Raw genomic sequence first — 55687 nt, forward strand, 5'->3', positions numbered from 1 at the left:
CGACTGAGCCGACCACGACTGAGCCGACCACGACGACTGAGCCGACCACGACGACTGAGCCGACCACGACGACTGAGCCGACCACGACGACTGAGCCGACCACGACGACTGAGCCCACGACGACTGAGCCCACGACCACGACTGAGCCCACGACCACGACTGAGCCCACGACCAACCCTTCGGCGTCGCAACGTCCGAGCAGCAGCGCTTCCCCCGCGACCAACGCAACTTCTGCGACCAACGCAACTTCGCAGACCGAGAGTCCTTCGAGCCAAGCACCCTCCGAGACACAGTCTCCTTCCGAATCGCAGCCGAGTTCCGAGCAGTCGTCCGCGGTAGCGGCTCCGCCGGCTGGACCGTCTGATCCGCAGGGACCGTCAGCGGGCGGCGGAGCGCCTGCACCCTCTGCCGGTGGACCGGCAAACGCTGCGCCGGGCGCAGTCGCAGCCCCTTCCGCACCCGAGGTTCTGGCCGCACCCGCACCCGTAGCTCCGCAGGTACCGTCGAACGTTCCGAACGTCGCGGCTCCGACTGACAACCCGCAGGCATTTCCGACGGCGTTCACTCAAGGGCTTCCGCCGATTCTCAACGCCGCCGCCGTCGCCGGCGGTGTAGGCGGAATGGCAGTGGTAGCGGCCGGTGCGGGAGCACTGACTTTCCGCGGAGCATCGCTGCAGAAGGCACGATTGGCTGCCGCGCGTGCCGAATTCCTGGCACCCGGATCACAGGGAGGTGCGTGAGTCGTGCCGGACAGACGTTCACATCGCCGCGTTCTGGCCGCGGTGGATGCCGTATGCGACGCAGCAGCGTCGTCGGAGGCAGTGTCACTGCTGACGGTGGTGCAGACAGTCGCCCGCGAGCGTGGGCGCCCGATCGAGATCGATCTGGAAACCCCTCTCGCCACCGGAGTGTGCGGTCAGCGCCGGGCCTACGACGACCACGACGTCATCGTTTTGGCTCCCGGACTACCCAATGTCGAGCGGACTCTGGCACATGAGTTGGGGCACATAGTGTTTCGCCACGAGGGTGCCGAGATCGCCGAGGCGACGCTCGAGGTCAGTGACGATTTGATCGCCTACATGTTGAGTCAACGTTCTCTGCGGCGCAACGAACCCGTGCCGATGGACGACATCGCGGAGTGGGAAGCCGAGACGTTTGCGTCGATGTTGATCATGCGTCTGCGAACGATGAGTGGCCGTGGGACACCGCTGTCGGTGTTGCGGTACGACGAGGCGATCGGATGATCTTTTGGGCTGTGGCCCTTCTCGTCTGGGTTGCAGCCGGCGCGAGACTGGGTCGAGTTGTCGCGCGCACCGCGACGCCGTTGCGAATGTCGATGGTCTTCGCCGGCTTCTCGGTCGCATTGTCGTCGACGGTCATGGTGCCTGCGGTATGGGACATCGTCGATCGCATTGCGCCGGAGCAGCATGCCGCCGCGATGATCGTCATCGTCTTGTGGACAGCGTTGTCTGCGGCCAGTGCAGTCGGCGCCGTGTCTGCGTGGCCGGTGATGTCACGTCCGGCTATGCGCGGCCTCGCCACCGTGCTGTACTCGGTGGGGCTCCTGGTGGCGATCGCGGTTCTCTTCGGCTACCCGGCGCCGGCTCTGATCTTTATCATCGTCGCTCTGTCCCTTGTCATTTCGACGGGGCTACGGCACGTTGCGTGGGCGCCGTTGGGGCGCGGAATCGCGTTGATCGTGACCGGTTCGTCGATCCTGCTCGTCGTGGTCGTCGTGATGCTTGTCGAATCGATCGGTGGCACCGGCGCACTCGAATCGGATATCTGGACGGGCGCAGGGGTGTGGTTCATCGCTGCCTCGAGTGTTCTGATTGCGCTGGGCATCACGTGGGTGCTTCTCGAGACCTGGTTACGTGCGCGACGAGATCTGTACCGGCTGCGGCGGATGCACGCGCTTCTCGTCAAGCGATTCCCCGAGGTAGTCGACGCGGACAGCGCCGGGAGTACGTCTGTGCTGCGGGCATCGGACATGATCGCGCAGATCATGGATGCGATGTACATCCAGTCCGGCGCCGGGATGTTCGACGTCGGTGGTCAGGAACCGCCGCGGGCCGTCACTGCACACGCGGGGATTTTGGCGGGGTGGATCGCCGATCCCTTGGCCTCGGATGTGTTGGACACCAGGTGGATTGCGCCTCCTGAGAAGATGTCGGCGCGCCGCTGGGTGTTGTTGTTGGCGAAAGAACTCGATGAAACGACAAAAGTAGGTCGACGTTCGTAGTCGACCTACTCCATGTCATTGCAGTGCTCGAGATCGAGTCAGTGCTTCAGCACGGTCACATCAGCGTGACGCGTCAGGCGGAACCTCTGGCAAACCTTCACTCGCGCGGAGCTTTTCAGCCATCGTGGTGAGTAGATTCTGCGATTCTTCCGAGAGGTCGAATGCACGGCTCGAGAGGCGGCGAAGCCCGTAGCCTTGGAGCTGTGAGAGCAGTTCGAGATCGTGATCGATCTTGGCTGCGTAGATGTCGTTGAAGAAGTAGTCGGGCTTCACCTTGAAGAACCGGGCGAAGGCTGCGACTGTCTCGTCTGAGGGGTTGGTGCGCTGTCCCGAGCGGAGCTGCGAGATGTACGGCTTGGAGATCTGATGGCCGTCTTCGATGAGCGCTGCCGCAACCTCGGCGTTGGTATGGGGTTTGCGCCCCGGAGGATGAACACTGTCGAACAGTTTGTTCAATCGTTCTGCAAAGTCAGCCATTGTGAACCGCCCCGTAATCCTCTCTAGCTAGCAATTGTCCGTTCAGTGAATCCTACGGTATCACGCGGATAACCGATCGGTAGCTCACCGTAGTCTGTTTAGTGGACTAGTTGTCAAATGTGTCCGTGATTCGATTCGTCCGCCCAATGAGTGCTCAGCTATGTCTCAGCGCACATTGAGTTTCCGCCACACGGAAATGTGCAGCTACGACTGCGCTATTCGAACCTTCCAGTACTTGGCCAATCTGCCCAATATCAAACCTTTTACCCGTTTTGGCGATATTAGCTATGCGTTAGCCTGGTTTTTCACAACTATTTCGATTGAAAAACTGCAGTTCAAGCGATGTTTGAAGGTTTGGGGTCGCGATCAGGGTGGCTGGTTGCGATGTCATGCGGATCACCTCCGGGTTGAACCTTGAACGGTTTGCCGGATTGCGATCTGTGCTAGCTAAACCCTCCGAGTGGGTGCAGAATTGTGACATGAAACACACGATGAGCGATGATGAATTGCGCCGCGCAATCCGTGAAATTCAGGATCGAGCCCACGACGCACGCAAGCGTGGGGACGATGTAGCGGCGGAAGAACTCGACCGTACGGTCAAGGGCTATCAAGAGCAGATGATGCAGCGTCTCTAGTGCTCGCTGCGGTCGTCTCTGTGCGGTGTTTGCGCGGAGTGCGGCCGTGCCCCCAGGTCGTCTTGCGTGTTTCAGGGCGGCCGCATCGTGCGTGCGTAGACTTTCCCGCATGTCCACAGTACGAGTGCGGGGGAGTGTTCATCCATGTCTGTAAGGTCGCTCGACGGCAAGAAATGCCTGATCACCGGCGCCGGTAGTGGAATTGGACGTGCAACTGCGCTGCGTGCATCAGAGGTCGGCGCCGAATTGTTTCTCACCGATATCAACAGCGTCGGATTGGAAGAGACGGTCGCGATGGTCGGCGCCGGCGGCGGCACGGTCAGCATGGCGAAGGCACTCGATATCTCGGACTACGACGAGGTCGTGAAATTCGGTACCGAGATTCACGCTCAATTTTCTTCGATGGATGTCGTCATGAATATCGCCGGCATTTCGGCGTGGGGAACTATCGAGAACCTCGAACATCGGCATTGGAAGTCCATGGTGGACGTCAACCTGATGGGGCCGATCCATGTCATGGAGACGTTTGTTCCACCCATGATTCGTGCCGGCAAGGGTGGACACCTGGTCAACGTGTCTTCGGCTGCCGGACTTTTGGCCCTGCCGTGGCACGCCGCCTACAGTGCGAGCAAGTTCGGCCTTCGCGGGGTGTCCGAGGTGCTGCGATTCGATCTGAAGCGGCACGGAATCGGGGTCAGTCTGGTTGTGCCGGGTGGGGTGAAGACGCCATTGGTGGGAACCGTGGAAATAGCGGGTATCGACAGGAACGACCCGCGGGTCGAAAAACTCACGCACCGGTTCGAGGCGCGTGCTGTCTCCCCGGAGAAGGTGGCGTCGTGCATTCTGCGGGGAATCGAGAAGAATACGTACCTCGTATATACGTCCAATGACATCCGATTCGGGTACTGGTGGGCGCGCAAATTCGCCCTGCCTTACGAGTTCGTGATGCAAAAAGCGAACGACCAGTTCAGTAAATTGCTCAAGCGATGAGCGTTAACTCCGCCGGGACTTTTATCTAGTCGAATAGGGACCAAAGTCATGCCGAAGAGTTTTCACTTCGATATCGAATTCAAATATCCGATCGACGACGTGCATCGAACTTTGACCGACCCGAATTATTGGAAAGGCAGACTCGGAGACCTTTATGCCACCTCGGACATCGAAGTTCGAGACGGATCGATCGAAGTATCCGTGTCCGAGGAAATCGACTCCGCCTCCCTCCCGAGCCTGGTCGCCAAGGTTGCGCCGAGTCGGCTCGGTCTGAAACGGGTCGATCGGTGGGGACCGCTGTCGGACGGGCGTGCAGCAGGGTCGGTCACCGGAATCGCGCGGGGACTGCCGATCCGAATCGAGACGACGCTCGATCTCACCGCCGCCGAGTCCTGCACGCGGTTGGTCGTCGACGGAACGGCTGAGGTGAAGATGCCGATCATCGGCGGCCAGATCGAGAAGTTGCTGAAGAAGACCGTCGAGGACTTGCTGGGGCGCGATCGGGACGCCGTCGAGTCATTTCTCGCCTGAGCCTGCACCGAAATCTACTTCCAGAACGCGCGCACCCGGGCCGGCGGATGCGAGTTGATCGTGCGGGTTGGCGAGGGCGCACCCCTCCAACGAGAGGCACCCGCAACCGATGCAACCGGTGAGGTTGTCCCGTAGACGTTCCAGTTGCTCGATGCGTAGATCGAGGTGGCGCCGCCACCCGGTCGACAATCTTTCCCAATCTGCGCGGTTCGGGGTACGGCCTTCAGGAAGTGTGCCGAGAGCCTCTCTGATTTCCGACAGCGGAATGCCGACGCGTTGCGAGATTCTGATGAAGGCGACGCGTCGAAGCGTGTCTCGTTGGTATCGGCGCTGGTTTCCGCTGGTCCGGCGACTGACGATGAGGCCTTCTCGTTCGTAGAAATGCAGGGCCGAGACGGCGACACCGCTGCGCTCGGAGAGCTGGCCGGGCGTGAGTTCCTTTGCCTTCCACGACGGCATCTCCATGGCGACTACCGGTCCGTCGCGCGGTGGAGGGTGGCGTGGAGATGATGCGTCAGCGGGGTGTCGCCGTGCGCCATCCACAGGTCGTATGTCAGCGTGTCGCCCTGAACGCGCATGACTCGCCGAACGTCGTGAACCGGTTTTGCGTCGGGTGATGCTGCGAGCGTGAGACGGGTCAAGGCGAGAGTGCCTTCGGAGTCGAGGGTGCCGCGATGGATCTCGACGAATCCGGTGGGCTGGCTGACCAGCAATTCGAGCTCACCACCCGGTGTTGGGCGCAGGTATCCCGATTCCATGTGAAGCGGTCGTCCGTCGGGGAGCCCACGAGTGCGCGACGAGTAGGTGAGAAACGGTTTCGGGGTGGACGCGAACTCGATCTCCTCGGAGTACTCGAAGTCGTCGATGGTGGGGAAATGTCCGGCTCCGGCGCCGACCCAGCGCCCGGTGAACCTCTCGATTCCGGCGCCGTTCAGCGCCGCCTGATCCGTACTACTCATTGCCTGGTCCTCTCGCCTGCGTCGGATCAGACGTTACGCGGGCCGGTACGACAGCTGCTTGTCCCTGCTGGGTGGGGCCTACGGGATTAGTGTTCACTCATGAACGCTTCTGGCTCCGTCCCCCTCGGTGTCGATTCCGAGGTGGGCCGATTGCGATCGGTCATTCTTCATCGTCCTGGCGACGAGTTGAAACGATTGACTCCGCGCAACAACGACGAGCTGCTGTTCGACGCGTTGCCGTGGGTGGACCGCGCGCAGGAAGAACACGATCAGTTTGCGACCGTCCTTCGTGAGCGCGGCGTCGAGGTACTGCTTTTGTCCGATCTCCTCACCGAGGCGCTCGAGGTCAGTGGCGCAGCGAGGATCCAGGGAATCGCGGCCGCCGTCGACGCACGCAAGATCGGCCACGCGCTCGGGCAACACCTGGCCGCCTACCTGCGAAAGGTGGAGCCGAAGGAGCTTTCGTCGATCCTTACTGCAGGAATGACGTTCGACGAATTGCCGATCGATGCCGACTCGACCTCGTTGGTGCGCAGGATGCATCACGGCGGTGACTTCGTGATCGACCCGTTGCCCAACTTGCTCTTCACCCGTGATTCGTCGTTCTGGGTCGGGCCACGGGTCATCATCACGTCCTTGGCGTTGTCAGCGCGAGCTCGCGAATCCTCGATAACGGATCTCGTCTACGCGCATCACCCTCGATTCAAAGGCGTGCGCCGCGCGTACGAGTCGCACACGGCTCCTGTCGAGGGAGGTGACGTGCTGCTTCTCGCGCCGGGGGTGATCGCAATCGGTGTCGGTGAACGTACGTCACCCGCCGGAGCAGAAGCATTGGCGCGTAGCGTGTTCGACGACGGCCTCGCCCACACGGTGTTGGTTGTTCCGATCGAGCAACGCCGAGCGTCGATGCATCTCGACACGGTCTGCACCATGGTCGAGGCCGACGCGGTCGTCATGTATCCGGCCATTCAGGACACCCTGGCGGCGTTCACTCTGCGCAAGGAAGACGACGGGGTGAGTATTCGCGGTGCGACGCCGTTCCTCGAAGCGGCGGCCGACGCCATGGGAATCGGAAAACTGCGTGTGATCGACACCGGACTCGACACGGTGACTGCCGAGCGTGAGCAGTGGGACGACGGAAACAACACCCTCGCCGTCGAGCCTGGCGTCGTCGTCGCTTACGAGCGCAACGTCGAAACGAACGCCAGGCTGGAGGCCTCGGGTATCGAGGTTTTGCGAATCGCGGGTTCGGAACTGGGGTCCGGCCGAGGTGGTCCTCGGTGCATGTCCTGCCCGATCGCCCGCGATCCGCTGTAAGCAGTCGACGCTGTCAGAGAATTTCTTCCACCTTGGCTGCAGGCCGCGCGAGGACGGTGCCTTTGTCGGTGACCACGAACGGGCGTTCGATCAGAATTGGGTGCTCGATCATCGCGTCGAGGATCTCGGATTCGGATGCATCGGCGAGCCCGAGTTCCTTGAACTGCGTTTCGCGCTTGCGAACGGCTTGGCTGGGCTCGAGGCCGGCGTCGGCGAGGAGTTTTTCCAGCTCGGATCGGGTAGGCGGAGTATCGAGGTACTTCACAATGGTCGGTTCGATGCCGGCGTCGCGGATAAGTCCGAGAACAGTCCGCGACGTGTTGCACCGTTGATTGTGGAAGATGGTTGCAGATGCCATGTCCGTCATTCTGCCTCTGTGTCCGAACTCGTGGGACAAACAGGGGAACAACGGACACCTCCGGCGCGCTGCACTTGAAGTACCGACTTGTGAGGAGAAAACGATGACGGAACATCGAAGTGTGGACGAACGGCGCGTGGTCATTGCCGGTGGGCACGGCAAGATCGCGCAGCACCTGACATACCTGCTGGCAGGACATGGTGATCGGCCGGTAGCGCTGATCCGCAACTCCGCGCACGAGGGTGCGGTCCGCACACTCGGCGCGTTCCCCGTGGTGATCGATCTGGAATCCTCCACGGTCGAGGAAGTTGCGAAGGTACTCGACGGTGCCGACGTCGCGGTCTTCGCCGCGGGCGCCGGACCTGGTAGCTCGATCGAGCGGAAGGACTCCGTAGACCGAGCTGCGGCGGTGCTGTTGGCCGATGCCGCCGAGAAAGCGGGAGTGCGTCGGTTCATACAGATCAGCGCCATGGGTGCTGGTGACGAAATACCGGAGAACACCGACGAGGTTTTTGCCGCCTACCTGCGGGCGAAGACTGCAGCAGAGGAAGACCTGAAGACAAGGACTTCGCTGGATTGGACGATTCTTCGGCCAGGCCTTCTGACAGACGACGACCCCACCGGTGAAGTCCTTCTTGCAGAGCCGCCCGTCGATCGAGGCTCTGTGCCTCGTGCAGATGTCGCCGCAGTGATCGAAGCGCTCATCGACGCGCCGTCCAGTGTCGGCAAGATATTGGTTCTGACCTCCGGCCCGCATACGATCCGCGAAGCGATCGAGGGTTTGTGAGAGAGAAGATGCTGTGACCGAGAAGATACGACGAGGGTGACGATGAAGATCGCGATCGAACACGATTCCTCCACAGCTCCGTACGACCAACTGCGGCAACAGATTATCGAGCAGGTTCACGGCGGCGGATTGATTGCGGGAACCAAGATCCCGACGGTGCGTGCATTGGCTTCGGAGCTGGGATTGGCGGCCAACACCGTCGCGAAGGCTTATCGCGCGCTCAGCGATCAGGGCGTGATCGAGACGAGGGGAAAGCAAGGGACGTTCATCGCTTCGGGGACCGATCCGGTGCAGGCGCAGGCGGAGCAGGCGGCGACCGCGTTTGCGCATAAGGTCCGCTCGCTCGGGTACTCCGACACTGAGATCGTCGCCATGGTGGAGTCGGCATTGAGAGGTGCGTGACACATTGATTAAGTTGACGCTTCAACTTAAAGCTGTCAGTCTTGGCTCATGAATTCGTCGATTGCTCGTGACCTCGGACTCCTCATCGCCCGTGTCGGCCTCGGGATCATCTTCATCGCCCACGGTTGGCAGAAGTTCTTCACCTACAAGATCGCCGGAACGCAGGCCGCATTCGAAGGGATGGGCGCCCCGCTCCCCAAGATTTCTGCAGTTCTGGCAGCATCCATCGAACTCGGTGGCGGCATCCTGCTCATCGCGGGTCTGCTGACCCCGCTCGTCGGCGCACTGCTGTTCCTCGACATGGTCGGCGCGTTCTTCATCGTGCACGCCGACAAGGGCGTCTTCATAGACAACGGCGGCTATGAACTCGTCGTCGCACTCGGTGTCGGTTCGCTCTTGATCGCTGTTATCGGCGCAGGACGCATCAGCATCGACGGATTGATCGGCAAGGGCAACGGTTGGGTTAAAACCCCAGCTTGATCGGGGTGAGAAGGCGGGTTCAACGGCTGTTGAGCCCGCCTTCCAGCTTGCTTTTGGCCCACAAAGTGACGAACGTAGTCATCTATGGTGACGAAATCTGATCGATCCGAACAAGATTCCGGGGCCAACGAAGAGCGCCCGGAGACGGGCTTTACTCGGGTAGGCGTTCGGACCGACTACGTGGTGTTTTCCGTGGCGGCCGCAGCGGTGCTGGCTATTGTCGTGTGGGGTCTCGTAGCTCCCGACAACCTGAACTCGGTAACCGGAAGTGTTCTCGGCTGGTTGGTGACGAACATCGGCTGGCTCTTCGTACTCGCAGCTTCGGCTTTCGTGCTGTTTTCCATCTACCTCGCTGTCAGTCGATTCGGCGACATTCCGCTGGGCAAAGACGGTGAGAAGCCCGAGTTCCGAACCGTCAGCTGGATCGCCATGATGTTCAGCGCCGGCATGGGCATCGGCCTGATGTTCTTCGGTGTCGCGGAACCGCTTGCGCACTACGTGACTCCGCCTCCCGGTACCGACGGTGGCGTCGGAACTGCCATGGCTACCACCATGTTTCACTGGGGTCTTCATCCTTGGGCGATGTATGCCGTTGTGGGCCTTGCCATTGCGTACGGGTCGTATCGCCGAGGACGCAAGCAACTGTTCAGTTCGGCCTTCATCCCGTTGCTCGGTCGCAAAGCCGAAGGGCCGATCGGCAAGGTCATCGACATCCTGGCAATCTTTGCGACACTTTTCGGCACCGCAGCATCTTTGGGGCTCGGCGCACTTCAGATCGGCTCCGGTTTCGAGGTAGTCGGCTGGATGGAAGAAGCCGGCGTATTCCTGCTCGTGGCCATCGTTGCGGTGCTGACCCTGGCGTTCGTCGCTTCGGCAGTTTCCGGTGTGGCCAAGGGAATTCAGTGGCTCTCCAACATCAACATGGTGCTAGCGCTGATCTTGGCCCTGTTCGTGTTCGTTCTCGGGCCGACCGTGCTGATTCTCAATCTGCTCCCGACGACCATTGGTGCATACGTTTCCGACCTCGCCCAGATGTCGGCCCGCACGGGTGCATCGTCGAATCCTGAAACCGGCGCGTGGCTTTCGTCGTGGACGATCTTCTACTGGGCATGGTGGGTGTCCTGGACGCCGTTCGTCGGCATGTTCCTGGCCCGCATCAGCCGCGGCCGCACGATCCGCCAGTTCATCGTCGGCGTCATCGCCGTTCCCACGACTGTCAGCTTGCTCTGGTTCGCGATCTTCGGCGGCGCAGGCATCGGTGAGGAACGCGACGGAATCGGCTTGTCCGGCCGAGGCTCGGAAGAGGCTCAACTGTTCGGCATGCTCGACAATCTGCCGTTGGCCGGAGTGACGACTGTCCTGGTCATGCTGCTCGTCGCAGTGTTCTTCGTCTCCGGCGCCGACGCTGCGTCGATGGTGATGGGGACGCTCTCGCAGCGCGGAACGCTCGAACCGAGTCGCTGGGTCGTGGTGTTCTGGGGCATGTTGACCGGTGGCGTCGCGGCGCTTCTGCTGTGGACCGGTGGTTCCGAAGCGCTCGACGGCTTGCAGACCATGACGATCATCGCTGCGGCGCCGTTCGTGCTGGTCATGATCGGATTGTGCTTCTCGCTGTACAAGGATCTTTCGCACGACCCGATCATCATTGCGGCGAAGGAGCAGAAACGTGCTCTCCTACGCCCGCGCCGAGGACGCCGTGTGGGTAAGTCAGTGGAGTAGGACTTGAACCGTGAAGGGGCACCGAACTGCGGTTCGGTGCCCCTTTGTCGTCCGGTTATTTCCAGCTGGGCAACCACAGATGGTTCTGCCACGATTCCGGCGTGATCGGCATGGCGGTGAGTATCGGCCAGAGGTAGACGAAGTTGGCCACGACCAGACCGATGTACAGACTGACTGCCAGAAGTCCGGTGGTACGACGCTCGACGGACGCGCTCGCCTTGCCCAGTACATCGCCGAGGACCAGCGCAAATCCCATGACCATGAACGGGGCGAGTGCAACTGCGTAGAAGTAGTACATCTGGCGGTCGAGCGTCGCGAACCACGGGAGGTAAGCGGCACCGTAGCCCGTCAGGACCACGGCGTATCGCCAGTCCCTGCGCACGAACGTCTGCCAGATCGCCCACGCCAACATCGGTAGGGCCAGCCACCACATCGCCGGTGTGCCGATCAGCATCACGGCCTTGACGCAGCTGGCGGCCCCGCAACCGGTGACCTGCTCGCCGTCGGCGTAGTAGTAGAGCATCGGTCGTAGCCCCATCGGCCACGTCCACGGTTTCGACTCCCACGGGTGGTGGTTTCCGGCGGAGTTGGTCAGACCGGCGTGGAACTGGAGAACGTTTCCGCTGTAGTACCAGAGTGAGCGCAGCGCGGAGGGAATGAAGCTCCATGTGCCCCCCTCACCGATCTCGTTACCGACGGCGTGACGGTCGACGCCGGTCTCGCTGGTGAACCAGGCCCAGTAGCTCGCGAGGTACACACCGAGCGGAATGATCACCAACGCATACAGAGCAGGCCCGATGTCGCGAACTGCAGTGCCGACCCATGGGCGCTGCACGCGGTAGGCGCGGCGCGCTGACAGGTCGAAGGCAACACTGAGCAATCCGAAGAACAGAATGAAGTACATGCCGGACCACTTGGTTCCGCAGGCCAGGCCGAGCAGGATGCCGGCGCCGAACCTCCACCACCGGAAACCCAGCCGCGGACCCCAGGCAGAGTCGCCGATTCGGCCCTCTTCGTATACCTTCGCCATCCGTTCGCGGACTTGGTCGCGATCGACCACCAGGCATCCGAGAGCAGCGAGGACGAAGAAAGCCAGGAAGATGTCGAGCATCCCCAGGCGTGAGGAGACGAAGGTGACGCCGTCCACGATGAGCAGGATTCCGGCAATCGCGCCGATCAGCGTGGAGCGCGTCATGCGGCGCACGATCCGGATGATCAGCAAGACCATCAGTGTCCCGACCAGGGCCGACGAGAATCGCCACCCCCAACCGTTGTAACCGAAGAGTGCTTCGCCGATCGCGATCATCTGCTTACCGATCGGCGGGTGTACCACCAATCCGTAACCGGGATTGTCCTCGATGCCGCCACCGGTCAGAACTTGCCAGCCCTGCGGAACGTAGTGCTTCTCGTCGAAGACAGGTGTGCCGGCGTCGGTCGGGTAGGCGAGCATCGTGAAGCGTGTGATCGCCGCGATAGCGGTGACGAAAGCGGTGACGATCCAGCCGCGCAATCTGTCAGTCGGGCCGAAATCAGGATCCGGTACCAGCGGGCCGGGACTACGCATTACCCGATCGCTCGTGGCGGGCGTTGGCCGCTCGTCCGTCTGCACAGTCACCTGGCAATCGTAGGCTGTCAGGTATGACTGGTCGCTTGGTACTCGCCGCAACACCCATGGGAGATGTCGGTGACGCGTCTCCGCGTCTTCGGTCTGCTCTCGCAACCGCCGACGTCGTTGCTGCGGAGGACACACGACGCACCAAGTCTCTGGCGTCCGCGCTCGAGGTAACCATCACCGGGAAGATCGTCAGTTTCTACGATCAGGTCGAGATTTCCCGGCTGCCCGCGCTGGTTGCCGACGTCGCCGAAGGCAAGACCGTCCTGCTGGTCACGGACGCGGGCATGCCGTCGGTCAGCGATCCCGGATATCGCCTTGTCGCCGCCTGCGTAGCCGAGAACCTCGCCGTCACGTGCTTGCCCGGTCCGTCGGCGGTGACGACGGCGCTGGCACTCTCCGGATTGCCCGTGGAGCGGTTCTGCTTCGACGGATTCCCACCGCGTAAGCAGGGGCAGCGCAAGACGTGGCTCTCGGCCTTGGCAACCGAGCAGCGAGCGTGTGTGTTCTTCGAAGCACCCCATCGCCTTGCCGACTGCCTCGCAGATGCGGTGGAAGTTCTCGGGCCGAATCGGCGCGCGGCCGTGTGCCGGGAATTGACCAAGACCTACGAGGAAGTGAAGCGCGGCACTCTCGGGGAGTTAGCTGCTTGGGCCGCCGAGGGCGTTCGCGGTGAGATCACGGTGGTGCTCGAAGGCGCAGTGCTGGTGGCATCTGATCCTGCCGATCTAGTCGACGAGGTGGAAAGGCTGGTCGAGGGGGGAGCACGATTGAAGGACGCGTGTGCTCTGGTCGCAACGGCCGGAGTCTCCAAGCGTGAGTTGTACGAGACGGTCCTGGCTGCGCGCAAGGACTAGCGGGAGCGGTTCACGGCGGGTGCGCCGGGACGCAGGTTGGCGTCGTCGGCTGCAGCCTGGCCGGCGTGCCAGCCTTCGGCGTCCACGGACCGTCCGCGAGTCTTGCGGGTTGTCGGGAACAATCGATCGAATTCGGCGTCGACGGCCTCGGATGTGGTGGCGAGGATCGGCAGAAGATCCGCGACGTCCATCGATGCCGCGTCGGCCGCTTCGGCGGTGGCTTTGGTGCCGGCGTCACGCAGGCGGTGTCCGATGCGGCTGGCGAACCCGGCCAGGAATCCCTTGCGGAACGAGGTGGTGCGTGAGCCGCCGCGATTGCTCGAGTCGGCGAATTGCATTGCACGGGTTGCCTGTACGAGCAGGGAAGTGAACAGCATGTCGACTTGCTGAAGGTCGACCGGAGTGCCGACGACGGTCGCGAGTGCAATGTCGCTGAACCAGACAGTCCTGACTCGATTCGATTCGCCGATCTCGGTCAGGAGGTGAACCTTTTCCTTCACGTACGGGTTCTCGATGTGAATGCGTCGGGCATTGACGGATGTGTCGGTGACCCCGGCGCGACTGTGGAGCAGTGCGGAGTCGATGGCGTACCGGGTCATCAACTCCTGGGCCTTCGCGGTGAAAATCTCGGCTTCTTCCGCGAAGTTGGTTGCTTCCGCTTTGGCGAGTAGTCCACGAATTCGCTTGAGTACCTTGGCGTCGACCTCGGTATCGCCGACGCCGGCATAGCTGGTATCGGTGCGTTGCGACGGCCAGGTGGATGGTGGCGCGAGCAACACCGTCCACTGAGGTAGGCGCATCCACGATCGCGCGATGTCGACGATCTGCGAAACGAGGAAGTAGGGATCCTGGAACAGAAGGCCGGCCGCGAGGGAGCGAAAAACGTCGTCGTCCACGGTGATTCGAGAAGCGATGTGCCGAGACTTCGGATACTGCTCGCCGATCGTCTGCAACTGCCCCACCCATTCGAGCGGAGCGCGATCGGAGGCGCGCGACGCCTTCGCGTCGAACAGGATGGTGGTGGCGGCGAGATCGGCGTCGGACGCTTCTTTGCTTCGACGCGCCAGATGAATCAGATCCGCCGGCTGCCATCCGCGGTCGTACGCCGCGGACAGTTCGGAAACGAGATCTCGCACCGCGGAAACGGATTGAGGGCTGACCTCCTGAGTGGACACCCGCGCTCCGTTCCATGGCAGTGTCTGCGCCGAAGCGCTGGTTCGAATGTATGTTCTATTCGTCGTCATAGCTGGAGTGTGCACGTGGGGTCCGACACATCCGCCTGTAACCGGATATCTCGGACCCCACGTGCGGCACTCTCGCTTAGCTCATTCCTCGACGAAGCGGGGGAAAACTGGCGCCGGAGCAGGCAGTTTCCGGTTCGCGTCGATGCGAACCGCAATGTCGGCGAACTGCCGGTTCTCTTCGCTCTGGCCAAGCAGATCGAGGATGCGTGACGCCGCGTCGGGCATCACCGGCTGAACGAGAAGCCCGACGATACGGACCACTTCGAGCGTCACGTACAGAACCGTCGCCATGCGTGCCGGATCCGTCTTGCGCAGAACCCACGGTTCCTGCTTGGAGAAGTACCGGTTGGTCTCGCCGAGAACGCCCCAGATGGCTTCCAGTGCGAGATGCAGCGCCTGCACGTCGAACTCGCTGCGGCACTTGGCAAGCAGGGCATCCGCCGACGCCAGCATCGCCAGGTCGTCCTCGGTGAACTCGCCGGGGGTCGGTACCTGGGCATCGCAGTTCTTCGCGACCATCGTCAGTGAACGCTGCGCGAGGTTGCCCAGTTCATTGGACAGGTCTGCATTCATACGCGTCACGATTGCTTCGTGGCTGTAGCTGCCGTCCTGGCCGTACGAGATCTCGCGGAGCAGGAAGAAACGGACCGCGTCGAGGCCGTACTGATCGACCATCGCGATGGGGTCGACGACGTTGCCGACCGACTTCGACATCTTCTCGCCCTTGTTGTACAAGAACCCGTGGACGAAGACCCGCTCCGGCAGTTCGATGCCGGCAGACATGAGGAACGCCGGCCAGTACACGGTGTGGAAACGCGTGATGTCCTTGCCGATGATGTGCAGGCTCGCGGGCCAGAACTTCTCGAACTCCGCCGAGTCGACGTTCGGGTAACCCACGCCGGTCAGGTAGTTGGTGAGGGCGTCGACCCAGACGTACATGACGTGGCCGGGGTCTCCGGGAACCTCGACGCCCCAGTCGAACGTGGTGCGCGAGATCGACAGGTCCTTGAGGCCGCCCTTGACGAAGCTGACGATCTCGTTGCGACGAGTCGCGGGGGCAATGAACTCGGGATGCTCTTCGTACAGAGCAAGCAAACGGTCCTCGTAGGCCGAGAGACGGAAGGTGTAGTTGGACTCCTCGGTCCACTCCACCGGAGTGCCGGTCTCCGTCGACTGACGGGTGCCGTCGTCCAGAAGCGTGGTCTCGGCTTCGGTGTAGAAGGCCTCGTCACGAACCGAATACCACCCCGAGTACGTGTCGAGGTAGATGTCGCCCGATGCGGCCATCTTTTCCCAGATCGCCTTGCTGGCGACCTGATGATCGGCGTCGGTGGTGCGGATGAACCGGTCGTACGAGATGTTCAGGACCTTGTCGAGGTTCTGGAACACGTCGGAGTTCCGAGCCGCGAGTTCGCGGACGTCGATGCCCTCTTTGATCGCTGTCTGCTGCATCTTCAGACCGTGCTCGTCGGTGCCGGTCATGAAGAACACTTCATGACCGTCCAACCGCTTGAAACGGGCGAGCGCGTCCGAGGAGATGTACTCGTACGCGTGGCCGATGTGCGGAGCGCCGTTGGGATACGCGATCGCTGTCGTGATGTAGAACGGCGATCGTTCCGCGCCTTCCGGGGCAGCGGAGTCCGGGCGCGGGGTCTGGGAGGGTGAGGCAGGCACAGTCATGGTGGGCTTACTCTATCGGGCGTGAGCAAAGACCGTCCCGCCCCCGATGCCCCTGAGCCCTTGTCGCCTCTGATCGACGCACATACGCACCTCGACGCCTGTGGTGCGCACGACGCTGCGACCGTGGCCGAAATTGTCGATCGGGCCGAGGCCGTCGGCGTCGGACGGGTCGTCACGGTGGCCGACGACCTTGATGCCGCACGCTTTGCCGTCGACGCTGCGAACTGGGATTCGAGGGTTTACGCAGCCGTCGCAATCCATCCGACCAGGGCGAACGTCCTCGATGTCGACACCAGAGCCGAGATAGAACGGTTGGCGTCCGATCCGCGGGTCGTCGCGGTGGGGGAGACCGGGCTGGATCTCTACTGGCCGGGCAAGCTCGAAGGGTGCGCCACCATCGAGGAGCAGGTCGACGGTTTCCGGTGGCACATCGACCTCGCGAAGCGTCTCGGTAAGACGCTGATGATTCACAATCGCGAAGCCGATCAGGACCTGCTGCGGGTGCTGCACGAGGAAGGCGCGCCGGAGACTGTGGTGTTCCACTGCTTCTCCTCGGATTCGGAGATGGCCCGTGCGTGCATCGACGCGGGCTACGTGTTGAGTTTCTCGGGAACCGTGAGTTTCAAGAATGCGAAGGCGCTGCGTGAGGCCGCGCTGTTGGTGCCCTCGGATCAGCTGATCGTCGAGACGGATGCGCCGTTCTTGACGCCGCACCCGTTCCGCGGTGCGCCCAACGAGTCGTACTGCCTGCCGTACACGGTGCGCGCACTCGCAGACATCCGCGGCGAGGATCCGCAGGCGCTGGCAGCAGCGTCCACGGCGACAGCGGAGCGCGTCTACAAGCTCTGACGCTATGGTGGTCTGACAGGTAACTCCGCGCCCGGGACGGTCGTGTCCCGGTTCGTCTACTGCGCGGAGTATTCAGATGAATGACTACAACGTGGTCACAGTCCGCATCGAAACGTGGGAATTCGAGTGCTGTGCACCGTTGCCGGTGGTCGGCGAAAAATCTGCGTGGGCTTTGCACCCCACACGTGAGTCGCTGTGGTTCGACGGGACGGTTCATGGAGGAATCTATCCCGACGACGTGGAACCTACGGCCGGGATCGTTCTCTCGATCCGACTCGAGCGCGGCGAGTTTGTCGAACAAGAACCCAGGCACTGGGTATTGGTACCTGGGAGCACCGATCACGTTCGAGTCGAGAAGGTCCCACGGTCTTTTCGCGGCATGTCGTCGCTGGTTGCCGGTCGTCGTGGCTGGATGGAGACGGCCGTTGTCGTCGAATTGGCCACCACCCGTGCGCCTTTCCGGTAGTCCCCGCTACCAAAAAGGCGCACAGGGGGCTTGCCCCTAGAGAACCTTCGCCAGGAAGTCCTGGGTGCGCTGCTGCTGGGGGTTGCCGAACAGACTCTCCGGCTTACCTTCTTCGACGATGTATCCGTCGGCCATGAAGATGACTCGGTCGGAAACCTCACGAGCGAAGCCCATCTCGTGGGTCACGACGACCATGGTCATGCCCTGCTTGGCGAGGTCGCGCAGCACCTGCAGAACCTCACCCACCATTTCGGGGTCGAGGGCGCTGGTGGCCTCGTCGAAGAGCATGATGTCCGGACTCATCGCGAGTGCGCGGGCGATGGCAACGCGCTGCTTCTGCCCACCGGACAGGCTGGCGGGCTTGGCATCTGCCTTCTCCGCGAGACCGACCTGGCCGAGCAGTTTGACGGCGATCTCGCGAGCCTGCTCCTTGGTCGATCGCCCGGTCTGCACCGGAGCGAGCATCACGTTTTCGACGACGCTCATGTGAGGGAACAGGTTGAAGTGCTGGAACACCATCCCGATGTGCTGGCGCACCTTGTCGATGTCGACATCCTTGTTCGTGAGGTCGAACTGGTCGACGCGCACGGATCCGGCGGTGATGTCTTCGAGGCGGTTGAGGCAACGCAGGAAGGTCGACTTGCCGGAACCGGAAGGCCCGATGACGCAGACCACTTCACCGCTCTTGATGTCGACGTCCAGGCCCTTGAGGACCTCGTTGTCGCCGAACGACTTCTTCAGTCCCTTGACCGAAATCTTGACCTCGGTGGCGGACTTGCCCATGTTGACGGCTGTTTCGGTCACTTGTTGATCCTCTTCTCGAGGCGGTTAGACAGCTTGGTGAGCGCCATGATGATGATGAAGTACATGACGCCGATGATCAGCCACATGTTGAACGACTGGAAGTTGCGCGCGATGATGATGCGCCCTGTCTGAGTGAGCTCGGCGAGTCCGATGACCGACAGGATCGACGTGTCCTTGAGGGTGATCACGAACTGGTTGATGTACGACGGGATCATCGTGCGAATTGCCTGCGGCATGATGACTTTTCGCATCGACTTCATGTAGCTGATGCCCAGGCTTCGTGACGCCTCCATCTGTCCCTTGTCGACGGACAGGATGCCGCCGCGGACGATTTCAGCCATGTACGCGCCGGCGTTGAGCGAGAGCGTGATGATGCCTGCGGTGAAGGCGGACATCTGGAAATGCAGGGCTGCCGGGATGCCGAAGTAGATGAAGAATGCCTGCACCAACAGCGGTGTGCCGCGGAAGATGTCGACGTAGGTCGTGCCTATACCTCGGACGAACATGTTGGTGGACACGCGGCAGAGACCGAAGATCGCGCCTAGGACCAGAGCGATCGCGATCGAGACGACCGAGAGAACGATCGTCAACCACAGGCCCTTGAGAAGCTGCGGGTAGGTGCTCTTGATCAAGCCGATGATGGAGTTGTCCGACGTCGACGCGCCCTGACCGAGGTAGGTCGAGACGATTTCGTCGTACTGGCCGTCGTCACGCAGGTTCTGCAGTCCGGCGTTGAACATCTGGAGCAGTTCGGCGTTCTGGCCCTTGTTGACTGCGAAGCCGTAGCTCGCGCCCACCTCTTTTTCGGTGACCGTCTTGAGGCCGTTGCCCTGTGTGATGCCGTAGGCGAGGACGGGGTAGTCGTCGAAGACTGCGACGGAGTTCCCGGTGCGGACCTCGTCGTACATGCTGGCGGAGTCGGCGAAATAGACTGTGGTGAAGCCGTATTGGTCCTTGATGGACTCGGCGAAGCTGGCGCCCTCGGTGCCGTTCTTGACGGCGACGCGCTTGCCCCTCAGATCCTCGTACGACTTCACGTCGTTGTCGGTCTCGAGGACCGCCATCTGCACGCCCGACTCGAAGTACGGGTCGGAGAAGTCGAACACCTGCTTGCGGGCGTCGGTGATGGACATGCCCGCGATGACGCCGTCCGCCTGCCCGGCCTGCACGGCCTGAAGGGCCGCGTCGAAGCCGAGCTGCTTGATGTCGACCTTGAAGCCTTGGTCCTCGGCGATCGCATTGAGCAGGTCGATGTCGATGCCGACGAGTTTGCCGTCTTCGTTCTCGAATTCGAACGGGGCGAATGTCAGATCGGTGGCGATCGTGTAGGTGCGGCCGGGTTGCGCGCTCGCGATTCCGGGGGCGAACAGCGCTGCGATCAGCGCCAGCAGGATGGCCAGGATCGGCCACCTGGCATTACGTGGTCTGTCGAATCTTCTTCGCACTATCGCCCAGCTTTCTTCTGTCGCGCCCGGGATCGCCGGACTGCTTTGAACCAGACGAGAACATACTGCGCCCAGAGCTGAATCGATACACGGGTATCGGAGCCGGAAAGTGCAGAACACACGACACGCCGTTGCCGTTCCGTGACAAAAGTCGCATTTCGTTGTGATTTGGTTGCCGATACAACGCTCGGTCGTTACCGTATTGTGATCGAACGTCGTCTGCCTTGGGATTTCCTGTGTCGCCTTTTGCCAAGATCAACTCCACGAAGTCACCACTTCTCTATTCAGTGGTGGGTGCGTTGCTTCTGACGCTCATCGTCGGGGGTGCGCTCGCCGTGGTTCGGCACAAGACGATCACCCTCGACGTCGACGGCGACATGATTTCGCTGTCCACGATGTCGAGCAGCGTCGGTACCGCTCTCGAGGACGCCGGATACCCGGTCGATCCCAAGGACGCGCTCGCACCCAGTGCCGATTCCTCCCTGTCCGATGGCGATACCGTCGTACTACGCCGTGCCCGTGAGTTGGCTCTGACCGTCGACGGTCAGCCGACCACCATCTGGACCACCGCATTGACGGTCGACGAGGCATTGAAGCAGGTAGATGTTTCCGACGACTTCGCAGTCTCGGCTTCGCGCTCGCATCGTCTGCCGCTCGAACGGACCGAGCTCGACGTCGTCAGCCCGAAGACCGTCAGCGTCAGCGACGGTGGCGCTCCCGCGGCGGAGGTCAAGCTCGCCGCCGTGACCGTCGGTGATCTTCTCGCGGCCAAGAATGCGCCGCTCGAGCAGGCCGACTCGGTGGTTCCCACCGCCGACACACCCGTTACCAACGGCCTGACCATCCAGGTCACTCGCGACCGCACGGACACTCGCGTCGAGACGCAGCCGATCGCGCCGCCGGAGAACAAGGTCGAGGATCCCGAGCTAGAGAAGGACAAGACCGTCGTCGAGAACCCGGGTGTTCCGGGTGAGCGCACGGCCACTGTCGAGGTCAAGACCGTCAACGGCGTCGAGGCCGGACGAACCGAACTGTCCGCGACCGTGATCAAGGAACCGGTCGCAGCAGTGGTGAAGGTCGGTACCAAGCAGGCTTCCGCTCCCGCTGTGTCCAACGCGTCGACGTGGGATGCCATTGCTCAGTGCGAGGCGACCGGAAACTGGGCCATCAACACCGGCAACGGTTTCTACGGAGGACTTCAGTTCACCCAGAGCACCTGGGAAGCATTCGGCGGCGGTCAGTACGCAGCTCGCGCCGACCTCGCATCACGTGAACAGCAGATCGCGATCGGCGAGAAAGTCCGCGCCGGTCAGGGCTGGGGTGCTTGGCCGTCCTGCACCAGCAAATTGGGCCTGCGCTGACGCGCTCACACCTCACAGAACACAGGAACCGATGTCACCGTTCGCCAAGATCAACTCGACCAGGTCGCCGTTGTTGTACTCGGCGATCGCCGCTCTTCTCCTGACGGTTCTCGTGGGTGGTGTTCTGGCCGTCGTCCGGCACAAGACCATCACTCTCGATGTCGACGGTGAGCAGATTCGCCTGAGCACCATGTCGACCAACGTCGACGGCGCTCTCGAGGACGCGGGTTACCCGATCGGTGACAAGGATGCAGTTGCTCCCGCGGCCGACGCTTCGCTGTCCGACGGCGACACCGTGGTGCTCCGTCGTGCCCGTGAGATCACGCTGACGGTCGACGGTCAGCCGCAGAAGCTCTGGACCACAGCCTTGACCGTCGACGACGCGTTGAAGCAGTTGGACGTCGCGGCGGATGTGCACGTGTCGGCTTCGCGCTCGCAGCGTCTTCCGCTGGACGGCGCCGCGCTCGACGTGCTGACACCGGTCGTCGCAAAACTGGTCGACGGCGCAAACGCGGCAGCAGACGTGCGTATCGCGGCGCCGACGGTCGGGGAGTTCCTTACCGCCAACGGCACTCCGCTCGAGCAGTCGGACACGGTGGTTCCCGCCGCCGACGCTCCACTGACCGAGGGCCTGGAGGTCACGGTGACGCGCAACCGCACCGAGAACAAAGTCGAGACTTTGCCGCTCGATCCGCCGGATCAGCGCATCGAGGATCCGACGATGAACCAGAGCCGCACGATCGTCGAGAACCCGGGCGTGCCCGGCGTGCGTGACGTGACGTTCGCCGTGAATCTCGTCAACGGTGTCGAAGCCGGACGTACCCAGGTCTCGGAGACGATCACCACACCGGCGCAGCCGAAGGTCGTGCGTGTCGGAACGAAGCCGGGCACCGAGGTGCCGCCCGTGGAGAACGGTTCGACGTGGGATGCGCTCGCACAGTGCGAGGCCACCGGTAACTGGGCCATCAACACCGGCAACGGTTTCTACGGCGGCGTGCAGTTCGACCAGAACACCTGGGAACGACAGGGCGGGTTGAAGTATGCGCCCCGCGCCGACCTCGCCACCCGTGAAGAACAGATCGCGATTGCGACACAGACCCAGCGCACTCAGGGCTGGGGCGCATGGCCGTCGTGCTCGGGTCGCCTCGGACTGGGATAAGTTCTACTGGTGTCAGACGCCGAACAATCGAACGAACCCATCGCTACTCCGCGCGGGCAGGCAGCCCTGCTCGGTCCGGTCGAGGTGCGCGCTCTTGCCGAGGAATTCGGTGTCCGGCCCACGAAACAGTTGGGGCAGAACTTCGTTCACGACGCCAATACCGTGAGGCGCATCGTCACCACGGCAGGCGTGACACGTGACGACGTCGTTCTCGAGGTAGGGCCTGGTCTCGGTTCGCTGACGATGGCGCTGATGGACGTGGTCGATCGGGTCATCGCGGTCGAGATCGATCCCAACCTCGCGGCTCGCCTCCCGAAGACGGTGGCCGAGCGAGCGCCGGAACTGGCCGATCGCCTGACCGTCGTCGAAGCCGACGCGATGCGTGTGCTGCCTTCGCAGATTCCCGGCGAGCCGACCGCGCTTGTCGCGAACCTGCCGTACAACGTCGCGGTGCCGGTGCTGTTGCACCTGTTCGCGTCGCTTCCGAGTCTGCGGACCGCACTCGTGATGGTGCAAGCCGAGGTTGCCGATCGCCTGGCGGCTGATCCGGGAAGCAAGATCTACGGCGTTCCCAGCGTCAAGGCCAACTTCTTCGGCGAGGTTCGCCGCGCTGGTGCCGTCGGACGCAACGTGTTCTGGCCGGTGCCGAAGGTCGAATCAGGACTGGTTCGTATCGATCGGTACGCGGAGCCGCCGTGGCCGATGGACGAGAAGCACCGCAAGCAGGTTTTTGCGGCGATCGACGCCGCGTTCGCACAGCGCCGCAAGACTTTGCGTGCCGCTCTCAGCGGTTGGGCAGGTTCGCCTGCCGAGGCCGAACGACGGCTCCTCGCTGCCGGCATCGAGCCACAGACGCGTGGCGAGATGCTCGACGCAGCAGCCTTCGTTCGGCTTGCTGGAGGCGAATAGCCCCGTGCGCGGTTAAGGAGTGCAGGGACTCCCTAACCGCGCACAGGGGCTTGCCCCCTTATTTGAACCGCCGCAACCTCAGGCTGTTGCTCACCACGAACACACTGCTGAATGCCATTGCGGCACCGGCGAGCATCGGGTTGAGCAGGCCGGCCGCAGCCAGCGGGATCGCAGCCGTGTTGTAGGCGAATGCCCAGAACAGGTTGCCCTTGATGGTCTTGAGCGTCTTGCGGGACAGTCGAATTGCATCGGCCGCCGACCGCAGGTCACCTCGCACCAGAGTGATGTCGCTGGCCTCGATCGCAACGTCGGTACCCGTGCCCATCGCCAGGCCGAGATCGGCCTGAGCCAGGGCTGCCGCGTCGTTCACGCCGTCGCCGACCATGGCCACGACGCGTCCTTCCGCTTGCAGTTTCTTGACGGCGTCGACCTTGTCCGCAGGCATGACCTCGGCGAAGACGGTGCTGATCCCGACCTGATCCGCGACAGTGCGAGCAACGGTGGCGTTGTCACCGGTCAGCAGAACCGGTTCGAGGCCGAGTGCTTTCAACTGCGCGATTGCTTCGGCGCTCGTGTCCTTGACCGCGTCGGCGATCACGAGGATGCCGTGCGCCTTGCCGTCCCAGCCCACCGCGATTGCGGTGCGCCCGGCCTTCTCTGCTGCAGCCTTCGCCTCGCGGAGATTTTCCGGCAACGGCATCGACCAGTCGGCGAGCAGCGCGTCTCGGCCCGCGACGACGGCGTGACCGTCGACCATTCCCTGCACGCCGCGCCCGGCGACGTTCACGAAATCCTCGACCGTAGGCAATTCGCCCACAGCTTCGGTCGCACCCTTCGCAATCGCTGCGGCGATGGGGTGCTCGGAGCGATGTTCGAGTGCGCCGGCCAGCCGAAGGACCTCGTCGACGGTTGTTCCTTCGCCCACCACGGTGTCCAGCAATGTCATCTGACCGGTGGTGACGGTTCCCGTCTTGTCGAGCACGACGGTGTCGACTGCGCGCGTCGATTCGAGCACCTCGGGTCCCTTGATGAGGATTCCCATCTGAGCTCCGCGACCCGTGCCCACCAACAGGGCTGTGGGCGTTGCCAATCCGAGGGCACAGGGGCACGCGATGATCAGCACGGCGACCGCAGCGGTGAAGGCCATCTCGATGGGGTTACCGGTACCGAGCCAGTAGCCCAGTGTCGCAACGGCAATCGCGATGACGACCGGCACGAAGATACCGGCGATCCGATCGGCGAGGCGCTGAACTTCGGCCTTGCCGTTCTGGGCGTCTTCGACCAGTGCCGCCATCTGGGCGAGTTGGGTGTCGCTCCCGACCCGGGTTGCCTCGACGGTCAAGGTTCCACCGACATTGACGGTGGCGCCGACGACAGTGTCCCCGACACCGACTTCCTCCGGCACGGATTCGCCGGTCAACATGCTCATGTCGACGGCTGAGCGGCCCTCGGTGATGATGCCGTCGGTGGCGATCTTCTCGCCGGGCCGGACGATGAAGGAGTCGCCCGCTGCCAGTTCTTCGGCGGGGATTCGTACTTCGACGCCGTTGCGCAATACCGCGACGTCTTTCGCACCGAGTTCCATGAGTGCGCGTAGTGCGGCGCCGGACGTGCGCTTGGACTTGTGCTCGAAGTAGCGTCCGGCCAGCACGAACGTGATGACGCCCGCGGCAACTTCGAGGTAGATGTTGGCGCTGCCGTCCATCCGGTCGACCGTCAGCCGGAAGGCGTGCTTCATACCGGCTTCGCCCGCAGTGCCGAAGAACAGTGCGTAGAGCGACCAGACGAAGGCCGAGATGGTGCCCAGCGAGATGAGCGTGTCCATCGTGGCCGCGCCGTGACGCAGGTTCACCCAGGCAGCCCGGTGGAAGGGGAGGGCCGCCCACACGATGACCGGTGCGGCCAGTGTGAGGGAGAGCCATTGCCAGTTGTCGAACTGCAGCGCAGGAATCATTGCCATAGCGATGACCGGCACGGAGAGAAGAGTCGAGATGATCAGGCGAGTACGGAGCTCGCGCAGATCACGATCCTGCGGGGTTTCCGCATCCGGGTCGACGGTGTCCGGCGCGCTGGGCGGCTTGGGGAGCGCGGCGGAATAACCGGCGTTCTCGACGGCAGTGACCAGATCTTCGACGGGTACCCCGTCCGGGAAGGTGACCTTGGCCTTCTCCGTCGCGTAGTTGACGGTGGCTGTGACGCCGTCGATCTTGTTGAGCTTCTTCTCGATTCGTGACGCGCAGGAGGCGCAGGTCATCCCGGTGATCGCGAGTTCGACGCTGCTCGAGTTGGCAGCATTGTCGACCGCAGTCGGTGACGTCATCAGTGCCCTCCCTCGTGATTGTCTGGAACTGAAGCCGTGGAAATGCCTGCATCAACAGTGAATTCGGCGGTCCGAACCACGCCTTCGTGCTGGAAGTCGAGGAACAGTCGGTATGTGCCTTCGCTCGGTGCCTGTGCGTGGAAGGAAATGTCCGGACCAGGAGCTGTGACGCCGTCGCCTGGCTCGCCTTCGGGGTGCACGTGCAGGTAGGCGAGGTCGCCGGTGCGCAGGGCAACGAGGTGACCGAAGGCACCGAGGTACGGATCGAGATCGGTGACCGGGGCTCCGTCGCGAGCAACGCTCAGCGTGATCGGGCCGCCGGCAGTGGTCAGATCACCGTCGAGAGTCACGGTGTATCCGTCGACGGTTGCGGTCGCGCTCTTCGCAGGTAGCGGCGCAGGAGTGAATTCGCCTGCCACGTCGAAGTTTCGGCCGAGTGTCAGTTGGGTGCCGTCGGTGGGATCGAAGTCCGCGAAGACTCGGTAGGTGCCCGCGGCGGGCCAGGCCCAGTCGATCGACCAGGTGCCGTCTGCAGCGAGGGACGGATGTACGTGGCGGAATTCGCTGGTGTCGTTTCGGACGACAATGAGGTGGAGTTTCTTCTCGTGCAGGAGGTCGAAATCGACGACGGGCGTGTTGGTGTCGTCGAGAATCCGGAAGGTCAAGGTTCCCGGCTCCCCAGCTCGACCGGGTGCGGTCACATCGGTGAGTGTGTATCCGCCGGAAGAGACTTCGAGACCTGCAGGTGTTGCCGAATCCATGCCTGGCATCGATTCGGTGGTTGATTCGTGGGTGCTGTGCTGGGTGGTGGACATGTCTATCGGGCTTCCGATTGCGGCCCCCACGCCGAGGGCGGCGCCGAAGACGGCGACCAGCCCTACGGCGTAGGCGGCAAGTGTTGTCGAGGTGCGCACGGCTGACTCAGCTTGGTACGACTGCGTAGCCGGCTTCGTCGACTGCTGCGACGACGTCGGCTGCGGAGACGGGAGCATCGCTGGTGACAACGACGCGTCCGCTCGCCAGTTCGACATCCACCGCGGTTACTCCCGCGATGTTGCCGATCTCTTCCTTGACGGATCCGACGCAGTGTCCGCAGGTCATTCCGGAAACGGTGTATTCGGCGGTGGTCATCGCAGATCCCTTCGGTTGTGGAAAGCTTATTTTACGGATACCCGGTGTAGGTATCGCTCTGCAATCGAAGGTACCCCCGGGGGGTATTCCTGTCAACGGGCTGGGCAGTGATGAATGCCTCAAGGAAGACAACACGGCGGATGTGTGGTCTACTTGTGTTGGTCGTAAGTGTTTGTGTTTGTGTTTCCACGCTCGCAAATGGTTAGGTTGCGAGCGTTTGGACATCCTCCACGGATTTGTCTCAGAACGGTCGTAGTAAGTGACCCGGGCGGTCGAAGCGACTGCCTGTTGACACTGTGTTAGAGGAGATTTACATGGCAGAGGGCATCGTGAAGTGGTTCAACTCCGAGAAGGGGTTCGGCTTCATCGCTCCCGAAGACGGCAGTGCTGACGTCTTCGTTCACTACTCCGAGATCCAGAGTGGCGGCTTCCGCACTCTCGAGGAGAACCAGCGCGTGGCGTTCGAGATCGGTCAGGGCAACAAGGGCCCGCAGGCCACCGGCGTTACCATCGTCTAAGACGTCCATGTGAGTCGGGCAACCGACGCATGACGTACTGACAAGACCCCAACTCTTCGGAGTTGGGGTCTTGTTGTATTTGGGTGAAAAACGCTGTCATGCATCGAGATACCGCTGAGTGGCGACTGCCGTTTCCGCCGCGATCGTGCGGCATTCCTCGCGGAGTTCAGGTGGATTCACAACGGTGAAATCGACGTCGAAAGCTCTGAGCCAGTGTGCGATCGATCGCAGAGAAGTGCCCGAAAGCACTATGACGCAACGCCCTTCGTCGGTGGACTCCACCGATCCCCACTGTTCGTTGACCATGGGTGCTATCTGCTCGATGGGTGCATGCAGTAGAACTGTTGCGCGCGTGGAGGAATAGGCCCGAGCGACACCGCGGGAAACGAAGTCTGCTGCACCACCGGCGGGTAGTTCCCGCGGCACGAATCGTGGGCCGGTGGGGATCTTGGGTTCCATCCGGTCGACGCGGAACGACCGCCAGTCTTCGCGAGACAGATCCCAAGCCACCAGATACCACCGAACACCCGACCGCACGAGCCTGTACGGTTCCACCTCGCGCCGGCTCTGGGTGCCGTCGTGAGTGCTGTAGTCGAATCTCAATCGCTCGTGGTTGTGGCATACGGATGCGATGGCGGACAGTACCGACGCATCGACTGCGCTCGCGGCGGGCTCGCGTGGCACGACATCGATCGACAGCGATTCCAGACGGTGTCGCAGCCTCGACGGCATGATCTGCCGCAGCTTCGCCAGCGCGCGCATCGAAGCCTCGCCGATGCCGACCACAGAGCCGGTCGCTCCGGATTGCAGTGAAAGTGCCACCGCGAGCACTTCTTCGTCATCGAGCTGTAGCGGGGGCATCTCCGCGCCGGCACCCAGGCGATATCCGCCACCGACTCCGACTGTCGCGTCGACCGGATAGCCGAGATCGCGGAGGCGGTCCACGTCACGTCGAACTGTGCGCGGGGTGATCGCGAGCTTGTCTGCGAGTTCGGCACCGGACCAGTCTCGACGTGTCTGGAGCAGTGACAGCAACCGCAGTAGGCGAGCCGATGTCTCCTTCATGGGAAGAAGTCTGCCAAACATTTAGGACCCAATGCGTCCTCAATCGAATCTAGGTTGGTCCGCATCCGATCAGTCGAGAAGAAATTGGGGCACATCATGAGTCGCATCAACGACGGCAGACCGATGATCGAGACGAAGGCGCTCACCAAGCACTTCGCCCAGGGCAAGAAGCTCGTGGAAGCAGTCAAGGGAGTCACGCTCGATGTAGCGGAGGGTGAATTGGTTGCCTTGCTGGGGCCGAACGGCGCCGGGAAATCGACGACGTTGCGCATGCTGACCACCTTGCTCGAGCCCACGTCCGGCAGCGCGCGAATCGCAGGATTCGACATCGCTGCGGCACGAAACGAGGTGCGATCGAGCCTCGGGTACGTCGGGCAGGGGAACGGAGCCGGCCACAACCAGCGGGTTCGCGACGAGTTGGTGACGCAGGGGTTGTGCTACGGAATGCCCAAGGGCGACTCGCAGGTCCGGGCCGACGAATTGCTGCGTGATCTCGAACTCACCGAGTTGGGTACTCGAAAGGTCAGTACGCTGTCCGGCGGGCAGCGCCGGCGGCTCGATATCGCCCTCGGCCTGGTGCATCGCCCACCGCTCCTGTTCCTCGACGAGCCGACCACGGGCATGGACCCGCAAAGTCGGGCCAACCTCTGGGACCACATCCTGCGGTTGCGGCGCGAGATGGGCACCACGATCGTGCTGACCACGCACTACCTGGAAGAAGCGGATTCGATGGCGGAGCGGGTCATCGTCATCGACGAGGGCACTGTCATCGCGGACAACACCGCCGCTGCACTCAAAGCGGATCTTGCGGGGGATCATCTTCTGCTCACCTTCGACAGCGTCGAGGCGGCCGCCGTCGCAGCGTCGGTGGCCGAGCGACTTGTCACTGTGCGTGACGTCACCGTCGCGGCGAGTTCGGTGAGTATCCGTGCCGGCGAGGGTGATTCGACGCTACCGGTGTTGCTGCGTGAAGCCGATGCCCGTGGTGCCCGCGCACTCACTGCCGACATCACCAGGCCGACTCTCGACGACGTCTTCCTCACTCTCACCGGCCGCAGCCTGCGCGAGAGCGCCGCTGCGGTCGCTTCCTGAAACACGACAAAGAACTTCGAGGAACAGGAATCCGCCATGACAATCACACTCGATACCCCACGTACCGTGCACGGCAACATCGTTCGAGACAGCGTAATCGTGATGGGCCGTGAGCTACGACCGATGTTGCGCGACCCGGTCAGCGTCATCTTCAGCCTCATCCAGCCGCTGATCCTGTTGGCGTTGTTCGGGCCTCTGCTCAAAGGGGTTCCGGGTACCGGTGACGGCGTATGGAATTGGTTCATTCCCGGTGTGTTGGTGATGATCGCGATCTTCGGAACGACGATGACCGGGTCCAACCTCCTGATGGAGATGCAGCAGGGATCGCACGAGCGAATGTTGGTGACTCCGCTCCGACGCTCGTCCTTGTTGATCGGGCGAGCGTGCAAGGAGATGGTTCCGCTTGCCGCGCAGGCGATTCTGATCATTCTGGTCGCACTTCCGCTCGGATTGGACGTCAATGCAGCGGGAGCCGCGCTCGGGATAGTCCTGCTGGGAGTGTTCGGCGTCGGACTCGGTGCGCTCTCGTACGCTCTCGCTCTGGCTGTGCGGGAGCAGGATTGGATGTTCTGGGTCGTTCAGCAGACGCTGATGTTCCCGCTCCTGATCCTGTCGGGAACCATGCTTCCACTCGAGGACGCACCAGGTTGGATGAAGGTCCTCGTGAACATCAATCCGCTCGGCTACGTCGTAGACGCCGAGCGGGCACTCTTTGCCGGAGACTTCGCGTCGAGCAGCGTTCTGGCAGGAATCGTCGCCGCCTTGGGCGTGGCGGTGGTCGGTCTGGGCGTAGGTGTGCGCGCGGTGAAATAGCGTGGGTGTGCTGGCTGTCGGACGGGCTGCTGCGGTCGCAGGTTTTCGCCCAGGTGTTCGCAGCGCCTATTGTTGTTCCTTGTGCTCTCCGTCGTTCCACGCCCCGTAGTCGTCCGGGCCCCGTCCAAGGTGAATCTCCACCTTGCCGTCGGGGACCTGCGAGACGACGGCTATCACGAGCTGACGACGGTTTTTCAGGCTTTGTCGCTGGCAGACACCCTCACGGTGGCGCCTGCGGACACCTTGACCGTGCGGGTGATCGGCGACGACGCCGCGGCCGTGCCGACCGATCGCACCAACCTCGTGTGGCGTGCCGCCGAGATGCTCGCCGTCGAGGGTGGCGTGGCCCCGAACGTCGAGATAGTCATCGAGAAAGGCATCCCCGTCGCAGGCGGAATGGCCGGCGGGAGTGCCGACGCAGCCGCCGCTTTGGTTGCGCTCAACGCTTTGTGGAAGCTCGACTTCTCGCGGCCTGATCTCGACGCTTTTGCGGCACGCCTCGGGAGTGACGTTCCGTTCTCGCTGCACGGTGGCACTGCCCTCGGAACCGGCCGCGGCGAACAACTTGTCCCCGTGTTGACCCGCCACACTTTTCACTGGGTGTTGGCGCTGGCCAAGGGTGGCTTGAGCACACCAGTCGTGTTCCGCGAGCTGGACAAGCTGCGGGCAGAAGGCTCCCCGAAACGGTTGGGGAGCGCCGATGCGTTGATCCAGGCACTGACCACGGGTGACGCTCATCTGCTTGCGTCGCTGCTCGGCAACGATCTGCAGGCTGCGGCACTCTCACTCAACCCGGATCTACGACGGACGCTTCGAGCGGGCGTCGAAGCCGGAGCTTTGGCCGGCATCGTCTCCGGCTCCGGACCGACATGCGCCTTTCTCTGCGCCGACGCACAGTCCGCGGTGGAAGTGAGCGCAGAACTTGCGGGAGCGGGGGTGTGCCGCACCGTTCGCGTGGCGAGCGGACCCGTTCCCGGAGCACGAATACTCGACAATGCGGCAAAGGGACAGCACTGATGGCGAATCTGATCAATCTGGAAAACGTGTCGAAGTCTTTCGGCGTCAAGCCGTTGCTCGACGGGGTCTCCCTGGGCGTCGAGGAGGGCGAGCGCATCGGCGTCGTCGGCCTCAACGGTGGCGGTAAGACGACCATGCTCGAAGTCCTCGCGGGTGTGGAGCAGCCGGATTCGGGACGCGTCAGCCGCGTCGGCGGATTGCGTATGGCCGTCGTGACGCAGCGCGGTGTGCTGCCTCCCGGCTCCACTGTCGGTGAAGTGGTCCTGGGGCCGCTCGGAGTGGCGCAACACGAATGGGCCGGCGACGCGCGCATCCGTTCGGTGCTCTCGGGTATCGGCATCGACAACCTGGGCGCCGGTGGCGAGCGGTCCGCATTGGACGCCAAGGTCGACGGCCTGTCCGGCGGTGAGCGTCGCCGCGTGGCTCTCGCTGCGGCCCTGGTTCAGGACCTCGACCTGCTGGTGCTCGACGAGCCCACCAACCACCTCGACGTCGAAGGTGTTCAGTGGTTGGCCGAGCACCTCGTCTCGCGTCGCAGCGCGCTTGTCGTCGTGACCCACGATCGCTGGTTCCTCGACACCGTCGCCACCCGCACCTGGGAGGTTGTCGGCGGCGGCGTCGAAAGCTACGAGGGTGGCTACAACGACTGGGTGTTCGCTCGCGCCGAGCGTTCGCGTCAGGCTGACGCTTCCGAAGAGCGTCGACGCAACCTTGCGCGCAAGGAACTCGCATGGCTGCGCCGCGGTGCGCCGGCCCGTACGTCCAAGCCGAAGTACCGCATCGAGGCCGCAGAGGCCCTGATCGCCGACGTTCCGGCACCTCGTGACGCGGTCGCTCTTGCGTCGTTCGCGCAGCGTCGGCTCGGCAAGGTTGTCATCGAACTCGAAGACGCGCGTCTGGAGACTCCGGACGGTCGTGTACTCGTCGAGGATCTGACCTGGCGTCTCGCTCCAGGTGAGCGTGTAGGCCTGGTCGGTGTCAACGGCTCGGGCAAGACGACTCTGCTGCGGACTCTGGCCGGCGAACTCGAGCCTGCCGCCGGAAAGCGCATTCAGGGGCAGACCGTCCACATCGGTTGGCTCAAGCAGGAACTCGACGATCTACCGACCGACATGCGCGTACTTGACGCGGTCAAGGATGTAGCCGAGCGAATCACGCTGGGAGACAAGGAAGTATCGGCGGGTCAGCTGGCTGAGCGGTTGGGCTTCACACCGGCGCGTCAGCGCACCCCAGTCGGTGATCTCTCCGGTGGTGAGCGCCGACGTCTGCAGTTGACACGTGTCCTCATGGCCGAGCCCAACGTCCTGCTTCTCGACGAGCCGACCAACGATCTCGACATCGACACGCTTCAGCAACTCGAAGATCTGCTCGACGGCTGGGCTGGCACCATGGTGGTCATCTCGCACGACCGGTACCTGATCGAGCGCATCTGTGACACCACCTGGGCGCTCTTCGGTGACCGCAAGCTCACCAACCTGCCCGGTGGTATCGAGGACTACCTGCGTCGGCGCGCAGCAATGGGGGATGGCGACAACCCGTCGGTGGCTTCGACGGCGAGTGGTGCGTCGAAGAGCAAGCAGGTCCGTGACGGCGCCGCGGATCGCGCTGCACGCAAGGAACTTTCGAAGCTCGAGCGGTCCATTGCGAAGTTCGACGACCGAGAGAAGAAGCTGCACGCTTCCCTCGCCGACGCGGCCACCGACCCGGACAAGCTGCAGAAACTCGGCGCAGAACTCAAGCAGGTCATCGCCGACAAGGAAGCGGCCGAAGAGCAGTGGATGGAGCTCTTCGCCGAGCTGGACGGCTAGGGGAACTTCGCCCCGAACCTCTTGAAGGTTCGCTCTGGATCCAGGGTTTCCGGAGCATGCCTGCGCAGCAGTGCGTCCAGAACGAGCCCGTCCAGTGCTGCGACCAATTCCGCTGCATCGGACGAGGTCATGCCGCGTTCGATCAAGATGTCGACAAACCGATCCCGACCACGCACCAGTTCCACTGCGAGGTCGGGATCGTGGAATGACGCGATGATCAGTTCGTAACGCGCCCGAGTGCGGCCGGATTCAGGCCCCAGCCACCGGGCCACCTGTTGCTTCGGCGTCTCGCCCGGGCGAGGAAGATCACCGTCCAGAAGGTGTCGCACCACCTCGACTATCAGTCCACGCTGGTTTGCGAAGTAGTGCCGTGCGCTGCCGTGTGGCACGCCCGCCTCGTCTTCGACGCCTCTCATCGACCAGGCTCGAAACCCAACCCGGCCCAGCAGGTCGAGCCCGGCGTCCAGAAGTGCTTCTCGAGTCGATTTCTCCACGCAGAGAAGATACCGTGATATCCTCTTCTCCGCTTGGAGAATTTCTCCGCACGGAGAAGTGGCCGGTGGGTCGAACTGATTGGGGTGAAGCGTGGTCATCTTTTTCGACATCCTGCTTGTGCTGTGCGTTGTTGCGATTGTGTGTTTCGCGGGATACGTCCTCTATCGCGTCGTCTTTGACGGCTAGCTGAATGGTGATGTACTTCAACAGGTCTCAAGTCTTCATGTTCCCGAAGTTGTCCGGTTTGTCTCTGGTTATCGAAAGTATGTTCTATTAAACTTTGAGCATGGACAGTCGGGAAGCGTGGCAGCTGGATGGCGAGGACCTCAAGGGTGAGGTTCTGGATCTGGTGCGCGCCCGACACGAGTTGCAGTCGCGGATGGTGTTGCTGATCGTGGAGATGTTTTCCCGGGAGGTTCTCGGTGGGAAGGGTTTTCGGGCGATCGCGCAGTGGTTGCATGGGTCGACGAATCTGGAGATCGGTGAGTGCAGTCTGCTGGTCGGGTTGGCGCGGTTGCTGATGCTCGAACCTGTTGTCGCGGATGCGTTTCACCGTGGTGACGTGGATGCGTTGAAGGCGCGGCAGGTGGCGTCGTTTTGTCAGCATCCACCCAAGAACATGACCCTGGCGGATGTGGACAAGGCTCGCGGGATCCTGCTTGGCCTGGCGTCGAAGAACATCGCCGATTGTGATGCAGTGCGGGCAGCGATCCGGCGGATCGAGAAGCAGTACGGCAAACGCGAAGACGGCGTTCCGGTGGGTGAGGATTCGGAGCGTAACGAGTTCTACGCCTCGAAAGGCTTGTACGGGCGGGTGACCGTGAAGGGCGACCTGGATGCTGTGAACGGGGCACGTCTGATCACGTTGCTGTCGAGCCTGTCGGCGCCGACGCCGGAGAAAGACGGCGTCAAGGACGCCCGCACGCCGGCATTACGACGGGCGGATGGGTTCTGCGAATTGTTGCGGCGGTACGAGCGGGCGGGGCTGGGTCCGATCGAAGGCGGAGTGAAACCGCACATCACAGTCACCGCCAGTGCAAAAGACATGACCGACCTCAAAGCATTGAAGGATCTACTGCCGTCGACTCAGGAACTGGGTTTCGCGTGGGCGGATTGGGTAGGTCCGATCAGTATCGATACTGCCCGGATGCTGGCGTGCGACTGCACGGTCACCCGGATTTTGTTGGACGAGAACGGTGTTCCGCTCGACTGCGGCAAAGAAGCAAGGACCGCGACGCTACCCCAGCGGCGGGCGTTGGCGGTTCGTGATGGTGGGTGTGCGTTTCCGGGATGCGGGACACCGTCGGGGTGGTGCGATGCCCATCATATTGTTCACTGGAACGATGGTGGCCCAACGGATCTCGACAATCTGATCTTGTTGTGCGGTCATCATCATCGGACGATGCACCGCACCGAATGGCGGGTGGAGATCGGGCCGGATCGCAAATCGGTGTTCTATCCGCCGATGTCTGTTGATCCGTATCAGCAGCCGATCGGCGGGAACAGCCCACCGACAGCAGCCTGAACCGCGACAACTGAAGACGTGAGCACCGGGGCATCACCATGCCCCGGTGCTGACGGCTGTCTACTGTCAGAACGCTACTGTCAGAACGTGAGCGTGAGTCGCCCGTTCTCGTCGCTGATGTGAACAGTTCGCCCGATCGACGGAGGGTTGTCACCGCGAAGCTGGGTCAGTTCGGCGGCATTCTCGGGACCGGTGTGACCGGCGACGCGGCCGCCGTCCGGCGTTGCCGCGATCACGAACCCGATCTCAGGCTCCCCGGTGCGGCCGTATTCGACAGAGGCCGTAACTATTTCCGCCGTGCCCGTGTAATCAGTGATCAGTTCCGGAACCTCCGCAGTTAGCGCGCGTGCGTCGGGATCACCGACGTACCCGCCAGCGTGAGCGGCGGACGACAGCAGTACGCAGTGCTGGTAGGTGAGGAATCCACCGTTGCCGTGGACGAGGGCAAGGTTCGCGCCGTCGCGAATTCGCCTGGTGACTTCAGCGACGGAATGCAGGGTGTAGCTGTTGAGCGGTCCACCGAAGAACGAGTGTCCTCCGGTGACGCTTGGGATCGCGGTATCGGGAAGTCCGAGTTCGCGGATCAACAGCTTGGGCACGATCGGGAAGCAGCTGTAGGCATCGACGATGTCGAGTGCGTCGGCGCCGACTCCGGCACCGTCGAGTGTGCGATGTACGGCGTCATGCATCGCGGCCGAGCTGTCGAAGCTGTTGCGGCTGAGTATGTCCAACGGATCACTCGCACCTGCGCCGCCCCAGAGGTACACCAGCTTGTTTTCATCGATCCCGAACTCGCGGGCCGTCGACAACGAGCAGACGACAACGGCCGCAGCCTGATTGACGAAAGGCATGGCGTTGAGCATCAGCGGGTACGGCTCGGAGACCATCCGATTGCCGGGGCCGACGGTGCCGATCTCGTCTGCCGATCGGATCTCCGACGTCCAGGAGGCGGGATTCTTCGAAGCCAGTTCCGAGAACGCGGCGTACATCCGCGCGGACCAGTCGAGCGATTCACGGGCGTCGTGGCCCTCGGCAGCGCTGAAACAGTTCTCGAAGAGCGGGTAGACACGAGTCGGCACGATGAAACCGGCGCGCTGCATTTCGGGGCTTCCCAGGTCGGTCGGATCGAATCCGGGAGGCCCACCGGGCGCGGCTGTCCACCCGATCGAGTCGGGGGCGACTCCGGACTTTCGCAGCGCGGTGCTGCTGGCGTGCGATTCGCCGCCCACGAGCAGAGCAGCCGAGGATTCACCGCGAGCGATGGCCGCGCCGATCCGATCGAGGAGCGCCGCGGGCCAGTGGCCACCGATCGGCGAGGTAGAGGTGACCGTGGGGGTCGCGCCTAATCGTGAGGCAAGCAGCCCGGGGAGATCGTCGTACGACCAGCTGACTGTCTTGATCGCGAACACGGAATCGATCTGTGTTCCCAGTTCAGCGTGGCCACTGTCGTTCAACGCGGCGACGGTGGCGTCGTGAATCAGATCGAGGGGTTCGCGGTGCCCGTCGGCAGGATTCCGGCGCAGATCGCCGACGCCGACGATGACCGGGATTCGTGATGCGTCAACCATCATGTACCTCTCGTTGCCGACCCGTAGCCGGGAGTTGCAGTCACGATATCGGGGACCCTGGTATGTGTAACTCTGGGGTCACAGTCAACGATTTTCGGGTTCCTATTTAGGTATGCCTAACGAAAGTCCTATACTCGTCTTCATGACAGCTGTGGCAGAGAGAATTTCGGTGCCCGTGGGGCCGCGTTCCATCGATCACCCCTACTCGATGACAACGGTGACTCTGAAGCTCTCTCATCAGCGGCAGTGGGCCCCGCATCGTCATCCTGAACATGAGCTGATCTGGGGAAACTCCGGTGGAATGCTCACGGTTGTCGCTGACGGCATCACTTGGGAGGTGCCGCCTTCGGCCGGACTGTGGCTGCCTGCCGGGGCGTTGCATGCCGTGAAGGCCGGTCCGGGTACGGAGTTCTTCTGCACCTACTTCCGGCCCGAGGCTCACGAGGCGCCGTCGGGTGTTCCGGGCTTGTTCGGTGTCAGCGCTCTCCTGCGTGAGGTACTCCTGCACATGCATCGGCGGAACATGCCCGACGAGGCGCGCAGTCGCGCCGAGCGGGTGGCCTTCGACATGTTGCAGCCGCTCGAAGTTGCTGCGGTGGAGGTTCCGATGCCGACCGATCCGCGAGCGTTGTTCGTCGCCGAAGCGTTGGTCGCCAATCCGGCAGACCAGCGGTCGCTGTCCGAATGGGCGCTGACGGCTGGCGGTAGCGTCCGTACGCTGACGCGTGTGTTCGCGCAGGGCACTGGAATGACTTTTGCGCAGTGGCGAATTCAGGTACGTGTCCGCGCAGCATTGACGTATTTAGCTGCTGGAGTGCCGGTTTCGGTTGTCAGTAGGCGGGTCGGATACGAAACTCCGAGTGCCTTTGTCGCGGTGTTCCGCCGGGTCACCGGCCGCACACCCGGCAGCATGATGAACAAGCGGAGTGTGGCGCCCGAATCGGTGCCGTACCTTCTGCACGCATGAGTTGGGTTGCACCGGGCGGAAGTGCTCGGTGCAACCGTCGCGGTCAACTCCGCGGAGCGGACCACGCTTCCCACAGCTCCGCGTACCGACCCCCGAGGTTGACCAACTCGTCGTGAGAGCCGTGCTCGACGACGCGGCCGTGGTCCATCACCAGGATCTGATCGGCGTCGACGGCCTGTGAGAGTCGGTGTGCCACTGTGACAGCAGTGCGACCCCGGGTCAGAGCGAGAGCGGCATCGTCGAGGACCCTGGCTCCAGCGCTGCCCGCTTCGGCGGTCGCCTCGTCGAGAATCAGCAGCGGCGGATCCAGTAATTCGATTCTTGCCAACGCAAGTTGTTGGGCCTGTGTTGCGGTCAGCCGGTGTCCACCGTCTCCGACCACGGTTTCCAGTCCGTCCGGGAGAGCCCGCAGCCAATCCGACGCGCCGACGGTATCGAGCGCCGCGGTGATGTCGTTGTCGGTTGCCGACGGGTCGGCCAGCCGCAGATCCTCGGCCAACGTGCCGGCGAAGACGTGGACCTCCTGAGTCACGAGGGCCACCGCGCTCCGAGATATCGACGGTGGCAGTTCGTTCCGGGGCACCGTCCCGATCTTCACGACGCCTTCGGTCGGTTCGTAGGTTCCCGCGATCAGCTTTGCGACTGTAGATTTTCCGGCTCCGGTAGCGCCCACCAGTGCGGTGACGGTTCCTGTCGGAATGGTGATGTCGATGTCTCGCAGAACAGGAGCGTCGCCGCTTCGGTACGAGAATGTGACGCGTTCCAAAGAAGCTGAGCTGTCGACAGGTTCCTGCGGATCGGTCGGTGCAGATGGCACGGGCGCAAGCGTGACTCCGACCAGGCGAGCCAACGCTATTGTGCCTTCCTGCAATTCGTCGAACACACTGAGAACTGCGCCCACCGGATCGAAGAGGCGGTGGAAGAACAGGGCTGCGGCTGTGGCGGCACCGATGCTGATCTGCCCGTCTTTCACCAGCCAGAAGCCAGTGATCAGCACGGCGGACAGACCGATGAACTCCGCGATGTTGAGCCGGCCGAAGAACCTGGTGCGTAGACGCGTGGTCAACAAGCTCAGCCGGACGGCCGTCATCGATCGAGATTCGATCTGTTCGAGATGCGGCTGGGCCAGGCGAAGCGATCCGACGGTGTCGGAGTTGCTCAGCGAGTCCAGGAGCTGTTGCGCACGTGCACCTTCTGCCTCCCGCTCCTCGCGGTAGACCGGTGCCGACCTCGAGAGGTACCAACGCAGCGCCTGGATCTGGATGGGTGCCGCGATCACCGCGGCGACGGCGAATCTCCAATCGAGGCTACCCAATCCGATCAGGGTCAACACGATGGTCAGTGCCGCGGTGGCAAAAACCGGAAGTGCTTCGGATACGGCCCGGGTCACCAACCGCACGTCGCCGGTGATGCGGGAGACGAGATCTCCGCGCCCGGCCCGTTCGACGTCGCTCTGCGGAAGGTCGAGAACCCGGACGACGACTTCTTCGCGAAGGTCGGCGACAACGCGCTCGCCGACGCCGGCGAGCAGGTAGTTGCTCACTCCGACGAGAAGGGATGAGGCAACCGCGATGCCGACCAACGCGAGAGTCAATGTGCCGATGCGAGAGACAGCGTCGCCGTCTGCCTCGGTCACGGCGTCGACCATGGCGCCGAGGACCAGCGGTGTGAGCAGACCGATCGCGGTCGCGGCGGTCAGGGTGACGACTGCTGCGATCGCGGAAATTCGGTGGGGTCCCATCAACCGAAGTGCCGCGCGCCGCGCCTGTTTCGGTGTTGCGGTGGGGAGTAGTTCGTTCACAGCTCGATCACCCGATCGCAGATATCGAGCAGCACTGGGCTGCTGGTCAGAAGTACTGTGGCGTGCGCCCCGCGTACCTCGGCGATCCCGCGAGCAATGCGTGCTTCGGTGACGGAGTCGACGGCAGTGGTGGGATCGTGCAGGACTAAGACGGGAGCTTCGCTCGCCAGTGCCCTCGCCAACGCGATGCGCTGACGCTGACCGCCGGACAAAGAATTCCCTTGCTCGGTGACTCGGGTTGCGAGGCCGAGCGGCAGTGCCGAGATCACTTGATCTGCCGCAGCAGCGGCGATGGCCTCGTCGTTGCGGCTGCCGATCGGTGCGACGGCGTCGATGTTGTCGCCGACTGTGCCGATGAACAGTGCCGCGTCGTGCGGTGCTGCCAGAACGTGAGTGCGAAGTTCGTCGATGTGCAGCTCGTGAATGGCGTTGTCGCCGAGATGAATTGTTCCGCTCGAAGGCTCGATTCGACGCGCCAGTGCGTCGACCAACGCATCCGCCCATGCGGCATTCTCGGTGACGATGCCGATGATCTCGCCGCGTTTGACGTCGAGATCGACTGGTGACGCTCCGGCCAACACGACGTCGCGCAGCGTCAGGAACTCGGAGTGATTCAGGGACACAGGTTCACCCGCGGGAGTCACAGCCTCGGTGGTCCCGAGAAGTGCTGCGACGCGGTTGGCGGAAGCACGCGCCCGTGCCAGACCGGCGCCGAAGTAGATGATGTCGATCAACGGACCCCGAAGGAACTGTGCCAGACCAACCACGGCAACGAATTCACCGACCGAGATGCTCCCGGACGCTGCCATCCGTCCGCCCACGTACGCGATGACGGCGAGGAAAGCGCCGGCGATCGCAACGTTGGCGGCGGAGTACATCGCTTGGTATCTCTGTGCGCGAAGGGTTGCTTCCAACGAAGTCCGGCTGGCTCCCCGATACCGCTGCGCTGCAGCATCTCCGGCGCCGATTCCGGAAAGGATTCGGAGTCCGGAGAGTAGATCTGCGGCTAGCGCGCCGGCCTTGGCGCCCTGCCATTGATCGGTTTCGGCTCGGCGTTCGAGCGGCCGACTGACCACCTGCATGAGAGCCAGCACCGGGGGAGTGCCGAGGATGACGAGCAGGCCGAGTGGCACCGAGATCACCAGTAGCGAAATCGCGGCGGTCAGCACTCCGCAGGCGGCCGCAAGTTTGGTGCTCAGCGTGTGCGTGAATCCGGCCACCGAACCCGCGTCGGATGTTGCAATCGAGTAGACCTCGCCCGGCATACGCCGCGGCGACATGCCGTGCGGATCGAGGCTTCGGCGCGCGATGTCCATCCGCAAGCGATGTGCTCCGTGCTCGCTGACGGAATCGGAGATGCGCGCCGCGAAGCGCCAACTGAGCAACAAGCCGGTGAAGAGAATTCCGAGAACGAGGATCCACTTTCCGAGTGCGGCGGCATCGCTGGTCGCCACAGCACGGTCGATGACCGCACCGATCACCACCGGCACCAACGCTTCCGCGACCTGGTGGCCGGTGAAGCCGACGGACGCGGCCGCCAGCTTGGCTCCGCGACCTTCGGAAGCGATCGCGCGTGTGATTACCTGACGCGGCGTGATCGCCGGGCTGGTTGGGGGACCGTTTGTCTCGGCCGAAAGAAGTGGTGTCGAAGGCACTGGGTCCACGCTAGGGATCGTGGGCGGTAGTCAGAAGTCACACCGGTGCCAATACTTGTCGTGAACAGGCCATACGTATTGCGTTGGCCGAATTGCGATAGTAGTTGGCCCCGTTGCAGCGGAGAAGGCATCGACTCATCGACGACACTGCAATAAATTAAGGTCTACCTTACTTAGCACGGGTTAACTATGTCCGGAAGTCGGATGGATCCTCGTGTTCGGGTCCGGTTCATGTTCCATCGATGTTGGAGATTGTTGTGAGTCTTGTGTTCGGCGAGGTACTTCACAAGGAGTACGTGACCCCGGGAATGGTTCGTATCGTGTTCGGTGGGGAGGAGCTGACCGCCTTCGAAACCACCGGTACCGGTGACGAATACCTGCGCCTCCACTTCCCGGTCCCGGCTACAGGCAAGTTCGTTCTTCCGGCGGAAGATCCGGATGCACCGCGCGGTTGGCGATACCCGGAGGGAGAGGAACCGTCCCCGTGCCAGCCGTACACCGTGCGACGGTTCGATTCCGAAACCAGCCGCATGACGATCGACTTCGTCGTTCACGAGGGTGGTATCGCCAGCGACTGGGCACAGAAGGCCGAGATCGGTGACAAGTTGGCGATCGGCGAGTCTCGTGGCCTCTACGAGCCCCCGGCCGACGCACGCTGGCAGGTGTTCGTCGCCGACGCGACTGGACTCCCCGCACTCGGGCGCTTGATCGAACAGTTGCCCGCCGGGATGTCGGCCAAGGCGATCGTCGAGGTGGTGGACGAGTCTCACAAGCAGCAGATCACCTCGGACGCCGACGTCGAGTTCATTTGGCTGGTCGGCAGTGGCAACGGTGTTGCACCGTCGAAGTTGCCGGACGCGGTTCGCGCGATGAACTTGCCCACCGAACTCGGATACGTGTGGGTTGCAGGCGAGAGCACGATGCTCCGTGACATCCGCAAGTACCTTCGCCACGAACTGAAGTTGCCGGGTGAGCAGTACAAGGTCATCGGCTACTGGACGTACAAAGCCGAGGTGTGGAACGCGAAGTACGAGGCCCTCGACGAAAGTGTCCGCGCGGCACTCGATGCGGCCTGGGAATCGGACCGCGACGAGGAAGAGATCCGCGACGAGGTCGAGAAGACTCTAGAGAGCGCCGGCTTGTGACCGTTGGATTCGACAAGAGTGCTGTCGACAGCGGTGCGGCGGACAAGAGTGCAGTCGACAAACACACCGAAGAACTGATCGACGAGTCGCTGCACGAGAAGCAGAAGCAACCGGACGGGCTGGTATCGACCAACTCTCGTCGTATGGCGGGTCTTCTGGTGTGCCTGGTGGTGCTCGCCGCCGTGCTCCTGCTGAGTATCGCGGTGGGATCGAAGACCATTCCGTTCGGGACCGTGATCGACGCGCTGGTGAACTACGACGACTCGAACGATCACGTGATCATCCGTGACCTGCGACTACCGCGTACTCTGCTCGGTCTGATAGTCGGTATGGCACTGGGTGTGGCCGGTGGCCTCATCCAGGCGATGACACGAAATCCCTTGGCTGATCCAGGAATTCTCGGTGTCAATGCCGGCGCGGGCTTCGCGATGGTCGTTGCCGTCGCGGTCTTCGGCTTGACCAGCATCTGGTCGTACATATGGTTCGCTTTCCTCGGAGCGGTGATAGCCACGGCGATCGTCTACACGCTGGGCTCGATCGGTCGAGGTGGTGCGACGCCCATTCGGCTGACGCTTGCCGGTGTTGCCATCGGCTCCGTGCTCGGCGGCATCTCGTCCGGGATCACCTTGCTCAACCCGACCGCCTTCGACCAGATGCGCCAGTGGAATGCCGGCTCACTCAGCGGGCGTTCGTTGGAAATCGTTCTCGCCGTCGCACCGTTCATTCTCATCGGGCTCTTCCTGGCGCTCGCGTTGGCGCGCCAACTCAACGCGGTGGCCCTGGGTGACGATCTGGCACGTTCGCTCGGTGCCAACATCACTCGTACTCGCATCCTCGGTGTCATCGCGGTGACATTGCTGTGCGGCGCGGCGACAGCTGCGGCCGGGCCGATCGGATTCGTCGGTTTGATGGTTCCGCACGTCGCGAGATGGTTCGTCGGACCGGATCAGCGATGGATTCTCCCGTACACGTTGGTGTGCTCGCCGATTCTTCTTCTCTTCTCCGACGTCGTCGGCCGAATCGTGCTGCGCCCGGGTGAACTTCAGGTCGGCATCGTCACGGCCTTCATCGGCGCTCCGGTGCTGATCATGCTGGTGCGTCGAAGCAAGGTGAGCGGTCTGTGAGCATCGATTTCGGGCGCGCCACCACGGTGGTGCGCTCACCCAAAGAAGGCTGGTCCGCGCGGATCGACGTCCGCACGGTCACAGTCTGCCTCGTCCTCGTTGCGCTTGCATTGGCCATCGGTGTCATCGCGCTCGGTAGTGGTGACTACCAAGTGCCGATCGGGGACGTCCTCGGTGCACTGTTCGGCGAAGCCCCCGCGCGTATCCACATGGTCGTCGTGGAATGGCGTCTGCCCCGAGTTCTGTTGGCGCTGATGCTCGGTGCGGCGCTCGGTATGAGCGGTGCGATCTTCCAATCGCTGACCAGGAACCCGTTGGGTAGCCCGGACATCATCGGCTTCAACTCCGGTGCGTACACGGGCGCTCTGGTGGTCATCCTCCTCATCGGTGGTACTTACTACGAGATCGCAGTCGGTGCTCTGGTGGGCGGAATCGCCACCGCAGCAGTTGTTTATCTCCTTGCGTACAAGCGAGGTGTGCAGGGATTCCGGTTGATCATCGTCGGTATCGCCATCAGCGCGATGTTGGGCTCGGTCAACACCTGGATGATCCTCAAGGCGAAACTTGACGACGCCATGGCTGCCGCAGTGTGGGGTGCCGGTTCGTTGAACGGCCTCGGCTGGACTCAGGTGTGGCCGGTGGTCGTCGTGCTGGCCATCCTCGTTCCGCTGATCCTGGTGTTGGGCAGGCGGATGCAGATGCTCGAGATGGGCGACGACGCCGCCAAGGCGCTCGGCGTCCGGGCCGAACCCACGCGGCTTTCCCTGGTTGTTCTCGGCGTCGCCCTGACGGCCATGGTGACAGCAGCGGCCGGTCCCATCGGGTTCGTCTCTCTTGCGGCTCCGCAGTTGGTGAGGCGATTGACCGGTAGTGCCGGAGTGACCCTGCTGCCGTCGGCAGCAATGGGTGGCGCGTTGCTGGTGGTCAGCGACTGGGTGGCGCAGCGAGCTTTCGCGCCGACACAGTTGCCGGTCGGCGTCGTCACCGTCTCCATCGGTGGCATCTATTTCGTATGGCTTCTCGCGCGAGAGGCACGTAAGCAGTGATCGGTGAAGGAACGAGGAACAGCGTGAACGAGACAAGTACGGCCGCCGTCGTGGTCGAAAGGACGAATCGGCTTCGCGCCGAGGACGTCACGATCGGTTACGACAAGCGCGTCATCTCGGAACACCTCGACGTCGAAATCCCCGACGGTGGCTTCACCGTCATCGTCGGTCCCAATGCCTGCGGCAAGTCGACGCTTCTGCGTGCGCTGTCCCGGTTGCTCAAGCCGACCACCGGCAAGGTCCTTCTCGACGGTAAGGCGATCACGTCGTACCCGGCAAAGGAAGTTGCGAGGCGACTCGGGCTTCTGCCGCAGACGTCGATCGCGCCGGACGGAATCAAAGTCGCCGATCTGGTTGCGCGAGGGCGTTATCCGCACCAGAAGCTGATCCGCCAGTGGTCCCGAGAGGACGAGGCCGCCGTCATCAAGGCGATGGAGGCAACCAAGGTCACGGATCTGTCGGCCAGGCCGGTCGACGAACTGTCCGGTGGTCAGCGCCAACGTGTCTGGGTAGCTATGGTTCTCGCGCAGCAGACTCCGTTGGTGCTGCTGGACGAGCCGACGACGTTCCTCGACATCGCGCACCAGATCGAGCTGTTGGAGCTCTGCCGCGATCTGAACGAGAACGACGGACACACGCTGGTGGCGGTGCTTCACGATCTCAATCACGCGTGCCGCTACGGAACTCACATCATCGCGATGAAGGACGGCGCGGTGGTCGCCGAGGGTCCGCCCGCGGAGATCATCACCGAAGAACTGGTGCAGGAGGTGTTCGGCATGGCGTGCCGCATCATCGACGATCCGGTTTCCCACACACCGCTGGTCATTCCGCTGGGACGCGAGCGTCAGCGAAACATCGAAGGAGCAAAGGTATGACACTCGTCCTGGATGCGCAGGTTACCGACACGGAGTGGGCTCAGATCGTCGACCGCATTTCGCGACGCCGATTCTTCGGTGGCGCAGCTGGTGTGGCCGCAGCATTGGCGCTGAGCGCCTGCGGAAGCTCCGATGGCGAATCCGACTCTGCCAGTGACACTCTCTCGTACACGTGGGCCGAGTTCAGCGGCGACGTTCCGCGCGACCCGAAGCGTGTGGTGGTGCTCGACGGCCGCGTCGACCTCGAATTCGCGATGATGATGGACTACCCGATCGTCGGATCGGGCAACTTCTGGTTCCCCGACGCCAAGGCAGGATTCCAGTTTCCCGGCCGCACCATCGAGGACGCGAGCTTCGTCAACGTCGCCGGCGACTTCTCCACCAACTTCGAGGCTCTGCTCGCTCTCGAGCCCGATCTGATCGTCATCACTGCGATCGGATACACCAGTGACTGGTACGGCACCGAGCGCTTGTCTTCCATCGCGCCGCTGTTGGTCGTCGGCGACGACGTCGAACCGATTGCCGGGCACCCGGTCGACTGGCGAGGTGCTCTGATGGCGCAGGCGAGCCAGCTCGACCGGGTGACGATCGCCGAGGCTTCCATTGCGGAGTACGACGACAAGCTCGCGAGACTGCGACCGATGTTGCAGGAGAAGCTGGGCGGAAAGAAGATCGTGTTCGGCGTTCAGACGCCGACGGGCTTCCTTGTGCATCAGCGGAATCTGCGAATCAGTGTTGCACTCGATGCCGGCCTGGACGTGCTTTTCCGTGACGACGACAATGCAGAGAACTCGTTCGAGTTGTCGTTCGAGCAACTCGACACCTTGGCTCCGGCGGATGTGATCATCGCCCAAGCACGCGATCAGGAAGCGCTCGACGCGATCAAGTCGCAGCCGACGTGGCAGCGGTTGCCTGCAGTTCAAGCGGGCAACGTGTTGACCAGCGACGCGCGATACAACCAAGGATTTGCGCTCACCGCGGCCATCTTCCTCGACGTTCTCGAGGAAGCGGCCGGACGAATCACTGCTGGGCAGTAATTCAGGCGACGTTGCGGGCCTGGTCGAGTAGTTGTGCAACCTGCTCGAACCAGGCGCCGTAATTGGCGTAGGTGTTGGGACGCTTGTCGTCGAAGTCGATCACCTGGTTCGCGGTCACCGCGGGCAGCTTGACGAACACAGGTGATGCCGCGAATGCCTCTGCCGACTCCGCGAACTGGAACACGATGTCCGCCGGATAATCCGGTACCTGTTCCCAGCTGAGATCGGCCCAGCCCTTGTCGCCTCCCGGACCGGTGAACTTCACGCCCAGTTCCTTAAGGTACCCGAACTGAGCGAGCGCCGTTGTGCCTGCGTACAACTCGGAGCTGTCACCGTTCAGGGCGAGGACTTCGATGTCGTCGACCTTGGCCGCAGCAGTTCGGATGCGCTCCGCACCGGATTCGAATGCTTCCTTGCCCTCGCGTGCTGCGGCTGTGTCGGTGTTCCCGCCGAGTGCTTCGGCGAGTGAGGCGTACTCGTTCAACACGTCCGGTGTCGAGGCTCCGGAGAACTTGACGCCGACAAACGGTGCAACATTGTTGACGGTCTTGCCCATCGGCTCGTCCCACCAAGTCCATCGTGTCGGGTCGTCGCTGTTGCCGTACCCGATGACCAGGTCTGGGTCCAGCGCCGCAAGAGCTTCCGCGCTGAGTTCACCTTCACGGCCGACGACGGTCATCGTCGACTCGTCAGCGCGATCGGTGACGTCTGGATTGCCGACGCCGTAACCAAAGATGCCGACCGGCCGAATGCCGTAGTCCCACAGAGCCGCAGCGGAGTACGCGTCGACGACGATCCGCTCCGGGGCGTGGTCGAGGGTGATCGTGTTTCCGTATCCCGTTGTGTAACTCCAGGACTGGTCGGCAGACCTGGTCTCGGTAGAGGGCGCTGCGTCACTACTTCCGCAACCGGCGAGTAGGAGTGTGGCGACGACGGGCAGTGCGGCGAAGCCGGCGAGCCGGCGATTGATTTTCATGAGAACCTTCCGAACATGGCTAACTAAGCTAGGTAAGCCTAACCTGACATGTCATTCGGTTGTTCTCGGGGTCAGTTGCCCTGCCACATCTGAAGCCATTCGCTCCAGGACGGGGGAGTGATCGTTGGTCGAGGTGTTCCGCCACGAAGTCCGTCGAGCATGAAGTCGAGATAGCGCGTGTGTATTTCGGTGGCTCGATCACCCTCGATCGGCAGAGTCGGCCGCAGATGCACTGTCATGAGCATGACGTCAGCAGCAGTGAAGTCGGGCGGGACTTCGCGAGCGTCGATGCAGACGTCGACCATCGATTGCAGTGCGGCCTCCAATTCTTCGGCGGCACGAGTGACTTCGGCGTGTTCAGGTAACTTGCCGCCGAGGACCGGAATGAGCGGTCCCACTGATTCGGTGAGATATCGCGAGAAGAACGTCTTCAATACGGCTTCATCGGTTTTCGCGGTGCTCATGCACTCTCGGGCGAGGGTGGCGAGGTGGTCGATCGCCCAGACGCGCAGGGATTGCGCCAGTTCCTCCTTGCCTCGGTATCGGCGATAGATGCTGCCTACTCCCACTCCGGCCCGGGTGGCAATTGCCGATACCGGTGCATTCCAACCCTGTTCGGCAAAAATCTCGCGCGCTGCTCGCAGTACGGTGACGTCGTTGTCTGCGGCTTCTCGGGCGCGTCCGGGGAGGCTCGCATTCTCTTTCGCCATTCCCACAGGCTAGCAATGCATGGTTTACTCAATCGGAACGGAGTGTTCCGTTCCGATTCGATTCATGATTGGAGGAAGGTGTCGATGACAACCTTGGCGGAGGCGCCCACGCGATCCGGGAGCCGGGTGATCGCCGCGCTTGCGGGGGCGGTACTCGTCTACTCGCTCATGCAGACCATGCTGGTACCGGCGTTGCCGGTGTTGGGTGAGCATTTCGACACGTCCGTGGCGGTGACCGGCTGGATCCTGACGGCGTACCTGTTGGCGGCCGCGGTGATGGCTCCGATAGTCGGCGCGATGGGTGACCGATTCGGCGACAAGCGAGTCCTGGTGATCGTCCTGATCATCTTCGCTCTCGCGACATTTGCCGCGGCAGCCGCCCCGAATATCGGGGTGCTGCTTGTCGTTCGAGCTGTCCAGGGAGTGAGCATGGCGAGCTTCCCGCTTGCGATGGCAGTACTGCGGAGAACGGTAGTAGGTCCCGAGTTGTCTTCAGGGATAGGTTGGCTCGCTGGGACTTTGGGAATCGGTGCCGGAAGTGCACTGGTGATCGGCGGTGTCATCCTCGAGTATCTCAGTTGGCAGTGGTTGTTCGTGATCACCGGGATCTTGATCGTGCTCGCATTGGTCGCAGTGGTGGCCGTGGTTCCGGGCTCGCATCGCCGCCCGGGTATGCCGACGGACTGGGCCGGTGCCGGCGCTCTGGCGTTCGGATTGGTGAGCCTGCTATTGGCGATCACGAAAGCCTCCGACTGGGGAGTTTTGTCGCTCGGATTCTGGGGTCTGGTGGTAGTCGCGTTCGTTTCGTTCGCGACACTGATTGCCGTCGATTCCCGCCACGACGCGCCGATCGTCGACATGCGAGTTTTTCGGGACAAGCCGATGATGATCACCAGCGCACTCACCCTGGTGTTCGGGTTCGTGCCGTACATTTTCTATCTCTGTCTGCCGCGGATCCTCCAGGCGCCGGAAACGTCCACGTATGGAAGCGGATTCACCGTTGTGCAGACCGGCTTGGCGCTCTTGCCCGCCGCTGTCCTCGTCTTTCTCGGTGGCCGCTTGACGCCGGCTCTCGCGCGGCGATTCGGGCCGCGGGTGCCCGCTGTCATAGCGCTGGCCCTCATGGCGGCGGGCGCAGTCGGACTCGCGATCTGGCCGAGTTCGGTGGTTGCGATCGTGGCGTTCTTTTCCCTCGTCGGATTGGGGAACGGCGTGGGGTTCGCGGTCTGTGCTCTGTTGGTTGCCTCGATCGTCCCGCCATCGGAAATGGCAGCAGCCAGTGGAGTCAACAGTGTGATCAGAACCGTCGGTTCGGCGGTGGGCGCCCCGGTGACCACAGCGGTCCTGGCGATCGGCATTTCCGGCGACTCGTTCGCGCTGGCGTTCGTGATGGGTGCCGTCATCAGTGTTGTCGCCTGTCTGCCGGCGATTGCACTTCCAGCGACGAGGACTGCACAAAAGGCGTGACTTATTGTAGGCTCCCCTAATCGAGACAGCGTGTAACTAAAGCGGGGAGAGAAGGATGCGGCAGCAGTGGGGCCTGCGAGCAACGGCACTCGCAGCGACAGCAACGGCGCTTGTCGGTTGCTCCGTGGGCGGCGATGACGCAGACGCATCGGAAACAGGCGAGTCGTCGGCCGTACCTGCACCTCAGAAACTGCTCGCACTGGACGAGTTCGCAGCGCTCAACGCACTCACGCTCGGGGTCAAGCCCGATACGGTCTTCGCCACGCTGCAGTCGCAGGCGGCGAAGGAGATATTGCAGAGTGAGGGGATCGAGGTCGTCGACAAACCGACGTTCTTCCAATCACCAGATGCGGAGCAGATCGCGGCCGTTCATCCTGACCGAATCCTGCTCAGTGATGTCGGCTCGTTGACGTCGATCACCGTGCGGGCCAACGAGATTGCCCCGACGACGGTGCTCGCCTATGCGGCGCCGTGGCGCGAAGTTCTGAATACCGCGGCGACTGCACTGGGTCGAGAGTCCGAAGCTCGCGAAATCGTGTCGAGGCTCGAGGCCAAATTTGCCGAAGTATCCGGAACGGTCGAGGCGCAACCGCAGACACTGTCAGTGCTGGTGGGATTCTCCGGCGGCATCTACACCGTCATCCCACAGTCGCCGATGTCCTCGATCATCGAGGAAGCCGGTTTCGGGCGCCCGCAAGCCGAACTCGACGCGAAGATCGGCCCCAACACAGGTGTTGCCACGTCTTCGGTGTCAGGCGAGGAGGTCGGACAGCACGCGGCGGACGCGATGGTCGTGACCTCGGGCAACATCTACGACGGCGCTCTAGTTCACGCAAATCCACTGTTCAACGAGATCTCCGCAGTGAAGGCCGGACGCACAGTGGACGTGAGCGGTGAACTTTGTTTCGGCAGTTATCCTTTCGCGGTCTACTGGATCCTCGAAGACCTCGAGGCTCTTGCCGATCTCACTCTCACCGGCGCGGAACTCCAAGGCCGCATCGCATCCGACGCCGACGCAGTAACCCGATGGAAGGCGTTCTCGAAATGACGACGACACAGGCTACGAAAGCAGACATTTCATCTGAAGAGGCCGACGCATCACAAGGAGCGACGGCCGAAGCCTCGCAAGCCAAAGCTGAAGCGGCGGCGCACAAGAGCGCGCTTCGCGAACTCCTTGCGCCAGTTCGTACACGGACCACCATCGCGATGGTGATGCAGGTGATCGCCGCGGTCGCGGCCATCGTGCCGTACGTGGCCATCGCCGAGTTGGGTAAGACGCTGATCGTGGGCGGTGACATCGACTCGTCTCGCGTCTGGACGATCGTGTGGGTGGTCGTCTTCGGTCTGGGTATGCGCGCGTTCTTCGGAGGCGGTGCATTGATCGTGACGCACTTCGCCGATGTCAATCTTCAAGCTGTGCTTCGGCGTCGAATCGCAGCGACACTCGGTCGACTTCCACTGGGCTGGTTCACCTCCCACTCGTCCGGAACCGTGCGAAAAGCCGCGCAGAACGACATCTCCGATCTCCACTACCTGGTTGCGCACAGCGCCGTCGAGACCACCGGCGCCATTGCGGTGCCGCTCGTCGGGCTCGGCTACGTGATCTCGATCGACTGGCGTCTGGGACTGGTCGCGATTGCCACCCTCCCGATCTACATGATCGCCTACGCGATGATGACCAAGGACATGGCCGTCAAGTTGAGCCGGATGAATGAGGGCATCGCGGCCATCAGCAACACCATCGTCGAGTTCGTCACCGGCATCGCAGTGGTCAAGACCTTCGGTCAGGACAAGCAGTCACATTCTCGATACCGCGACGCTGCCAAGGCGTTTGCCGTCTCGTACGAGGGCTGGGTTCGCCCGATGCTCCGGACCGAGGCGCTGGCCTCGATTGCGTTGAGCGCACCGGTTGTGCTGGTGGTCAACCTTGGCCTCGGCTCGTGGTTCGTTCACTCCGGATGGGTGTCACCCATCGATGTGCTGACCAGTTCTCTTGTCGCGATGGTGATTCCGGTGTCGCTGACGACCATCGGTTTCGGTATGCAGGCACGCCGTGAGGCAGCCGCCGCTGCGGCGCGACTGATCGCGCTGTTCGCAACCGACGCTCTGCCGGAAACCGATCATCCGAAAAAGCCTGTGGGGAACGAAGTTCGATTCTCCGGAGTTTCCTTTGCATACGACGACGGCGCCGACGTTCTGACCGGCATCGATCTGACGCTGCCGGAGGGCACGGTGACGGCGTTGGTCGGACCTTCGGGTTCGGGTAAGTCGACGCTGGCGACGTTGGTTCCGAGGTTCCACGACGTGCGTGCCGGATCCGTGGCCATCGGTGGTGTCGACGTCAGGGAAGTCGCTACCGACGAGCTGTACCGCCACGTCGGATTCGTTCTGCAGGACGTGCAGCTGGTCGAAGCGACCGTGCTCGACAACATTCGGCTTGCCCGACCGCAGGCGACTTCGGCCGAGGTGAAGGCCGCTGCCGCAGCCGCGCAGATCGACACCCGAATCGAAGCGCTCCCGAGGGGGTACGACTCGGTGGTCGGGGTCGACGCCAGATTCTCGGGTGGTGAAGCCCAAAGAGTCTCCATCGCGCGTGCGATTCTCGCGGACACTCCTGTTCTCGTGCTCGACGAGGCAACCGCGTTCGCCGACCCGGAGTCCGAAGCCGATATCCAAGAAGCGCTGTCGCGTTTGACGGTGGGGCGCACCGTGCTGGTGATCGCGCACCGGTTGGCTTCGATCGTGAGTGCCGATCAGATCGTGGTCCTCGACGCCGGACGGATCGTGGAGAAGGGCACGCACGATCAGCTTGTGGCGAGTGGTTCAACCTATGCGCGGATGTGGGCGAGTCACAGTCGGGCCGACTCGATTGAACACAGTCGGGCCGACTCGATTGAACACAGTCGGGCCGACTCGATTGAACGCAACACCGCAGGTAAGTCTGACGCAGCAGGAAAGGCCAACTCATGATTCGCGACCTCTTCCGGATACTCGGCCCGCAGAATCAGGGCCGATATCGCGAGTTCCTGGTGTGGGCAGTGTTGTACGGCGTGATGCAGGGTTTGGCAGTGGCGCTTCTGGTCCCTGCGGTGCAGGCACTGTTCGATCAGAACTGGGGCAGTTTCGTTCGGTGGCTCGCCGCCATGGCCGTATGCGCTGTGATCAGTTCGATTGCGCACTACCTGCAGGCGATGAAGGGCTTCGAGTCGGCCCTCACTCTGCTGCGGACGATGCATCTGCGCCTGGGAGATCATCTCGTCACTCTGCCGCTCGGCTGGTTCGGCGCCGGCCGACTCGGGCAGGTGTCGCAGGTTGCCAGCAAGGGCACCATCTCGGTGATGGGGGCCGCTGCGCACCTGATGACACCGATCATCTCCGGAATTGCCAGCCCGGCAACCATTGTCGTGTGCATGTTGTTCTTCGACTGGCGGCTCGGGCTCGCGCTGGTAATCAGCGTTCCGATTCTCTTCGCGGCAGCACGATTTGCCTCGACGATGACTGCCAAGGCCGACGATCGGGCCCATGCAGCGGCCGTCGAATCGAACAATCGAGTGCTCGAATACGCGCGTTACCAACCGGTCCTGCGTGCTTTCGGACGCACCCACGGGGTGTACGAACCGCTCGACGACGCGATCGAAGCGCAACACACTGCGGGTCGTTCACAACTGTGGTTCGTGGTGATCGGGTCCGTGGTCAACGGGATCGCCCTGCAATTCGTGTTCTCTGCCGTGATCATCTTGGGCGCGTTCCTCGCGCTCGGCGGCGACATCGATCCGGTCACGTTGATCGCGCTACTCGGACTGACCGCACGGTTCATCCAGCCGCTGGGTGAGATCGGCGAGTTCGGCGGTGCAATCAGAATGGCACGCAATGAAATCCGGCGAATGTCCGAGATCCTCGAAGTTGAACCAATGGTCGAACCCGATACCAGCGGGACGGCGACGGGGGAGACGGCAGTGCAGTTCGACGCCGTCGACTTCGGATACGCGGACGGTGGGCAGGTTCTGCGAAACATCTCCTTCGACGTGCCACGGAAGTCGTTGACGGCGTTGGTCGGTTCGTCAGGGTCCGGCAAAACCACCGTCACTCGGTTGATCTCGCGCTTCTACGACGTCGACTCCGGTGTGGTGCGTGTCGGCGGCGTCGACGTGCGGGACCTCACGAGTGCCGACCTGATGTCGCAGCTGTCTCTGGTCTTCCAGGACGTGTACCTCTTCGACGACACGTTGATCGCGAACATCCGCCTCGGCCGCCCCGAAGCCACGGACGAAGAAGTCTTCGACGTGGCTCGGATCGCGGGCGTCGCGGAAATCGTCGAGCGGCTTCCGCGGGGTTGGGACACCCGTGTCGGTGAGGGCGGGACGGCACTGTCCGGTGGAGAGCGGCAGCGGGTCTCCATTGCACGCGCACTCCTCAAACGCGCACCTGTCGTTCTGCTCGACGAGGCGACGGCCGCGCTCGATCCCGAGAACGAGGCACACGTTCAACGTGCGATGCAAGAACTCGCCAGGGAAAGCACACTGCTCGTGATCGCTCACAAACTGTCGACCGTCGTGGCCGCAGATCAGATCATCGTGCTCGGTGACGACGGTTCGATCGTCGAAGTGGGCACCCACGAAGTCCTGCTCGCAGCCGGTGGGAACTACGCCGCGTTCTGGAATCAGCGCCACCGTGCGTCGGGATGGCGGTTGGTGGCAAGCTGAGCAGAATGCAGACCGGAAAGAAGACGGGGCGGCCGCCGACGTTGTCGACAGTGGACATCGTCGAGGCCGCCCTCGCCGGTGATCTGAGTGAACTGACCATGCCGAGCGTGGCAAAGCGGCTGGGCGTCAGTCATTCTGCACTTTATCGCTACTTCGCAGACCGCGAAGCGCTGCTGCGTGCCTGCTCGGATCATGTTGTGCGTCAGACTGTATGGCCCGATTCGAATCGTCCGTGGCGCGAATTCCTGAAGGATTTCTGCGACGTTCTGTGGTCCTCGTTCGAGCGCTATCCAGGTCTGGCCCAGGTCGGTCTCGCAGTTCCGGGCACGCCGCCGGCGATAATCGAGATCGTGGAGAAACTGGTCGGTTCGCTGACTGCGCAAGGCTTCACACCCCACGATGCGATATTGGCGGTGGACTTCATCTCCGAGGTGACGATGACGCAGTTCGCAATGATGGCGGCGATGGACAAGACCGTCAGCTCCGCCGATTCACGTTCCGCGCGACAGGCGTATCAGGAAAGTTGGAATGCATCGGAGTCGTTGATCGAGGGAATCGGCGACGAATCGACGTGGCACGGGCGAGGTTGGTTGGACGAGAAGATCACGATCATGCTCGACGGCCTGGAAAAGCGTGTTATCGGCTGACATTTCTACTAGCTTTGAGAGTAATGCCCGTTTCGGCGTGATACAGGCTAATGTGCACACATAGGACGGGTGGTTGCTGCACCGGGAGGCGGGGATCATGGATCTCGAAGCGATTGTTCTCATCCAAAGACTCAAGTACCGATACGCACGCGCCTTGGACACCAAATCGTGGGTCGAATTCGCCGACACTCTGACCGTCGACGCCACCGCGATCTACGGAGAACAACTCAGTTTCGATTCCCGAGATTCGTTCGTCTCCTTCCTCGAGAACACTCTCGGATCACACATCATCACCGAACATCAGTGCGGGCAACCCGAGATCGACGTCGACGGAGACACCGCAACCGGGATCTGGTGCCTCGCGGACACAGTGGTAATCCCCGAAGACGGCATGCTGCTTCGCGGATCGGCCTTCTATCACGACAGATACACCCGCTGCAGCGACGGTGAATGGCGAATCTCCCACACGAGCTACGAGCGGACCTGGGAATCGGTGGTGGCGCTCGCCGACATGCCGAGTTTCCGATTGACGTCCAACAAGTGGGCGCTGCTGCAGCAACCGTCGTTCGGCGACTCGGTCGTTCGCAACGTCTCCTGAGGCCACCCGCGATTAGAGTCGGCTCATGGTTGATGCAGATTTTTCGCTGCCTGACGTACGGACGTGGATTCGCGGTATCCCCGCACTGACCGGAACTCCGCCGCCCGCGCCTGAACATTTTCCGGAAAAGCCGGGGGAGTTGTTCCTCGACTGGCTCCGCGCGGCCGTGGCCTTCGGCGTCGTCGAGCCACACGTGTGTGCGCTCTCGACCGTGGACGGCGACGGTATGCCTGATTCTCGCTTCCTCATCCTCAAGGACGTGAGCGAGGGTGGGTTCTGGTTCTCTGGTTCAGCTGCTTCG

General features: G+C 62.6%; 54 protein-coding genes and 1 pseudogene (1 of these 55 cut by a window edge). 35 read left to right on the top strand and 20 right to left on the bottom strand.

All coding sequences use genetic code 11. The annotated features are described in order from the left end of the window. Positions 1 to 565 (bottom strand): annotated as a pseudogene (locus G9U53_RS26360) (hypothetical protein); the annotation flags it as partial. A gap of 178 nt (positions 566 to 743) precedes the next feature. Between G9U53_RS26360 and G9U53_RS26365 the strand changes: the two are divergent. Next, a complete protein-coding gene (locus G9U53_RS26365) occupies positions 744 to 1244 on the top strand; it encodes an ImmA/IrrE family metallo-endopeptidase (protein WP_003946241.1) in 501 nt (166 codons plus the stop codon). Beyond that, positions 1241 to 2242 carry a hypothetical protein gene (locus G9U53_RS26370; protein ID WP_003946245.1) on the top strand — a complete coding sequence of 334 codons (1002 nt, stop codon included), beginning with the start codon at positions 1241 to 1243 and terminating at the stop codon, positions 2240 to 2242. The genes G9U53_RS26365 and G9U53_RS26370 overlap by 4 nt, the downstream gene beginning before the upstream one ends. A 60-nt stretch (positions 2243 to 2302) precedes the next feature. On the opposite strand, the gene G9U53_RS26375 is transcribed toward G9U53_RS26370, so the two are convergent. Further along, positions 2303 to 2719: a helix-turn-helix domain-containing protein gene (locus tag G9U53_RS26375; protein ID WP_003946231.1), complete on the bottom strand. Its 417-nt coding sequence runs from the start codon at positions 2717 to 2719 to the stop codon at positions 2303 to 2305. 479 nt (positions 2720 to 3198) lie between these two features. Here G9U53_RS26375 and G9U53_RS26380 point away from each other — a divergent pair, with 479 nt between their 5' ends. The 3 genes from G9U53_RS26380 to G9U53_RS26390 all read left to right on the top strand — a co-directional run bounded on the left by G9U53_RS26380 (position 3199) and on the right by G9U53_RS26390 (position 4875). Further along, positions 3199 to 3354 carry a hypothetical protein gene (locus G9U53_RS26380; protein ID WP_003946253.1) on the top strand — a complete coding sequence of 52 codons (156 nt, stop codon included), beginning with the start codon at positions 3199 to 3201 and terminating at the stop codon, positions 3352 to 3354. Positions 3355 to 3498: 144 nt separating this feature from the next. Next, positions 3499 to 4344 carry an SDR family oxidoreductase gene (locus tag G9U53_RS26385; protein ID WP_165639592.1) on the top strand — a complete coding sequence of 282 codons (846 nt, stop codon included), beginning with the start codon at positions 3499 to 3501 and terminating at the stop codon, positions 4342 to 4344. 48 nt (positions 4345 to 4392) lie between these two features. Beyond that, a complete protein-coding gene (locus tag G9U53_RS26390; RefSeq protein WP_030536322.1) occupies positions 4393 to 4875 on the top strand; it encodes a DUF2505 domain-containing protein in 483 nt (160 codons plus the stop codon). Here the strand turns inward: G9U53_RS26390 and soxR are convergent. Both soxR and G9U53_RS26400 read right to left on the bottom strand, forming a co-directional pair. After that, positions 4861 to 5340: a redox-sensitive transcriptional activator SoxR gene (gene soxR, locus G9U53_RS26395; protein ID WP_003946250.1), complete on the bottom strand. Its 480-nt coding sequence runs from the start codon at positions 5338 to 5340 to the stop codon at positions 4861 to 4863. The two genes, G9U53_RS26390 and soxR, sit on opposite strands and share 15 nt — an antisense overlap. 5 nt (positions 5341 to 5345) lie before the next feature. After that, positions 5346 to 5834, bottom strand: coding sequence for an FABP family protein (locus G9U53_RS26400; protein WP_165639593.1), 489 nt, complete (start codon positions 5832 to 5834; stop codon positions 5346 to 5348). A 99-nt stretch (positions 5835 to 5933) separates the two neighbouring features. Here G9U53_RS26400 and arcA point away from each other — a divergent pair, with 99 nt between their 5' ends. Next, positions 5934 to 7151 (top strand): arginine deiminase, encoded by a 1218-nt coding sequence (arcA, locus tag G9U53_RS26405; RefSeq protein ID WP_003946210.1) that lies wholly within the window; start codon positions 5934 to 5936, stop codon positions 7149 to 7151. A gap of 13 nt (positions 7152 to 7164) precedes the next feature. On the opposite strand, the gene arsC is transcribed toward arcA, so the two are convergent. Next, positions 7165 to 7518, bottom strand: a complete 354-nt coding sequence (gene arsC / locus G9U53_RS26410; RefSeq protein ID WP_007729026.1) for an arsenate reductase (glutaredoxin) — start codon at positions 7516 to 7518, stop codon at positions 7165 to 7167. 94 nt (positions 7519 to 7612) lie between these two features. Between arsC and G9U53_RS26415 the strand changes: the two genes are divergently transcribed. The 4 genes from G9U53_RS26415 (at position 7613) to G9U53_RS26430 (ending at position 10897) form a co-directional block, all read left to right on the top strand. After that, positions 7613 to 8296, top strand: coding sequence for an SDR family oxidoreductase (locus tag G9U53_RS26415; RefSeq protein ID WP_003946268.1), 684 nt, complete (start codon positions 7613 to 7615; stop codon positions 8294 to 8296). Between the two features lie 42 nt (positions 8297 to 8338). Next, positions 8339 to 8698 (top strand): GntR family transcriptional regulator, encoded by a 360-nt coding sequence (locus G9U53_RS26420; protein WP_003946225.1) that lies wholly within the window; start codon positions 8339 to 8341, stop codon positions 8696 to 8698. A gap of 48 nt (positions 8699 to 8746) precedes the next feature. Next, a complete protein-coding gene (locus tag G9U53_RS26425) occupies positions 8747 to 9178 on the top strand; it encodes a DoxX family protein (RefSeq protein ID WP_003946228.1) in 432 nt (143 codons plus the stop codon). Positions 9179 to 9262: 84 nt separating this feature from the next. Then, positions 9263 to 10897, top strand: coding sequence for a BCCT family transporter (locus G9U53_RS26430; RefSeq protein WP_003946258.1), 1635 nt, complete (start codon positions 9263 to 9265; stop codon positions 10895 to 10897). Positions 10898 to 10952: 55 nt separating this feature from the next. Here the strand turns inward: G9U53_RS26430 and G9U53_RS26435 are convergent, their stop codons facing one another. Then, complete coding sequence (locus tag G9U53_RS26435) at positions 10953 to 12461, bottom strand: phospholipid carrier-dependent glycosyltransferase (protein ID WP_003946230.1); 1509 nt, start codon at positions 12459 to 12461, stop codon at positions 10953 to 10955. Positions 12462 to 12535: 74 nt separating this feature from the next. Here G9U53_RS26435 and rsmI point away from each other — a divergent pair, with 74 nt between their 5' ends. Further along, positions 12536 to 13366 (top strand): 16S rRNA (cytidine(1402)-2'-O)-methyltransferase, encoded by an 831-nt coding sequence (gene rsmI / locus G9U53_RS26440; RefSeq protein WP_003946264.1) that lies wholly within the window; start codon positions 12536 to 12538, stop codon positions 13364 to 13366. Here the strand turns inward: rsmI and G9U53_RS26445 are convergent. Together G9U53_RS26445 and metG are read right to left on the bottom strand one after the other, a co-directional pair. Then, positions 13363 to 14610 carry a DUF2786 domain-containing protein gene (locus tag G9U53_RS26445; RefSeq protein WP_207624626.1) on the bottom strand — a complete coding sequence of 416 codons (1248 nt, stop codon included), beginning with the start codon at positions 14608 to 14610 and terminating at the stop codon, positions 13363 to 13365. The two genes, rsmI and G9U53_RS26445, sit on opposite strands and share 4 nt — an antisense overlap. Before the next feature lie 81 nt (positions 14611 to 14691). Next, positions 14692 to 16290: a methionine--tRNA ligase gene (gene metG / locus G9U53_RS26450; protein WP_165639594.1), complete on the bottom strand. Its 1599-nt coding sequence runs from the start codon at positions 16288 to 16290 to the stop codon at positions 14692 to 14694. A 21-nt stretch (positions 16291 to 16311) separates the two neighbouring features. Between metG and G9U53_RS26455 the strand changes: the two genes are divergently transcribed. Both G9U53_RS26455 and G9U53_RS26460 read left to right on the top strand, forming a co-directional pair. Further along, positions 16312 to 17139, top strand: a complete 828-nt coding sequence (locus G9U53_RS26455) for a TatD family hydrolase (protein ID WP_054780870.1) — start codon at positions 16312 to 16314, stop codon at positions 17137 to 17139. A gap of 76 nt (positions 17140 to 17215) precedes the next feature. After that, positions 17216 to 17605 (top strand): DUF6578 domain-containing protein, encoded by a 390-nt coding sequence (locus G9U53_RS26460; protein WP_165639595.1) that lies wholly within the window; start codon positions 17216 to 17218, stop codon positions 17603 to 17605. Positions 17606 to 17641: 36 nt separating this feature from the next. Here G9U53_RS26460 and G9U53_RS26465 read toward each other — a convergent pair whose 3' ends face one another. After that, on the bottom strand, positions 17642 to 18388 hold the full coding sequence (locus G9U53_RS26465; RefSeq protein WP_030536313.1) for an amino acid ABC transporter ATP-binding protein: 747 nt from the start codon (positions 18386 to 18388) through the stop codon (positions 17642 to 17644). 17 nt (positions 18389 to 18405) lie between these two features. After that, positions 18406 to 19854 (bottom strand): amino acid ABC transporter substrate-binding protein/permease, encoded by a 1449-nt coding sequence (locus tag G9U53_RS26470; RefSeq protein ID WP_003946214.1) that lies wholly within the window; start codon positions 19852 to 19854, stop codon positions 18406 to 18408. Positions 19855 to 20090: 236 nt separating this feature from the next. On the opposite strand from G9U53_RS26470, the gene G9U53_RS26475 reads away from it, so the two are divergent. The 3 genes from G9U53_RS26475 to rsmA are packed head-to-tail and all read left to right on the top strand — an operon-like array spanning position 20091 to position 23283. Next, complete coding sequence (locus tag G9U53_RS26475; protein ID WP_042921286.1) at positions 20091 to 21215, top strand: resuscitation-promoting factor; 1125 nt, start codon at positions 20091 to 20093, stop codon at positions 21213 to 21215. 31 nt (positions 21216 to 21246) lie between these two features. After that, on the top strand, positions 21247 to 22374 hold the full coding sequence (locus G9U53_RS26480; RefSeq protein ID WP_007729017.1) for a resuscitation-promoting factor: 1128 nt from the start codon (positions 21247 to 21249) through the stop codon (positions 22372 to 22374). 9 nt (positions 22375 to 22383) lie between these two features. Continuing rightward, positions 22384 to 23283 (top strand): 16S rRNA (adenine(1518)-N(6)/adenine(1519)-N(6))-dimethyltransferase RsmA, encoded by a 900-nt coding sequence (gene rsmA / locus G9U53_RS26485; protein ID WP_003946263.1) that lies wholly within the window; start codon positions 22384 to 22386, stop codon positions 23281 to 23283. 58 nt (positions 23284 to 23341) lie between these two features. On the opposite strand, the gene G9U53_RS26490 is transcribed toward rsmA, so the two are convergent. The 3 genes from G9U53_RS26490 to G9U53_RS26500 are packed head-to-tail and all read right to left on the bottom strand — an operon-like array spanning position 23342 to position 26734. Beyond that, on the bottom strand, positions 23342 to 25603 hold the full coding sequence (locus G9U53_RS26490) for a heavy metal translocating P-type ATPase (RefSeq protein WP_003946240.1): 2262 nt from the start codon (positions 25601 to 25603) through the stop codon (positions 23342 to 23344). Further along, the gene (locus G9U53_RS26495) at positions 25603 to 26517 is read right to left on the bottom strand and encodes a hypothetical protein (RefSeq protein ID WP_054188799.1); all 915 of its coding nucleotides are present in this window, start codon (positions 26515 to 26517) and stop codon (positions 25603 to 25605) included. Before G9U53_RS26495 ends, G9U53_RS26490 begins: the two co-directional genes overlap by 1 nt. A 7-nt stretch (positions 26518 to 26524) precedes the next feature. Next, positions 26525 to 26734, bottom strand: a complete 210-nt coding sequence (locus G9U53_RS26500) for a heavy-metal-associated domain-containing protein (protein ID WP_003946267.1) — start codon at positions 26732 to 26734, stop codon at positions 26525 to 26527. 314 nt (positions 26735 to 27048) lie between these two features. Here G9U53_RS26500 and G9U53_RS26505 point away from each other — a divergent pair, with 314 nt between their 5' ends. Continuing rightward, on the top strand, positions 27049 to 27252 hold the full coding sequence (locus tag G9U53_RS26505) for a cold-shock protein (protein ID WP_003946232.1): 204 nt from the start codon (positions 27049 to 27051) through the stop codon (positions 27250 to 27252). 96 nt (positions 27253 to 27348) lie between these two features. Here G9U53_RS26505 and G9U53_RS26510 read toward each other — a convergent pair whose 3' ends face one another. Beyond that, entirely contained in the window at positions 27349 to 28317 is a 969-nt protein-coding gene (locus G9U53_RS26510; protein ID WP_003946249.1) for a YafY family protein, read from the bottom strand. A 96-nt stretch (positions 28318 to 28413) separates the two neighbouring features. Between G9U53_RS26510 and G9U53_RS26515 the strand changes: the two genes are divergently transcribed. The 4 genes from G9U53_RS26515 to G9U53_RS26530 all read left to right on the top strand — a co-directional run bounded on the left by G9U53_RS26515 (position 28414) and on the right by G9U53_RS26530 (position 33047). Further along, a complete protein-coding gene (locus G9U53_RS26515; RefSeq protein ID WP_207624628.1) occupies positions 28414 to 29409 on the top strand; it encodes an ATP-binding cassette domain-containing protein in 996 nt (331 codons plus the stop codon). 36 nt (positions 29410 to 29445) lie between these two features. Then, positions 29446 to 30222 carry an ABC transporter permease gene (locus G9U53_RS26520; RefSeq protein WP_030536308.1) on the top strand — a complete coding sequence of 259 codons (777 nt, stop codon included), beginning with the start codon at positions 29446 to 29448 and terminating at the stop codon, positions 30220 to 30222. Between the two features lie 81 nt (positions 30223 to 30303). Continuing rightward, positions 30304 to 31239: a 4-(cytidine 5'-diphospho)-2-C-methyl-D-erythritol kinase gene (locus tag G9U53_RS26525; RefSeq protein ID WP_030536307.1), complete on the top strand. Its 936-nt coding sequence runs from the start codon at positions 30304 to 30306 to the stop codon at positions 31237 to 31239. Then, positions 31239 to 33047, top strand: coding sequence for an ABC-F family ATP-binding cassette domain-containing protein (locus G9U53_RS26530; protein WP_003946255.1), 1809 nt, complete (start codon positions 31239 to 31241; stop codon positions 33045 to 33047). The genes G9U53_RS26525 and G9U53_RS26530 overlap by 1 nt, the downstream gene beginning before the upstream one ends. Here the strand turns inward: G9U53_RS26530 and G9U53_RS26535 are convergent. After that, complete coding sequence (locus tag G9U53_RS26535; protein WP_165639596.1) at positions 33044 to 33541, bottom strand: TetR family transcriptional regulator; 498 nt, start codon at positions 33539 to 33541, stop codon at positions 33044 to 33046. The genes G9U53_RS26530 and G9U53_RS26535 overlap by 4 nt on opposite strands. A gap of 287 nt (positions 33542 to 33828) precedes the next feature. On the opposite strand from G9U53_RS26535, the gene G9U53_RS26540 reads away from it, so the two are divergent. Then, entirely contained in the window at positions 33829 to 35067 is a 1239-nt protein-coding gene (locus G9U53_RS26540) for an HNH endonuclease signature motif containing protein (RefSeq protein ID WP_058037028.1), read from the top strand. An 80-nt stretch (positions 35068 to 35147) separates the two neighbouring features. Here G9U53_RS26540 and G9U53_RS26545 read toward each other — a convergent pair whose 3' ends face one another. Next, positions 35148 to 36638, bottom strand: coding sequence for an acetyl-CoA acetyltransferase (locus tag G9U53_RS26545; protein ID WP_081558217.1), 1491 nt, complete (start codon positions 36636 to 36638; stop codon positions 35148 to 35150). 139 nt (positions 36639 to 36777) lie between these two features. On the opposite strand from G9U53_RS26545, the gene G9U53_RS26550 reads away from it, so the two are divergent. Beyond that, positions 36778 to 37602 carry an AraC family transcriptional regulator gene (locus tag G9U53_RS26550; protein ID WP_063316779.1) on the top strand — a complete coding sequence of 275 codons (825 nt, stop codon included), beginning with the start codon at positions 36778 to 36780 and terminating at the stop codon, positions 37600 to 37602. 43 nt (positions 37603 to 37645) lie between these two features. Here G9U53_RS26550 and G9U53_RS26555 read toward each other — a convergent pair whose 3' ends face one another. Both G9U53_RS26555 and G9U53_RS26560 read right to left on the bottom strand, forming a co-directional pair. Continuing rightward, positions 37646 to 39403 (bottom strand): ABC transporter ATP-binding protein, encoded by a 1758-nt coding sequence (locus G9U53_RS26555; RefSeq protein ID WP_081558216.1) that lies wholly within the window; start codon positions 39401 to 39403, stop codon positions 37646 to 37648. Then, positions 39400 to 41058, bottom strand: coding sequence for an ABC transporter ATP-binding protein (locus tag G9U53_RS26560; RefSeq protein WP_232329896.1), 1659 nt, complete (start codon positions 41056 to 41058; stop codon positions 39400 to 39402). The genes G9U53_RS26555 and G9U53_RS26560 overlap by 4 nt, the downstream gene beginning before the upstream one ends. A gap of 242 nt (positions 41059 to 41300) precedes the next feature. Between G9U53_RS26560 and G9U53_RS26565 the strand changes: the two genes are divergently transcribed. Genes G9U53_RS26565 through G9U53_RS26585 form a run of 5 tightly spaced genes read left to right on the top strand, consistent with a single transcriptional unit; the run spans position 41301 to position 46285 of the window. Then, entirely contained in the window at positions 41301 to 42203 is a 903-nt protein-coding gene (locus G9U53_RS26565) for a siderophore-interacting protein (protein ID WP_054780873.1), read from the top strand. Further along, on the top strand, positions 42200 to 43327 hold the full coding sequence (locus G9U53_RS26570; protein ID WP_003946222.1) for a Fe(3+)-siderophore ABC transporter permease: 1128 nt from the start codon (positions 42200 to 42202) through the stop codon (positions 43325 to 43327). The genes G9U53_RS26565 and G9U53_RS26570 overlap by 4 nt, the downstream gene beginning before the upstream one ends. After that, positions 43324 to 44373 (top strand): iron-enterobactin ABC transporter permease, encoded by a 1050-nt coding sequence (gene fepG / locus G9U53_RS26575; protein ID WP_081558214.1) that lies wholly within the window; start codon positions 43324 to 43326, stop codon positions 44371 to 44373. Before G9U53_RS26570 ends, fepG begins: the two co-directional genes overlap by 4 nt. 23 nt (positions 44374 to 44396) lie before the next feature. Further along, the gene (locus G9U53_RS26580; RefSeq protein WP_050794099.1) at positions 44397 to 45248 is read left to right on the top strand and encodes an ABC transporter ATP-binding protein; all 852 of its coding nucleotides are present in this window, start codon (positions 44397 to 44399) and stop codon (positions 45246 to 45248) included. Then, positions 45245 to 46285 (top strand): ABC transporter substrate-binding protein, encoded by a 1041-nt coding sequence (locus tag G9U53_RS26585; protein WP_081558213.1) that lies wholly within the window; start codon positions 45245 to 45247, stop codon positions 46283 to 46285. Before G9U53_RS26580 ends, G9U53_RS26585 begins: the two co-directional genes overlap by 4 nt. A 1-nt stretch (position 46286) precedes the next feature. Here G9U53_RS26585 and G9U53_RS26590 read toward each other — a convergent pair whose 3' ends face one another. Then, the gene (locus tag G9U53_RS26590; protein ID WP_165639597.1) at positions 46287 to 47261 is read right to left on the bottom strand and encodes an ABC transporter substrate-binding protein; all 975 of its coding nucleotides are present in this window, start codon (positions 47259 to 47261) and stop codon (positions 46287 to 46289) included. Between the two features lie 71 nt (positions 47262 to 47332). Then, positions 47333 to 47971, bottom strand: coding sequence for a TetR/AcrR family transcriptional regulator (locus G9U53_RS26595; RefSeq protein WP_030536301.1), 639 nt, complete (start codon positions 47969 to 47971; stop codon positions 47333 to 47335). Positions 47972 to 48055: 84 nt separating this feature from the next. Here G9U53_RS26595 and G9U53_RS26600 point away from each other — a divergent pair, with 84 nt between their 5' ends. The 7 genes from G9U53_RS26600 to G9U53_RS26630 all read left to right on the top strand — a co-directional run. Then, positions 48056 to 49438 (top strand): MFS transporter, encoded by a 1383-nt coding sequence (locus G9U53_RS26600; protein WP_047270341.1) that lies wholly within the window; start codon positions 48056 to 48058, stop codon positions 49436 to 49438. Between the two features lie 55 nt (positions 49439 to 49493). Next, positions 49494 to 50486 carry an ABC transporter substrate-binding protein gene (locus tag G9U53_RS26605; RefSeq protein WP_165639598.1) on the top strand — a complete coding sequence of 331 codons (993 nt, stop codon included), beginning with the start codon at positions 49494 to 49496 and terminating at the stop codon, positions 50484 to 50486. After that, positions 50483 to 52408 (top strand): ABC transporter ATP-binding protein, encoded by a 1926-nt coding sequence (locus tag G9U53_RS26610; RefSeq protein WP_225320110.1) that lies wholly within the window; start codon positions 50483 to 50485, stop codon positions 52406 to 52408. The genes G9U53_RS26605 and G9U53_RS26610 overlap by 4 nt, the downstream gene beginning before the upstream one ends. Next, complete coding sequence (locus tag G9U53_RS26615) at positions 52405 to 54141, top strand: ABC transporter ATP-binding protein (protein WP_165639600.1); 1737 nt, start codon at positions 52405 to 52407, stop codon at positions 54139 to 54141. Before G9U53_RS26610 ends, G9U53_RS26615 begins: the two co-directional genes overlap by 4 nt. A gap of 5 nt (positions 54142 to 54146) precedes the next feature. Next, entirely contained in the window at positions 54147 to 54788 is a 642-nt protein-coding gene (locus G9U53_RS26620; RefSeq protein WP_234551786.1) for a TetR/AcrR family transcriptional regulator, read from the top strand. Positions 54789 to 54885: 97 nt separating this feature from the next. Then, positions 54886 to 55386, top strand: a complete 501-nt coding sequence (locus tag G9U53_RS26625; protein ID WP_003946235.1) for a nuclear transport factor 2 family protein — start codon at positions 54886 to 54888, stop codon at positions 55384 to 55386. Positions 55387 to 55411: 25 nt separating this feature from the next. Beyond that, positions 55412 to 55687 carry the beginning of a pyridoxal 5'-phosphate synthase gene (locus tag G9U53_RS26630; protein ID WP_165639602.1) on the top strand. It continues 399 nt past the right edge of the window, so 276 of the gene's 675 nt are visible here — the first part of the coding sequence; it begins with the start codon at positions 55412 to 55414; its stop codon lies beyond the right edge, outside the window.

This window comes from Rhodococcus sp. D-46 (assembly GCF_011290655.1).
In the GTDB taxonomy this organism is placed as follows: domain Bacteria; phylum Actinomycetota; class Actinomycetes; order Mycobacteriales; family Mycobacteriaceae; genus Rhodococcus_F; species Rhodococcus_F qingshengii.

Bases quoted from the DNA above. Each gene is read 5' to 3' on its own strand.
- G9U53_RS26370 (WP_003946245.1), top strand. From the start codon at position 1,241: ATGATCTTTTGGGCTGTGGCCCTTCTCGTCTGGGTTGCAGCCGGCGCG.
- G9U53_RS26375 (WP_003946231.1), bottom strand. From the start codon at position 2,719: ATGGCTGACTTTGCAGAACGATTGAACAAACTGTTCGACAGTGTTCAT.
- G9U53_RS26380 (WP_003946253.1), top strand. From the start codon at position 3,199: ATGAAACACACGATGAGCGATGATGAATTGCGCCGCGCAATCCGTGAA.
- G9U53_RS26385 (WP_165639592.1), top strand. From the start codon at position 3,499: ATGTCTGTAAGGTCGCTCGACGGCAAGAAATGCCTGATCACCGGCGCC.
- G9U53_RS26390 (WP_030536322.1), top strand. From the start codon at position 4,393: ATGCCGAAGAGTTTTCACTTCGATATCGAATTCAAATATCCGATCGAC.
- soxR (WP_003946250.1), bottom strand. From the start codon at position 5,340: ATGGAGATGCCGTCGTGGAAGGCAAAGGAACTCACGCCCGGCCAGCTC.
- G9U53_RS26400 (WP_165639593.1), bottom strand. From the start codon at position 5,834: ATGAGTAGTACGGATCAGGCGGCGCTGAACGGCGCCGGAATCGAGAGG.
- arcA (WP_003946210.1), top strand. From the start codon at position 5,934: ATGAACGCTTCTGGCTCCGTCCCCCTCGGTGTCGATTCCGAGGTGGGC.
- arsC (WP_007729026.1), bottom strand. From the start codon at position 7,518: ATGACGGACATGGCATCTGCAACCATCTTCCACAATCAACGGTGCAAC.
- G9U53_RS26415 (WP_003946268.1), top strand. From the start codon at position 7,613: ATGACGGAACATCGAAGTGTGGACGAACGGCGCGTGGTCATTGCCGGT.
- G9U53_RS26420 (WP_003946225.1), top strand. From the start codon at position 8,339: ATGAAGATCGCGATCGAACACGATTCCTCCACAGCTCCGTACGACCAA.
- G9U53_RS26425 (WP_003946228.1), top strand. From the start codon at position 8,747: ATGAATTCGTCGATTGCTCGTGACCTCGGACTCCTCATCGCCCGTGTC.
- G9U53_RS26430 (WP_003946258.1), top strand. From the start codon at position 9,263: ATGGTGACGAAATCTGATCGATCCGAACAAGATTCCGGGGCCAACGAA.
- G9U53_RS26435 (WP_003946230.1), bottom strand. From the start codon at position 12,461: ATGCGTAGTCCCGGCCCGCTGGTACCGGATCCTGATTTCGGCCCGACT.
- rsmI (WP_003946264.1), top strand. From the start codon at position 12,536: ATGACTGGTCGCTTGGTACTCGCCGCAACACCCATGGGAGATGTCGGT.
- G9U53_RS26445 (WP_207624626.1), bottom strand. From the start codon at position 14,610: ATGACGACGAATAGAACATACATTCGAACCAGCGCTTCGGCGCAGACA.
- metG (WP_165639594.1), bottom strand. From the start codon at position 16,290: ATGACTGTGCCTGCCTCACCCTCCCAGACCCCGCGCCCGGACTCCGCT.
- G9U53_RS26460 (WP_165639595.1), top strand. From the start codon at position 17,216: ATGAATGACTACAACGTGGTCACAGTCCGCATCGAAACGTGGGAATTC.
- G9U53_RS26465 (WP_030536313.1), bottom strand. From the start codon at position 18,388: ATGGGCAAGTCCGCCACCGAGGTCAAGATTTCGGTCAAGGGACTGAAG.
- G9U53_RS26480 (WP_007729017.1), top strand. From the start codon at position 21,247: ATGTCACCGTTCGCCAAGATCAACTCGACCAGGTCGCCGTTGTTGTAC.
- G9U53_RS26490 (WP_003946240.1), bottom strand. From the start codon at position 25,603: ATGACGTCACCGACTGCGGTCGACAATGCTGCCAACTCGAGCAGCGTC.
- G9U53_RS26500 (WP_003946267.1), bottom strand. From the start codon at position 26,734: ATGACCACCGCCGAATACACCGTTTCCGGAATGACCTGCGGACACTGC.
- G9U53_RS26505 (WP_003946232.1), top strand. From the start codon at position 27,049: ATGGCAGAGGGCATCGTGAAGTGGTTCAACTCCGAGAAGGGGTTCGGC.
- G9U53_RS26510 (WP_003946249.1), bottom strand. From the start codon at position 28,317: ATGAAGGAGACATCGGCTCGCCTACTGCGGTTGCTGTCACTGCTCCAG.
- G9U53_RS26515 (WP_207624628.1), top strand. From the start codon at position 28,414: ATGAGTCGCATCAACGACGGCAGACCGATGATCGAGACGAAGGCGCTC.
- G9U53_RS26520 (WP_030536308.1), top strand. From the start codon at position 29,446: ATGACAATCACACTCGATACCCCACGTACCGTGCACGGCAACATCGTT.
- G9U53_RS26530 (WP_003946255.1), top strand. From the start codon at position 31,239: ATGGCGAATCTGATCAATCTGGAAAACGTGTCGAAGTCTTTCGGCGTC.
- G9U53_RS26540 (WP_058037028.1), top strand. From the start codon at position 33,829: ATGGACAGTCGGGAAGCGTGGCAGCTGGATGGCGAGGACCTCAAGGGT.
- G9U53_RS26545 (WP_081558217.1), bottom strand. From the start codon at position 36,638: ATGATGGTTGACGCATCACGAATCCCGGTCATCGTCGGCGTCGGCGAT.
- G9U53_RS26550 (WP_063316779.1), top strand. From the start codon at position 36,778: ATGACAGCTGTGGCAGAGAGAATTTCGGTGCCCGTGGGGCCGCGTTCC.
- G9U53_RS26565 (WP_054780873.1), top strand. From the start codon at position 41,301: ATGTTGGAGATTGTTGTGAGTCTTGTGTTCGGCGAGGTACTTCACAAG.
- G9U53_RS26585 (WP_081558213.1), top strand. From the start codon at position 45,245: ATGACACTCGTCCTGGATGCGCAGGTTACCGACACGGAGTGGGCTCAG.
- G9U53_RS26590 (WP_165639597.1), bottom strand. From the start codon at position 47,261: ATGAAAATCAATCGCCGGCTCGCCGGCTTCGCCGCACTGCCCGTCGTC.
- G9U53_RS26595 (WP_030536301.1), bottom strand. From the start codon at position 47,971: ATGGCGAAAGAGAATGCGAGCCTCCCCGGACGCGCCCGAGAAGCCGCA.
- G9U53_RS26600 (WP_047270341.1), top strand. From the start codon at position 48,056: ATGACAACCTTGGCGGAGGCGCCCACGCGATCCGGGAGCCGGGTGATC.
- G9U53_RS26605 (WP_165639598.1), top strand. From the start codon at position 49,494: ATGCGGCAGCAGTGGGGCCTGCGAGCAACGGCACTCGCAGCGACAGCA.
- G9U53_RS26610 (WP_225320110.1), top strand. From the start codon at position 50,483: ATGACGACGACACAGGCTACGAAAGCAGACATTTCATCTGAAGAGGCC.
- G9U53_RS26615 (WP_165639600.1), top strand. From the start codon at position 52,405: ATGATTCGCGACCTCTTCCGGATACTCGGCCCGCAGAATCAGGGCCGA.
- G9U53_RS26620 (WP_234551786.1), top strand. From the start codon at position 54,147: ATGCAGACCGGAAAGAAGACGGGGCGGCCGCCGACGTTGTCGACAGTG.
- G9U53_RS26625 (WP_003946235.1), top strand. From the start codon at position 54,886: ATGGATCTCGAAGCGATTGTTCTCATCCAAAGACTCAAGTACCGATAC.